49 protein-coding genes are annotated in these 57671 nt (G+C 72.7%); 23 read left to right on the top strand and 26 right to left on the bottom strand.

Annotation, left to right across the window (positions count from 1 at the left end; translation table 11 throughout):
* Positions 1-63 precede the first annotated feature (63 nt).
* From tdh to ABD841_RS16190, 5 genes are all read left to right on the top strand, one after another.
* Entirely contained in the window at positions 64-1092 is a 1029-nt protein-coding gene (tdh, locus tag ABD841_RS16210) for an L-threonine 3-dehydrogenase (protein WP_344972214.1), read from the top strand.
* Positions 1092-2264 (top strand): glycine C-acetyltransferase, encoded by a 1173-nt coding sequence (locus ABD841_RS16205; protein WP_344972212.1) that lies wholly within the window; start codon positions 1092-1094, stop codon positions 2262-2264. Before tdh ends, ABD841_RS16205 begins: the two co-directional genes overlap by 1 nt.
* A gap of 115 nt (positions 2265-2379) precedes the next feature.
* Complete coding sequence (locus ABD841_RS16200; protein ID WP_425581991.1) at positions 2380-3429, top strand: LysR family transcriptional regulator; 1050 nt, start codon at positions 2380-2382, stop codon at positions 3427-3429.
* 36 nt (positions 3430-3465) lie between these two features.
* On the top strand, positions 3466-4074 hold the full coding sequence (locus ABD841_RS16195) for an ArsR family transcriptional regulator (protein ID WP_344972209.1): 609 nt from the start codon (positions 3466-3468) through the stop codon (positions 4072-4074).
* On the top strand, positions 4071-4526 hold the full coding sequence (locus tag ABD841_RS16190; protein WP_344972207.1) for a hypothetical protein: 456 nt from the start codon (positions 4071-4073) through the stop codon (positions 4524-4526). Before ABD841_RS16195 ends, ABD841_RS16190 begins: the two co-directional genes overlap by 4 nt.
* 108 nt (positions 4527-4634) lie before the next feature.
* On the opposite strand, the gene ABD841_RS16185 is transcribed toward ABD841_RS16190, so the two are convergent.
* Entirely contained in the window at positions 4635-5120 is a 486-nt protein-coding gene (locus ABD841_RS16185) for an ATP-binding protein (protein ID WP_344972205.1), read from the bottom strand.
* Between the two features lie 230 nt (positions 5121-5350).
* Here ABD841_RS16185 and ABD841_RS16180 point away from each other — a divergent pair, with 230 nt between their 5' ends.
* Entirely contained in the window at positions 5351-6223 is an 873-nt protein-coding gene (locus tag ABD841_RS16180) for a helix-turn-helix domain-containing protein (RefSeq protein ID WP_344972203.1), read from the top strand.
* On the top strand, positions 6211-6423 hold the full coding sequence (locus ABD841_RS16175) for a DUF397 domain-containing protein (protein WP_344972201.1): 213 nt from the start codon (positions 6211-6213) through the stop codon (positions 6421-6423). The genes ABD841_RS16180 and ABD841_RS16175 overlap by 13 nt, the downstream gene beginning before the upstream one ends.
* Positions 6424-6697: 274 nt before the next feature.
* On the opposite strand, the gene ABD841_RS16170 is transcribed toward ABD841_RS16175, so the two are convergent.
* Positions 6698-7180 carry a GNAT family N-acetyltransferase gene (locus ABD841_RS16170; RefSeq protein WP_344972200.1) on the bottom strand — a complete coding sequence of 161 codons (483 nt, stop codon included), beginning with the start codon at positions 7178-7180 and terminating at the stop codon, positions 6698-6700.
* Between the two features lie 246 nt (positions 7181-7426).
* On the opposite strand from ABD841_RS16170, the gene ABD841_RS16165 reads away from it, so the two are divergent.
* Complete coding sequence (locus tag ABD841_RS16165) at positions 7427-7645, top strand: hypothetical protein (protein ID WP_344972198.1); 219 nt, start codon at positions 7427-7429, stop codon at positions 7643-7645.
* 3 nt (positions 7646-7648) lie between these two features.
* Positions 7649-7993: a DUF1036 domain-containing protein gene (locus ABD841_RS16160; protein ID WP_344972196.1), complete on the top strand. Its 345-nt coding sequence runs from the start codon at positions 7649-7651 to the stop codon at positions 7991-7993.
* A 470-nt stretch (positions 7994-8463) separates the two neighbouring features.
* Here the strand turns inward: ABD841_RS16160 and ABD841_RS16155 are convergent, their stop codons facing one another.
* The 7 genes from ABD841_RS16155 to ABD841_RS16125 form a co-directional block, all read right to left on the bottom strand.
* Positions 8464-10389, bottom strand: a complete 1926-nt coding sequence (locus tag ABD841_RS16155) for a GTPase (protein WP_344972194.1) — start codon at positions 10387-10389, stop codon at positions 8464-8466.
* Positions 10386-12302, bottom strand: coding sequence for an ABC transporter (locus ABD841_RS16150; protein ID WP_344972192.1), 1917 nt, complete (start codon positions 12300-12302; stop codon positions 10386-10388). Before ABD841_RS16150 ends, ABD841_RS16155 begins: the two co-directional genes overlap by 4 nt.
* Positions 12303-12563: 261 nt before the next feature.
* Complete coding sequence (locus tag ABD841_RS16145; RefSeq protein ID WP_344972190.1) at positions 12564-13238, bottom strand: response regulator transcription factor; 675 nt, start codon at positions 13236-13238, stop codon at positions 12564-12566.
* A gap of 91 nt (positions 13239-13329) precedes the next feature.
* Positions 13330-13941 carry a hypothetical protein gene (locus tag ABD841_RS16140; RefSeq protein ID WP_344972188.1) on the bottom strand — a complete coding sequence of 204 codons (612 nt, stop codon included), beginning with the start codon at positions 13939-13941 and terminating at the stop codon, positions 13330-13332.
* Positions 13942-13970: 29 nt separating this feature from the next.
* Positions 13971-15233, bottom strand: a complete 1263-nt coding sequence (locus ABD841_RS16135) for an ABC transporter permease (RefSeq protein WP_344972186.1) — start codon at positions 15231-15233, stop codon at positions 13971-13973.
* On the bottom strand, positions 15230-15961 hold the full coding sequence (locus ABD841_RS16130) for an ABC transporter ATP-binding protein (RefSeq protein ID WP_344972184.1): 732 nt from the start codon (positions 15959-15961) through the stop codon (positions 15230-15232). Before ABD841_RS16130 ends, ABD841_RS16135 begins: the two co-directional genes overlap by 4 nt.
* On the bottom strand, positions 15958-17115 hold the full coding sequence (locus ABD841_RS16125) for an efflux RND transporter periplasmic adaptor subunit (RefSeq protein ID WP_344972182.1): 1158 nt from the start codon (positions 17113-17115) through the stop codon (positions 15958-15960). Before ABD841_RS16125 ends, ABD841_RS16130 begins: the two co-directional genes overlap by 4 nt.
* Positions 17116-17263: 148 nt before the next feature.
* Here ABD841_RS16125 and ABD841_RS16120 point away from each other — a divergent pair, with 148 nt between their 5' ends.
* Entirely contained in the window at positions 17264-19210 is a 1947-nt protein-coding gene (locus tag ABD841_RS16120; RefSeq protein ID WP_344972180.1) for an efflux RND transporter periplasmic adaptor subunit, read from the top strand.
* A 101-nt stretch (positions 19211-19311) separates the two neighbouring features.
* Here ABD841_RS16120 and ABD841_RS16115 read toward each other — a convergent pair whose 3' ends face one another.
* The 7 genes from ABD841_RS16115 to ABD841_RS16085 form a co-directional block, all read right to left on the bottom strand.
* Positions 19312-20697 carry a sensor histidine kinase gene (locus tag ABD841_RS16115; protein WP_344972178.1) on the bottom strand — a complete coding sequence of 462 codons (1386 nt, stop codon included), beginning with the start codon at positions 20695-20697 and terminating at the stop codon, positions 19312-19314.
* Complete coding sequence (locus ABD841_RS16110) at positions 20697-21404, bottom strand: response regulator transcription factor (protein WP_344972177.1); 708 nt, start codon at positions 21402-21404, stop codon at positions 20697-20699. Before ABD841_RS16110 ends, ABD841_RS16115 begins: the two co-directional genes overlap by 1 nt.
* 34 nt (positions 21405-21438) lie before the next feature.
* Positions 21439-22629 carry an L-2-hydroxyglutarate oxidase gene (lhgO, locus tag ABD841_RS16105; protein ID WP_344972175.1) on the bottom strand — a complete coding sequence of 397 codons (1191 nt, stop codon included), beginning with the start codon at positions 22627-22629 and terminating at the stop codon, positions 21439-21441.
* Between the two features lie 87 nt (positions 22630-22716).
* Complete coding sequence (locus ABD841_RS16100; protein WP_344972173.1) at positions 22717-23742, bottom strand: NAD-dependent epimerase/dehydratase family protein; 1026 nt, start codon at positions 23740-23742, stop codon at positions 22717-22719.
* Between the two features lie 207 nt (positions 23743-23949).
* The gene (locus ABD841_RS16095; protein ID WP_344972171.1) at positions 23950-27075 is read right to left on the bottom strand and encodes an SCO7613 C-terminal domain-containing membrane protein; all 3126 of its coding nucleotides are present in this window, start codon (positions 27073-27075) and stop codon (positions 23950-23952) included.
* Positions 27076-27890: 815 nt separating this feature from the next.
* A complete protein-coding gene (locus tag ABD841_RS16090) occupies positions 27891-29021 on the bottom strand; it encodes a hypothetical protein (RefSeq protein WP_344972169.1) in 1131 nt (376 codons plus the stop codon).
* Positions 29022-29564, bottom strand: coding sequence for a PadR family transcriptional regulator (locus ABD841_RS16085; RefSeq protein ID WP_344972167.1), 543 nt, complete (start codon positions 29562-29564; stop codon positions 29022-29024).
* A gap of 92 nt (positions 29565-29656) precedes the next feature.
* Between ABD841_RS16085 and ABD841_RS16080 the strand changes: the two genes are divergently transcribed.
* Complete coding sequence (locus ABD841_RS16080) at positions 29657-30931, top strand: serine hydrolase domain-containing protein (RefSeq protein WP_344972165.1); 1275 nt, start codon at positions 29657-29659, stop codon at positions 30929-30931.
* A 116-nt stretch (positions 30932-31047) separates the two neighbouring features.
* Positions 31048-32016 carry an aldo/keto reductase gene (locus ABD841_RS16075; RefSeq protein WP_344972163.1) on the top strand — a complete coding sequence of 323 codons (969 nt, stop codon included), beginning with the start codon at positions 31048-31050 and terminating at the stop codon, positions 32014-32016.
* A gap of 355 nt (positions 32017-32371) precedes the next feature.
* Here ABD841_RS16075 and thpR read toward each other — a convergent pair whose 3' ends face one another.
* From thpR to ABD841_RS16060, 3 genes are all read right to left on the bottom strand, one after another.
* Entirely contained in the window at positions 32372-32944 is a 573-nt protein-coding gene (gene thpR / locus ABD841_RS16070) for an RNA 2',3'-cyclic phosphodiesterase (protein ID WP_344972161.1), read from the bottom strand.
* On the bottom strand, positions 32898-34343 hold the full coding sequence (locus tag ABD841_RS16065; protein WP_344972159.1) for an MFS transporter: 1446 nt from the start codon (positions 34341-34343) through the stop codon (positions 32898-32900). Before ABD841_RS16065 ends, thpR begins: the two co-directional genes overlap by 47 nt.
* 146 nt (positions 34344-34489) lie before the next feature.
* Positions 34490-34951 carry a MarR family winged helix-turn-helix transcriptional regulator gene (locus ABD841_RS16060; RefSeq protein WP_344972157.1) on the bottom strand — a complete coding sequence of 154 codons (462 nt, stop codon included), beginning with the start codon at positions 34949-34951 and terminating at the stop codon, positions 34490-34492.
* 321 nt (positions 34952-35272) lie between these two features.
* Here ABD841_RS16060 and ABD841_RS16055 point away from each other — a divergent pair, with 321 nt between their 5' ends.
* From ABD841_RS16055 to ABD841_RS16040, 4 genes are all read left to right on the top strand, one after another.
* Positions 35273-35695, top strand: a complete 423-nt coding sequence (locus ABD841_RS16055) for a DoxX family protein (RefSeq protein ID WP_344972155.1) — start codon at positions 35273-35275, stop codon at positions 35693-35695.
* Between the two features lie 186 nt (positions 35696-35881).
* Positions 35882-36556 carry a hypothetical protein gene (locus tag ABD841_RS16050; protein ID WP_344972153.1) on the top strand — a complete coding sequence of 225 codons (675 nt, stop codon included), beginning with the start codon at positions 35882-35884 and terminating at the stop codon, positions 36554-36556.
* 276 nt (positions 36557-36832) lie between these two features.
* Entirely contained in the window at positions 36833-36994 is a 162-nt protein-coding gene (locus ABD841_RS16045) for a hypothetical protein (RefSeq protein ID WP_344972151.1), read from the top strand.
* A 139-nt stretch (positions 36995-37133) separates the two neighbouring features.
* Positions 37134-37430, top strand: a complete 297-nt coding sequence (locus ABD841_RS16040) for a type II toxin-antitoxin system RelE family toxin (RefSeq protein WP_344972148.1) — start codon at positions 37134-37136, stop codon at positions 37428-37430.
* A gap of 283 nt (positions 37431-37713) precedes the next feature.
* Here ABD841_RS16040 and ABD841_RS16035 read toward each other — a convergent pair whose 3' ends face one another.
* Positions 37714-39183: an NCS2 family permease gene (locus tag ABD841_RS16035; RefSeq protein ID WP_344972146.1), complete on the bottom strand. Its 1470-nt coding sequence runs from the start codon at positions 39181-39183 to the stop codon at positions 37714-37716.
* 274 nt (positions 39184-39457) lie between these two features.
* Here ABD841_RS16035 and ABD841_RS16030 point away from each other — a divergent pair, with 274 nt between their 5' ends.
* Positions 39458-39718: a DUF2530 domain-containing protein gene (locus ABD841_RS16030; RefSeq protein WP_344972144.1), complete on the top strand. Its 261-nt coding sequence runs from the start codon at positions 39458-39460 to the stop codon at positions 39716-39718.
* Positions 39719-39965: 247 nt separating this feature from the next.
* Here the strand turns inward: ABD841_RS16030 and ABD841_RS16025 are convergent, their stop codons facing one another.
* Complete coding sequence (locus tag ABD841_RS16025) at positions 39966-43193, bottom strand: sacsin N-terminal ATP-binding-like domain-containing protein (protein WP_425581990.1); 3228 nt, start codon at positions 43191-43193, stop codon at positions 39966-39968.
* Positions 43194-43331: 138 nt separating this feature from the next.
* Positions 43332-44147 (bottom strand): DUF3027 domain-containing protein, encoded by an 816-nt coding sequence (locus tag ABD841_RS16020; RefSeq protein ID WP_344972140.1) that lies wholly within the window; start codon positions 44145-44147, stop codon positions 43332-43334.
* A 195-nt stretch (positions 44148-44342) separates the two neighbouring features.
* On the opposite strand from ABD841_RS16020, the gene ABD841_RS16015 reads away from it, so the two are divergent.
* Positions 44343-46004 (top strand): MFS transporter, encoded by a 1662-nt coding sequence (locus ABD841_RS16015; protein WP_344972138.1) that lies wholly within the window; start codon positions 44343-44345, stop codon positions 46002-46004.
* 114 nt (positions 46005-46118) lie between these two features.
* Here the strand turns inward: ABD841_RS16015 and ABD841_RS16010 are convergent, their stop codons facing one another.
* Entirely contained in the window at positions 46119-46517 is a 399-nt protein-coding gene (locus tag ABD841_RS16010; protein WP_344972136.1) for a cold-shock protein, read from the bottom strand.
* A gap of 99 nt (positions 46518-46616) precedes the next feature.
* Positions 46617-47246 carry an HAD family hydrolase gene (locus ABD841_RS16005; protein ID WP_344972134.1) on the bottom strand — a complete coding sequence of 210 codons (630 nt, stop codon included), beginning with the start codon at positions 47244-47246 and terminating at the stop codon, positions 46617-46619.
* 301 nt (positions 47247-47547) lie between these two features.
* Between ABD841_RS16005 and ABD841_RS16000 the strand changes: the two genes are divergently transcribed.
* Positions 47548-48171 (top strand): TetR/AcrR family transcriptional regulator, encoded by a 624-nt coding sequence (locus ABD841_RS16000; protein ID WP_344972132.1) that lies wholly within the window; start codon positions 47548-47550, stop codon positions 48169-48171.
* 136 nt (positions 48172-48307) lie between these two features.
* Here ABD841_RS16000 and ABD841_RS15995 read toward each other — a convergent pair whose 3' ends face one another.
* Positions 48308-49681: a hypothetical protein gene (locus tag ABD841_RS15995; protein ID WP_344972130.1), complete on the bottom strand. Its 1374-nt coding sequence runs from the start codon at positions 49679-49681 to the stop codon at positions 48308-48310.
* Between the two features lie 122 nt (positions 49682-49803).
* On the opposite strand from ABD841_RS15995, the gene ABD841_RS15990 reads away from it, so the two are divergent.
* The 3 genes from ABD841_RS15990 to ABD841_RS15980 all read left to right on the top strand — a co-directional run bounded on the left by ABD841_RS15990 (position 49804) and on the right by ABD841_RS15980 (position 54795).
* Positions 49804-52170: a helicase-associated domain-containing protein gene (locus ABD841_RS15990; RefSeq protein ID WP_344972128.1), complete on the top strand. Its 2367-nt coding sequence runs from the start codon at positions 49804-49806 to the stop codon at positions 52168-52170.
* Between the two features lie 291 nt (positions 52171-52461).
* The gene (locus tag ABD841_RS15985; RefSeq protein ID WP_344972126.1) at positions 52462-53013 is read left to right on the top strand and encodes a hypothetical protein; all 552 of its coding nucleotides are present in this window, start codon (positions 52462-52464) and stop codon (positions 53011-53013) included.
* 102 nt (positions 53014-53115) lie between these two features.
* Positions 53116-54795 carry a DNA repair helicase XPB gene (locus ABD841_RS15980; protein WP_344972124.1) on the top strand — a complete coding sequence of 560 codons (1680 nt, stop codon included), beginning with the start codon at positions 53116-53118 and terminating at the stop codon, positions 54793-54795.
* Positions 54796-54996: 201 nt separating this feature from the next.
* Here the strand turns inward: ABD841_RS15980 and ABD841_RS15975 are convergent, their stop codons facing one another.
* Positions 54997-55320, bottom strand: coding sequence for a hypothetical protein (locus ABD841_RS15975; RefSeq protein WP_344972122.1), 324 nt, complete (start codon positions 55318-55320; stop codon positions 54997-54999).
* A 131-nt stretch (positions 55321-55451) separates the two neighbouring features.
* Between ABD841_RS15975 and ABD841_RS15970 the strand changes: the two genes are divergently transcribed.
* Positions 55452-57473, top strand: a complete 2022-nt coding sequence (locus ABD841_RS15970; RefSeq protein ID WP_344972120.1) for a HelD family protein — start codon at positions 55452-55454, stop codon at positions 57471-57473.
* The last annotated feature ends 198 nt before the right edge of the window (positions 57474-57671 follow it).

The following is a 57671-nucleotide window of genomic DNA, read 5'->3' as shown; positions in this document are numbered from 1 at the left end:
GATGGACACCCCCGAGCTTCGCCGGGCACAGTGCGTAAGGTCGGAGCTGAGGGGGGATCTGCGATGAAGGCGCTGGTCAAGGAGCGGGCCGAGCCGGGCCTGTGGTTGGCGGACGTACCGGAGCCGGCCGTCGGCCCCGGCGAGGTGCTGATCAAGGTGCTCCGCACCGGGATCTGCGGCACGGACCTGCACATCCGGAGCTTCGACGCCTGGGCGCGCCACACCCTGCGGATCCCGCTCATCATCGGGCACGAGTTCTGCGGCGAGGTCGTCGAGGTGGCGCCGGGGGTGGAGGACATCGCCCTCGGCGACCTGGTCAGCGGGGAGGGGCACCTGGTCTGCGGCAAGTGCCGCAACTGCATGGCGGGCCGGCGTCACCTGTGCCGCAACACGATCGGGCTGGGCGTCAACCGCGACGGCGCCTTCGCCGAGTACGTGACGCTCCCGGCGTCCAACGTCTGGGTCCACCGGGTGCCGGTGGAGCTCGACGTGGCGGCGATCTTCGACCCGTTCGGCAACGCCGTGCACACCGCGCTGACCTTCCCGATGGTCGGCGAGGACGTGCTGATCACCGGGGCCGGGCCGATCGGGCTGATGGCCGCCGCGGTGGCCACGCACGTGGGCGCCCGCAACGTGGTCGTCACCGACGTCAGCCCCGAGCGGCTGGAACTGGCCCGTAAGCTCGGGGTCGGCCTGGCGCTCAACGTCGCCGAGACGCCCGTCGCCGAGGGCATGCGGCGGCTGGGCATGCGTGAGGGCTTCGACGTGGGCCTGGAGATGTCGGGGAACCCGCGGGCGCTCCGCGAAATGATCGCCTGCATGGCGCACGGCGGGAAGATCGCCATGCTGGGGCTGCCCGCCGAGGAGTTCGCCGTCGACTTCGCGACGGTCGTGACCTCCATGCTCACCATCAAGGGCATCTACGGCCGCGAGATGTACGAGACGTGGTACGCCATGTCCGTGCTGCTGGAGAAAGGGCTCGACCTCTCCCCCGTCATCACCGACCGCTTCTCGTACCGCGACTTCGACGCGGCCTTCGACACCGCCGCGAGCGGCAAGACCGGCAAGGTCATCCTGGATTGGACCGCCTGATGTTCGACAACGTCCGTGCCGACATGCGCGCCACCCTCGACGAGATCGCCTCCGCGGGGCTGCTCAAGCCCGAGCGGGTCCTCACCACCCCGCAGCGGGCCGACGTCCGCGTCGCCGGCGGCGGCGAGGTGCTGAACTTCTGCGCCAACAACTACCTGGGCCTGGCCGACCACCCGGAGGTGATCGCCGCCGCCAAGGAGGCGCTGGACCACTGGGGCTTCGGCATGGCCTCGGTCCGCTTCATCTGCGGCACCCAGCAGGTGCACAAGGAGCTGGAGGCGCGGCTGTCGGACTTCCTCGGCCAGGAGGACACCGTCCTGTACAGCTCCTGCTTCGACGCCAACGGCGGTGTGTTCGAGACGCTGCTCGACGACCGCGACGCGGTGATCTCCGACGCGCTCAACCACGCCAGCGTCATCGACGGCATCCGCCTGTCCAAGGCCCGCCGCCTGCGCTACGCCAACCGTGACCTGGCCGAGCTGGAGGCCCGGCTGAAGGAGGCCGCGGACGCCCGGCGCAAGCTGATCGTCACCGACGGCGTCTTCTCCATGGACGGCTACGTCGCGCCGCTCGGCGAGATCTGCGACCTCGCCGAGAAGTACGGGGCCATGGTCATGGTGGACGACTCGCACGCCGTCGGCTTCGTCGGCGAGCACGGCGGAGGCACCCCCGAGCTGCACGGCGTGCGCGACCGGGTCGACATCCTCACCGGCACGCTCGGCAAGGCGCTGGGTGGTGCCAGCGGCGGCTACGTCGCGGCCCGCAGGGAGATCTGCGAGCTGCTGCGCCAGCGCTCCCGCCCTTACCTGTTCTCCAACTCGCTCGCCCCGGTGATCGCCGCCGCGTCACTGCGGGTCCTCGACCTGATCAGCGGTTCCGGCGAGGCCCGCGAGCGGCTGCGCGCCAACACCGCGCGGTTCCGCACCAGGATGACCGAGGCCGGGTTCGACATCCTGCCCGGCGACCACCCCATCGTCCCGGTGATGATCGGCGACGCCGCCGAGGCCGCCGCGATGGCCGAGCGCCTGCTGGAACAGGGCATCTACGTGATCGGCTTCTCCTACCCGGTCGTCCCGCACGGCCAGGCCCGGATCCGCGTCCAGCTCTCGGCGGCCCACACCACCGAGGACGTCGACCGCGCGGTGGCCGCCTTCGTCGCGGCCCGGGGATGACCCGCGCCCCGGGAGGCGGATGTCCCGGGACGGACCGGGAGACGTGCCCGAGGCGATCCGCGTCCCCGGACGACCTTCCGCCGGAGCACGAGACGGCCCCGGTGACAATGGCATGGTGATTGACACACGGCGGCTGCGGACCCTGCGCGCGGTGGCCGACCACGGGACGGTCACCGCGGCGGCCGCCGCGCTGCACCTGACCCCGTCCGCGGTCTCCCAGCAGCTCGTCGCCCTGGAGCACGAGGTGGGCCACCGGCTGCTGGAGCGCGACGGCCGGGGAGCGCGGCTCACCGCCGTCGGGCGCATCCTGCTCGGCCACGCCAACGAGGTGCTCGCCCAGCTGGAGCGCGCCGGGGCCGACATCGCCGCGTACACGGCGGGTACGGCGGGCGAGGTGAAGGTCGCCTCCTTCGCCACCGCGATCGGGCTGGTCGTGGCGCCCGCGATGGCGGTGCTCCGGGAGAAGGAGCCGGGCATCCGGGTGCGCGTCCTGGACGCCGAGGGCGACCAGAGCCTCACCATGGTCCTCGACGGCGCGGTGGACGTGGCCGTCGCCGTGGAGTACCGGGGCGCCCCCGCCGAGGACGACCGGCGCCTGTCGCGCCTCCCGCTCTACTCGGAGCCGTTCGACGTGGTGCTCCCCCGCGACCATCCCCTCGCGGGTGGCCCCGGAGCTCCGGGAGAGCCGCCCGCGGAGCCGCGCACGCCGGACACGGGCCAGGGCACGCCGGACACGAACCCGCGCACGGCAAGCATGAACCCGCGCACGGTGGAAAACACGTGCGTGACGTCCCCGTGGGGCGGTCTCACCGTCGCGGACCTGTCCGGCGAGATCTGGATCGGCCCCTATCCGGGCAACCCCTGCCACGACGTGATCGCGCTGGCCTGCGAGCACGCGGGCTTCACCCCCGCGTTCGCGCACTCCTCCGACGACTTCAGCGCGGTGGTCGCGCTGGCCGCCGCCGGGGCGGGCGTGGCGATGGTGCCGCGCCTGGCATTGCGCGACACCGACCTGTCCGGCGTGGTGATCCGCCCGGTCCCGGGCCCGGAGCGCCGCGTCTTCGCCGCCGTACGCCGCGGCGCGGAACGCCACCCGCTCCTCGTCCCCCTGCTCGACGCGCTCCAGGACGCCGCGACGGCGTTGCGCCGGGGCCCGTCCCGGTGACTGGATGTTCGGTATAACCGAAGATATCTTCGGTTTATGCGAAGCGCCGCAGCTCCAGTCGTTCCGATCTTCAAGAGCCGCACCCAGGCGGAACTCCTCGCCGCCCTCTATCTCCGGTCCCGGCAGAACTGGACTCTGGCCTCTCTTTCCCGAGAACTCGGCGTAGCCCCCTCCACCCTGCATCCTGAGATACGCCGCCTCGTCGAGGCACAGTTGATCACCGCGACCGAGCTCGGACGCTCCCGCGTCCTGCACGCCAACCCCGACCATCCCCTGTTCCAGCCCCTGGCCGAGATCCTGAGCTACATGTACGGTCCCCGTGCCGTCATCAGCGAGGAGTTCGCCGGCATCCCCGGCATCGAGCGCCTGCTCGTCTTCGGCTCCTGGGCCGCCCGTCATGCGGGAAATCCGGGACCGGTCCCCCACGACATCGACATACTTGTCGTCGGCGAGGTCGACCGGACCGCCCTCTACGCCGCCGCCGACCGTGCTCAGGAACGCATCGGTATGCCGGTCAATCCCGTCCTCGCCTCCCCGCGTCGCTGGGACGCGGAGTCCGACGCCCTCATCCGGCAGATCAAGTCCGCTCCTGTGATCGACTTGACCGCCGACCTCCCCACACGATCGGAGACACCACCCCCATGACCCGCTGGACACGTGGCGAAGCCGACGTCGAACGGATGCTGGTCTCCGGCGAACTCCAGCGCGTTCGCGGGGACGCCGCCGACGGCAGCGGGTGGCTGGAGAAAGCAGCCACCACCCTCGCCAGCGCCGAGGGGCTCAAAGCAACCGACCCGAACTCGGCCTACACTCTCGCCTACGACGCCGCGCGATTCGCCTGCGCCGGCCTTCTCGCACAGCAAGGACTACGCGCCACCACCTCCGGCGGCCACTACGCCGTCCAGCAGACCGTGATCCGGCAGTTCGGTCCCGCATTCGAGCCGTACGGCACCTTGCGCCGCAGACGCAACGAGCTCGAATACCCGGAGTTCCCTGACGAGGCCGTCGAAGAAGCCGAAGCGGACCACGCCATAGCGGCCGCACGTTCACTCATCGACGCCGCCGACAAGCTCCTCGGCCATCTCGGGCTGTTCTGAGACAGCCGGGATCTCGCGTAATCGCGGGCTGGAGCAGGCGCGGTGAAGCGTTGCCCCGGGGCCCGTCCCGGTGACTGGATGTTCGGTATAACCGAAGATATCTTCGGTCTAGCCGAAGATTCTCAGACCCGCTCCGCGTAAGGCGTCCGGAACCACGTCCTCGGAGGACGACGGGGTGGCGGGGATCTCGCACCAGACGGTCCGGCCGGGTTCCGGGTCGTGCGAGCGACAGCCCCAGTTCCCGCCCGACAGCGCGCTGACGATCGCCAGGCCCCGGCCGCCCTCCGCGAGGAAGACGATCGGGGCCGAACGGACGCGGGGATCCTCGGCGGACAGGCCCGCGTCCGCGACCTCGACGCGCAGCAGGTCACCGTGAGCCGCCAGCCGGAGGACCAGCGGGGGGACGGGAGCGCACCCGGTGACACCGTGCCGGGCGTGCCGTACGGCGTTGGTCACGAGCTCCGAGACGACCAGCCGCGCGTTCTCGTAGGCGGGGTGATCCTCCCCGAGCCATTCACGGACCTCGCCGCGCGCCCGCGAAACGGATTCGGGCTCGCCGGGCAGGAAGACCTCTCTGGGTGTCTCCGGATTCATGGGTTTGCCTCCCCAACCGAATAAGGCTGATTTTCCGTCTCGCTCCGGCCGCCGGCTGAGGCGCCGGCGCGGTTTCGGCTCGGTATCCATAAGGTCGCAAAATCGTGGACGCGTGTACGGACAACCGGGTCCGCAATGTGTTCACAGTTTTGCGAACCCCTCCCCCAACAAGGGAAACGCCCTCGACAATGACCTGAAACCGGCCCGGTGAAACCGAAAGGAGCCCGGCGATGACCGTCCCCCCGAAAACGGAAGAGGAACCGGCGACAGAACCGACACAGGACCCCGATCCCTACATTTCCCCGCGAATTCGATTCGGGGCAGAACTACGCAAATTCCGACTCGCCGCGGGATTCAGCCAGCGAAAGCTCTGCGCGGCGATCCATCTGTCGATCAGCCAGCTCAGCATGATCGAGAACGGCCACCGCGCGCCGACCCTGGAGCTGGCGCGCAAGGTGGACGACGCCCTCAGCCTGGGAACGACGCTCACCGGCCTGCTCGACCGCCTGAACCGCGCGGAGACCCAGCTCCCCCGGTGGTTCCGTCCCTGGCTCGACTTCGAACGCGAGGCGGAGGCCCTGCGCATATGGGCTTCTCTGATGGTGCCCGGCCTCCTTCAGACCGAGGGCTACGCGCGGGCCATCCTGAGCCGCAAACCCGGCACCACCCCCGAGCAGGCCGGGGAGAACGTCGCGGCCCGGATGGAACGACAGCGGATCCTGAACCGGCCGATGCCGCCGATGCTCTGGGTCGTCCTGGACGAGGGTGTGCTGCACCGCCCCATCGCGGAACCGGACGTGATGAGGGAGCAGTTCGAGCATCTTCTCGACGCTGGGGAGAACCTGCGTATATCCCTGCAGATCCTTCCTTACGCGGCGCGGAACGTGCTTGGCTTGCTGGGAAGTTTCACCCTTGCGGACCTGCCGAGGGGAAACCGTCCCGTGGCCTACATCGACTCGCAGAGCATGGACGACCGGGTCAGCGACCGGTCCGACGACCTGAAGAACCTGGCGTTCAGATACGACGCGATCCGGGCCGACGCCCTGTCTCGGCGCGAGTCACTCAGCCTGATCAAGGAGACGATGCGCAGATGGACGACCTGACCCGGGAACTCCCCACCGCCCGGTGGCGCAAGTCCACCCTCTCCGGCGACGACGGGAGCGACTGCGTCGAGATCGCCAGCCTGTCCGGCGGCCACAAAGCCATCCGCGACAGCAAAAACCCCCACGCCCCCGCCCTCATCCTCACCCCCGACCAATGGACCGCCTTCCTGAACAACGTGAAACACCGCCACTTCGACTGACCCCACGAGATCACGACGTCCGTCGGACGCCCGGGGACGGACGCCCCGCCCTCCGGGGCGGGGCGGAAGCCCTCAGCGGCGCGCCAACGCCGAGTACTCGGCGGATCCAGGTGTTCACACTTCCCGCACCACGAGGGAACTGGCGGCCGATGCTTTCGCCGCAGAACTTCCGCTGCCTGTCGATCAGGAAGAGTCACGCGCGGGTGCCGATGAACATCCAGCCCTCATGAACGCGCTGGACGCGGAGCATTGAGCGTCACGCTCGCGACGGCCGTCAGCTCTCCGGGCCGGCGTGCCGCAGCCAGACGTAGTCGACCGGCTGGGCGGCGTTCCACGTCGCGGCCAGGTCGGCGTCGACGGGCAGGAAACCGGCTCCCCGGTAGCACCGCAGGGCCTGGTCGTTGTCCGGGTGCACCCGCATGAAGACATCCGGGTAGCCCGCCTCCCGGGCCAGCCCGGTCAGCCCTCGCACCAGTTCCCGCCCGATCCCCTTCCCGCGGGTACCGGGTGCCACGATGATCCGGGCGAGCTCGACCTCGTCCTCCTCGGTGTCGAACCACAGCTCCCCGTAGCCGAGCAGGTCCTGGCCCTCGACGAGCATGTAGGACCGCACGTCCTCCGCCTCGTGCCAACCGGCGACGATCTGCGCCGGCATGGGGAACTCCTGCCGCCCGCACCACATCGCGACCTCCCGCGACGAGACGGGCCAGCCCGCGACCGCAGCCGCGTACTCCGCGGCGAAGGGCAGCAGATTCATTCCCACTCCATTCGTTCTGTGCGTTCAGGGGAGATGCCGGCGCCGGAAAGCATCGTCCGTGGGGCGCCGGCGGTGGAGGAACATGGCCAAGGCTGCCATTACACGAGATGAGTAGCTCCTGCTTCACCCCGTTTCGCTCCGGTGACCGGCCATCGCATTTTGCCAGAAGGAAAATCGGCTCTTTATATGACCTTGGTGGTGACTTTATGTTATCGATTAATCACCCTACGCATCCGAAGAATGTAGGTGAGCCACATGCCGGACAACGGCACCGAACACCCCACCGACCCGAGAGGGGCGTTCGCGAACGCGACAGCAGCCGAAACAGGCGAGTCGAACGCGCGTCCGGGGACGGCGGACCGCTTCGCCGTCGCCGCGGCGGGCGACCACCAGCTGCCCCCCGTGGCCGAGCAGGCGCTCGACGCCAGGCCGCTCGTCCAGCGATTCACGGAATCGGAGGAGTAGGCCATGGAACTGCGCTTCCGCAACCGCTACACCTCCAGGGTGTGGGTCGCGATCATGTTCTACAGCCCCGACGGCTGCCGCGACTACGGCCAGTGGGGCACCCGGGGCTGGTGGGCCATCGATCCGGGCGGAGAGGCGTACGTGCTCAACACCAACAACCGGTACGCCGCCTACTACGCCGAGGCCGCCGACGGGGCCGTCTGGACCGGCCCCTACGGGCCGGTCTACGTCTACCAGACCGCCTTCGACTCCTGCATCAACATCGGCAGCACCGCGGCCAGGCTCGTCGGCATGCGCCTGGTCGACATGAACGGTTACTCCCGCTACTACGTGAACCTCGTCCCCTGACAAAGCCCTCTCACGACCCCCGCGAGGCCCCGGGAGACCCGCGAAGTCCCCTGGAGATCCCCACGAAGGCTCCTCACCTGACGTCCCGACCGGCGTGACCGGTCCGGCCCGGTGGTGAGGAAGAAGATGAGCGCCTCCTGAGAGACGGACGACCAGACGCTTGATCGGCTGCGCCCCGTCCGATCCGTCCCCCTCCGATCGGGAGGCGCTCGACCCTGGAAACGCTCGGTCCCGGGAGCACCCGGCGCAGTCCGGAACCGGTCCCGGGCGGCGACACCGTTCCGGCCGTCCCCGGGGCAGGCACGCCTCACCTCCCCGCCGCGGTTCCCCCTCTCCGTGGGAAGCGCCGCCGGTCGGCTGATGCGGTGACCGGAGACCTCTGCGGGCCACCGGCCGACGACCGTCCAGGTTCGGCACGCGGCGGTGCGCCGGACGACCCGGCGAGCTTTTCCGGTCGCAGCACCGAGGACCTAGTCTCCGCCCCGGGCCGTCGTGGCCGCCTCGGTGAAGCGGTGATATCGGGACAGCTCCCCCGCCACCGGGTCCAGCACGAGCTCATGGGTGACCTGGTCGACGCCCGCCCGGAGCGCCCTGGCCGCCCTACGGGCACGACGCCGCCCGCCGAGCCAGGCCGCCGCACGAGAGAGCAGCGCGATCACCAGCCCGAGCAGGACGCCGCCGACCAGCAGCAGGGTGGGCCAGGGCAGCTCGCCCGCGGTCGGCAGGTACGGCTGCGGGAGCCGCAGATAGTCGAGGGCGAGCAGGCCGAGGAGCCAGAGCCCTCCGGCGAGCACCACCGCGAGCGCCAGCCACTGCGCCGTCCCGGCCAGCCGCCACCACAGGGGCCGCCGGGACGCCCCGAGTGACGTGCTCGCCACGGCCCGGTCCAGGCCGTCCTCCAGTTCGTCCCCGTGTGACCGGGCCGCCCGCCGCACGGCCGCCGCCCACGGTGCGGGCAGCCCCGCCGCGGCGACCTCGGCGGCCTCCCGGATCGCGGTGTCCATCCGGGACCGCTGGACGACGGTCACGGCGGGGAGCGACGTCCGCCCGACGATCTCTCCGGCGGGCGGGCCCGCGGGGAGTCCGAGACGCAGGCGGCGCAGCGGGTCGGGCCGGAACCTGCGGATCCACCGGGTGGGCGGCCACCCGGTCGCCGCGACGGAGCGGTGCCGGTGCGCCTTGGCCACGGCGCGCACCACCGTCGGCACTCCCGCCGCCTCCGCGAGGGCGTCCCCCAGCGGCCCCGCCAGCCTGTCCGCCGTCTCCCGCGCTTTCGCCGTCACGCCCTCGCCGACCCCGTCGCCGGTCTCCGCGCCGGGGCCCGTACGCGCTCCGGCGCCGGAGCCCGGACCGGCGTGCGGGCCGGGGACGGCCGACCGGCCGAGACCGGCCGGGGCCCCGGAGGCGGCCGACCGCCCCGGAACGGCCGGAGAACCGGAGACGGCCGGAGAACCGGAGACGGTCGCGGAACCGGAGACGGTCGCGGAACCCGGGACGGCCCCGGCGGCGGGAACATGGGTGGTCTCCGCCGCGGGACGGGAAAGGTCACCGCCGGGGGCGGTGGTGGTGGAGGCGTCGAGGAGGGCGTCCGCGACGGTGCCGACGTCGGCGGCCAGGCGCGCGGCCCAGGACCGCCGGTCGGCGACCCGGGAGGTCAGCAGGGAGCGCAGCTCGGGGACGCCCTGTCCGGTGCGGGCCGAGACCCCGAGGACGGGCACCCCGGCCAGGCCGTCCTCCGCCAGGAGCCGCCCCAGGTCCGTGAGGCACCGCTCCGCGGCGGCCGGGGAGAGCCGGTCGACCTGGTTGAGGACGACGACCGTGACGTCCCGGTGCCGGGCCAGCGGCCGCAGATAGCGGTCGTGGACGGCCGCGTCGGCGTACTTCTGCGGGTCGAGCACCCACACCAGCAGGTCGACCAGCTCGACGAGCCGGTCCACCTCCAGCCGGTGCGACGGCTCGATCGAGTCGTGGTCGGGCAGGTCGAGCAGGATCAGCCCGGCGGCCTCGCCGTCCGCCCCGCCGGAGAGGCCGGAGCCGCCGAGCAGCTCGTGGCGGCGGGGGATCTGGAGCCAGTCGAGCAGCGGCCCCGCCCCGGTGCCCGCCCAGAGGGCGGCCTGCGCCGTCGAGGTGGTCGGGCGGGTGACCCCGACCGCGGCCAGCGAGGTGCCGGACAGCAGGTTGAACAGCGAGGACTTGCCGCTGCCGGTGGCCCCGGCCAGCGCGACCGCGGTGTGGTCGACCGACAGGCTCCGGCGTGTCCCGGCACGCGAGACCACCGACCGCGCCGCGGCGACCGCCCCGGCGTCCAGCCGCCCGTCGGCCAGGTCGGCGGCGCGCGCCAGGGCCGCCAGCCGGTCGTCCAGCGGGATCGCCTTCTCACGCCGCAGCAGCTTCACGCCTCGCCCCCCTCTCCGGCGGCCGCCGGTCCGCCGCCCGGACGCGGAGCCTCGGGCGGCCGCGGAGCGCCCCCTTCCCGGATGGCACGCGCACCCCCGTCTCCCCGTACGTCGGCCAGGCTCCCCACCCCCGAAGGAAGCTCGCGGGAGCCGGGCGGCGGACCGGACGGGAGTCCGGCCGGGGGTGCTCCGACGGGGATCTCGCGCAGGTGATCCCGTACGGCGTGCGCGGTGGCGCGCAGGGCGGGGGCGACGTCCTCGGGGGGCTGGACGGCGTCGAGGAGGTCGGTGAAGCGGGCGGCCTCCGTACCGAGGAGGATGGCGACGCGGGCGCGCAGGTCGGAGCGGGCCTTGGCGGTGAGGGTGCGTACGGCCTGGTCGCCGAAGACGGCCTCCAGGAGTTTCTGGCTCAGCACGCTGGTGCCACCGGCGATGCCGACCTCGATCCCGGTCAGGCCGCCGGTCGAGGCGAACACGGCGAGCATCAGCAGCAGCCCCGCCCCGTTGACGCCGAAGGAGGTGAGCCGGGCGGTGGTGCGCTTGTCGGCACCCTCCTTGCGGACCAGGTCGAGCACGTACGCCTGCCAGTCGCGGACCGCCGCCTCCGCCCGCGCGGGCAGCTCGGCCGAGGCCCGGCCGAGGCGTCCGGCGGCGGCGACCCCCTGCCCTTCGAGGAGCGCGCGCCCTGCCGGGTGCGACGACCACGACTCCAGCAGGCGCTCGGCGGCGCCGTCCGCCGAGGCCCTGATCAGGGCCTCCACCCCGCTCTCCAGCGCGATCCGGAGCTCGCTCTCGGGCGCGGGGCGCCCGGTGAAGAACGCCACGAGGCGGTCACGCAACCAGCCGACCCGGGTCTCCAGGGAGCGCATCAGGTCGCCGGTGCCGATGAAGTCCTGCCAGCGGGCCAGCACCTCCCCGCGCAGCAGCGACCCGTCCAGCATGCCGTCGTCGAAGGAGGACAGCCCGGCGGCGTAGGCGGCCCGCGTCATCGCGCGCAGTTCCTCGGCCGTGGCGTGCTGGCGGTCGACCGCGCGGGCGAGCGCGGGGACACGGGTGGCGAGGCTCTCCAGCGCGCCGGACAGGGTCTGGCGCACCACCTCGGCGCGGGAGCGCGCGTCGGCGGCGATGGCGGTGAGCCAGTCGACGATCGGCTGGACCGCCGGGCGCGGCAGCCGGGCGTTCTCCTCCGGCAGGACCAGCTCGGGCACCTCGAACAGACGCGTCCCGCCCAGCCCGTTGGCCGCGAGCAGCCGGGCCAGGTCCTTGTCCACCACGCCCAGGGCCTCCGGTGGGACGCGGGACAGGATGACGGCCAGGGCGGTGCTCCGTTCCCTGGCCGCGCGCAGGAAGCCCCAGGGGACCTCGTCGGCGTAGCGGGCGGCCGTGGTGGTGAACAGCCACAGGTCGGCGGCGGCGAGCAGCTGCGCGGCCAGCTCGCGGTTGGCGGCGACGACCGAGTCGATGTCGGGGGCGTCGAGCAGGGCCAGGCCGGGCGGCAGACTCGGGACAGTGACCACCCGGAGCGTGCCGGGCTCACCTCCGCCGTCCCCGGTGACCCGGGGCAGGCCCGGCAGGACGTGCCGGGCGGCGAACCATTCGCGGTCGGCGGGGCTGGTGACCAGGGTGGGGGCCAGCGTCGTGGGGCGCAGCACGCCGGGCCGGCAGACGTCCGCGTCGACCAGGGAGTTGACCAGCGTGGACTTGCCGGCCCCGGTGGAGCCGCCGACGACGGCCAGCAGCGGGGCGTCGATCGCGCCCAGGCGCGGGATGAGGTAGTCGTCGAGCTGACCGGTCAGCTCACGCAGCACCGCGCGGTCGGCCCCCACGTCGCCGACGGCGAGGGGGAACAGGTCACGGTCGAGGAGGCGCCGCAGTTCCCGCAGCGTCCCGAGCAGACCGTCGTCACCATCCATACGGTCGTTCCTGCCCGGGGGCGGGCGCCCTAACGCGATTCGGCCCCACCGCTCGACCGGGTTACGGGGGCGAACTCGGTAAAGCGGTGGGGCCGTGCCCCGGGTCTCACGGACGGGTCTGTGCCGGGCTCGTCTCCCCCGCAGCTGGAGGCGAGCCCGAACCCGCTGTTCGATGCCGGGGTGATCGGGGGTCACGCACTGCTCATTGGAGCAGACGAAACTCAGGATCAGATCTGGCGAACCTGAATATAGGCTGAAAATTCAATCATTCTGGGGTGGTCGCAGGACATAGCCCACTCCACGCAGTGTGTGGATGAGGCGCGGCTCAGCGGTGTCGACCTTCCGGCGCAGGTACGAGACGTAGGACTCGACCACCCCGGCGTCGCCGCCGAAGTCGTAGTTCCAGACGTGGTCGAGGATCTGCGCCTTGGACAGCACCCTGCCGCTGTTGACCATGAAGTAGTGCAGCAGCTTGAACTCGGTCGGCGAGAGCCGCACCGGAACGCCCGACCGCCAGACCTGGTGCGCCTCCTCGTCCAGCTCCAGGTCGCCGACCTGCAGCCGGGCGGGGAGGTCGAGGTCTCCCCTGGTACGGCGCAGCACGGCCCGGATCCGGGCGAGGACCTCCTCCAGGCTGAACGGTTTGGTCACGTAGTCGTCGGCCACGCGCAACCCGGCGACCTTGTCGTCGGTGGCGTCACGGGCGGTCAGGAAGAGCACGGGCACCTGCCCGCTCATCTCCCGCAGCCGTCCCGCCACGGCGAAACCGTCCATGTCCGGCAGCATCACGTCCAGCACGACGAGGTCGGGGCGGACCCGCTCGGCGAAGTGCACGGCCTCCCGGCCGTCCACCGCGGTCACCACCTCGAACCCCGACATGCGCAGGCTGGCCGAGAGCAGTTCCCTGATGTTCGGTTCGTCGTCTACGACCAGCAATCGGGCTTCTGCTCTGTCCAACACACCCCGAGGCTCGCTCACCTCTCTGGAACGCAGCTCAGCCGGGGCTGAACGTTTCCTGAGAACCGGGTCACCGGCGCCCGCCCCCCTCGTTGATCGCGGTCGCGGTGACCGAGCCGTCCTCGGCCCGGCTGCCCTGGACGATCACCGTGCCGCCCGGCTTGAGGTCGGCGACCTCGCCTTCCTTCGTGACCCGTACGGCCGTCTTGTCCGTGGTCTTCACGGTCACCACGGACCCGTCCACGGTCCGGACGTAGATCGTGCCGTCCTCCACACGCTGCACCGTGCCGACGGTCATGCCGCCCCGGCCGCCGCTTTGAAGCCCTTGACCGCCCTGGAGCCCTTGACCGCCCTGGAGGCCTTGGCCGCCCTGGAGGCCCTGCCGGCCGGTCTGGCCGTCCTGTCGCATGCCCCCGAAGCCGCCGTACCCGCCGGCGCCCGGTCCGGCGGGGGCCTGACGCATCGCCGCGCCCGGCACGACAACCGGGCCGCCCATCGCCTTCTGCGCCTGGATGCCGATGATCACACCGGCGACGAGGACCACCCCGGCCCCCAGCACGAGGGTGAGCGTGGAAACGCTCCGCCGCGGCCGGGGGGCCAGCTCGCGGTCCAGGTCACCCGGGAACGGGGAGGTCTCCAGCGTCTTCTCAGCCGGGACGGTCCCGTCCGCGTTGCCGCCCATCTCTGTCTCTCCTTGGTAAGCCGTACAGGTCACTCGTGGCGCAGGGCCTGGATGGGCCGGAGCTTGGCCGCCCGGTTGGCCGGGTAGCCGCCGAAGAACAGCCCGATGCCCACGGAGACCCCCAGGGCCAGCACGATCGAGGACGGCACGAGCACGGGCTCGATCCCGGCGATCGTGAACCGGGTGCCGACGAACGCGACCACGACGCCCGACAGACCGCCCACCAGGCTCAGCACCGTCGCCTCCAGCAGGAACTGACCGAGGATGGCGCTCCTGGGGGCGCCGATGGCCTTCCTGATGCCGATCTCCCTGGTCCGTTCGGTGACGGTGACGAGCATGATGTTGGTGATGCCGATGCCGCCGACCAGCAGGGAGATGGCGGCGACCGCGCCGAGCAGGGTCGTGAAGATGCCGATGGTCGAGCTGACGGTCTCCTGCAGGGTGGCCTGGTTCAGGATCCGGTAGTCCGCGACACCCGTCGGGGTGATGCCGTGACGCTGGTTGAGGATCGCGGTCACCTCGGCCTGCGCCGTGTCGGTGGCGTCCGCACCGGTCGCCTGCACGATGATCGAGCCGAGCGGGCCGAACCCGGTCAGGCTCTGCTGCACGGCGGGCAGCGGCACGATGGCCACGTCGTCGGCGTCCTGCAGCCCCGAGGAGCCCGACTCCTTGAGCACCCCGATCACCGTGAAGGGCACCCCGGAGACGCTCACCTGGCGGCCGATGGGGTTCGCCGAGCCGAACAGCTCCTCGACCACGGTCTGCCCGACCACCATGACCTTCCTGGCGGCGAGCACGTCGTCGTTGACGAAGTAGGAGCCGGTCGCGACGGGCTTGTTCGTCGCCTCGAAGTAGCTGGGGTAGGTGCCGACGAGCTGCCCGATCGTATGGCTGGCGCCCTCGTGGACGGCGGTGGTGCCGTTGGCGGTCACCACCGGGGAGACGCTCCGCACCGAGGGGGCCTGCTCCTTGTCGGCCAGCGCTCTGGCGTCGTCCAGGGTGAGCGGCCTGGCCTGCGTGCGCGGGCCGCCCTGCGACCTGCCGCCGAGCTGCGCCCCGCCGCCGAAGCCGCCCTGCGGCCCGCCCCCGGAGAAGGAGGCGGAGACCGTCAGGGTGTTGGCGCCGAGCCGCTGGATGCTCTGCTGGATGCTCTGCGAGGCGCCCTCGCCGAAGGCGACCAGCAGGATCACCGCCGCGACCCCGATGAGGATGCCCAGCGTGGTCAGGAAGCTGCGCAGCTTGTTGGCGGCCAGCCCGCGGAGCGCGAACCGCAGGACCTCGAACCAGCTCACGGGGCGACCTCCGCCGCGCGGGGCGGGAGCCCGTCGACCGGGGCCTGCCGGCGGTCTTCGACGATCTGACCGTCCACCAGGCGGATGACCCGCTTGGCGTGGGTGGCCACGTCGTCCTCGTGGGTGATGAGCACGATGGTCCGGCCCGAGACGCTCAGCCGGTCGAGGATCCGGAGCACGTCCTCGGTCGAGGTGGTGTCGAGGTTGCCGGTCGGCTCGTCGGCGAGCAGAAGCGCGGGCGCGGTGACCAGCGCCCGCGCCACGGCGACCCGCTGCTGCTGGCCGCCGGACAGCTCGTTGGGCTCGTGACGGACCCGGTCGGACAGGCCGACCTGCTCCAGGGCCGCCAGGGCGCGGGTCCGCCGCTCGGCCGCGCCGACCCCGCCGTAGGCCATCGGCAGCTCGACGTTGGCGAGCGCGCTCATCCGGGGGATGAGGTTGAACGACTGGAAGACGAACCCGATCTTCCGGTTGCGCAGGACGGCGAGCCGGCGCTCGTCCAGCGACCCGACATCGGTGCCGTCGATCAGGTAACGGCCGGAGGAGGGCACGTCCAGGCAGCCGAGGATGTTCATGAGCGTGGACTTGCCGGAACCCGACGCCCCCATGATGGCGACGTAGTCGCCCCGCTCGACGCTGAGCGACACCCCGCGCAGTGCCCGGACCTCGGCGTCCCCGCGGCCGTAGACCTTGGTGATGTCGTGCAGGGACAGGACGGGGACGGTCATCGGCCGATGCCCCCCATGCCGCCCCGGTTGCCGCCCAGGCCGGGGAACCCGCCCTGCTGGGTGGTCCCGGTGGTCGCCGGGCGGACGACCTGGTCGCCCTCGGCGAGTCCCGAGGTGATCTCGGTGAACGCGTTGCCCTTGACGCCGACCTCCACCGGGGTGGGCACCTGACGGCCGTCCCGCAGGACGGTCACGGTGCTCCGGCCACCCGCGGTGGAGATGACCGTGGACGAGACGGCGAGCACGTTCTCCGCCTGCTCGACGACGACCTCCACCGTCGCCGTCTGGCCCAGCCGGACCTCGTCCGGCACCTCGGTGAAGGAGATCGTCACCGGGTACTGGACCACGTTGTTGCTGGTGCTCGCGGTCGGCTGGATCTGCGTGATCTTGCCCGCCGCGGTGACGCCCGGCAGCGCGTCGAACCGGATGGAGGCCGCTTGCCCGACCTTGAGCCTGGTGACGTCGGACTCGGTGAAGGTGCCGACGAGCTGGAGCTTCCGGGTGTCGGCGATCTCGATGAACCCGCCCGCGCCGCTCGATCCCCCCGAGCCGCCGGAGGCGCCCGCGCCGTTCGCCCCTCCGGAACCGCCGGAGCCGCCCGCGCCCGCCGAGGACGCGTTCCCCGACGGGCCGGACGCGCCGGAGGAGCCACCGACCGTGCCGTTGACGGCGGTGACCGTGCCGGCGAACGGGGCCTTGATGACGGTGCCCGCCACCGCGCGCCGGGCGGCCCGGTAGGCGTTCCTGGCCGTGACGTACTCGGCGTAGCCCGCGGCGGTCGAGGTGTCGTCGTCCGCGGAGTCGAGGGCGGCGGCGGCCGCGTCGAGGCTCTCCCGTGCGGAGGAGTCGTCCAGCCGGGCGAGAACCTGGCCCTTGGTGACCTTGTCGCCGACCTTGACGTATATCTTCTCGACGGTGCCGCTCGACCCGAAGCCGAGGGAGCGGGTCCGGGCGCTGTCCACGGTGCCGGAGGCCGAGACCGAGGCCACGACCGTGGTCCGGGTCACCGGAACGGTCCGCACCGCCGTGTCGGAGGAGGCGGAGGAGACGGCACCGCCGCCGAGTGAGGAGTAGGCGACCCCCGCGCCGCCCAGCAACAGGACCGCCAGGGTCCCGTTCACGATCAGCGCTCCGCGCTTGGTCGACAACTTCACAGCGTCCGACCTTGGCGCACCAGGCTTGAGGTTTCCCCGACGAAAGCTGAAGGTTTGCTGTAGGCGCCGCTTACCCCTGGATGACACACAGCAAACCTTCAGGTTCCTGTGAGCATGCTGTGAATCAGGCAGTCCAGGATGGTCCGTCATGAGACCGACCCATCTCCCGAAGAACGTGCGCGTGGGAGGACTCGCCCTGGCCGCCCTCCTCCTGGTGGGCGGCGGCGTGGTCGTCGCGCTCGACGACGGCTCGGCGGGAGAGCCCCGGGTGGAGCTGGCCGCGGCCAGGCGGGGGACAGTGACCGCCGAGGTGTCGGCCGCGGGCTCCACCGTGGACGGCGGCACCCGGGAGCTGGGCTTCGGCGGGTCGGGCACGGTCACGAAGGTCTACGTCAAGGCCGGCGACAAGGTCGACAAGGGCGACGTGCTCGCCAGGATCGGCTCCGCGCCCGCCCGCGAGCGCTACGCCGAGGCGAAGGCGCGGCTGGCCGCGGCCGAGGAGGCATTGGATAAGGCGACCAGCGCGGCGACGACCCCGTCACCCGGCCAGGGGCAGAACGGGACGAGGTCGGGCCTGACGGGATCGGACCAGTCCGGCCAGGAGCGCCAGGCGGGCTGCGAGCCGACGGCGACCCGGACCCCGCGGGCGGGCACCACCCCCGCCCCCACCGGAACCGGCACGCCGGGACCGGACCGCACCGCCGCACCCTCCGCCACGGCTACGCCGGAACCCACCCCCATCCCGGTGGTCTCCGGGAACGACGCGCCCGGCTCCGGGAAAGCCGGGCCGGACCCCGTTCCCGCCACTGCCGACAAGCCCGGACCGGCGCCCACCGCACCGGCCGCCCCCGCAGGCGGGATCGCCCCCGCCGCGTACGTCCACGCGCAGGCACCGGCCGCGGCGCCGATACCCGCGCCCACCCGGCCCGCCGCCGCGGACGCGACCACCGCCGCGCAGAACGCGGCGCCCGGGGCCACGGCGGCACCCGGGCCCGCAGGACCCGACCGGCAGACGCCCTGGCCGGGAGAGCAGGCCCCGCAGCCCGCGCCGACGGTCACCGTCACCGTGACGGCGGCCCCCACGGTGGCGGTCACGGCCACCGCCACGGTGACCGTGACCCCGGCGCCGCCCACGCACGCGGGCCCGTCCCGCGGCCCGTCGACGGGCTCCGGGGACGACGGCGCGAACGGCCCGGAGCGCGGTCCGACGGCCGGGCCCACCGCGACCGCCCGGCCTACCCCGACGGCCGGGCCCACCCCCGGCGGAACCGCCACCCCCCGGCCCACCGGATGCCCCACCCCGGGCGGCGGCACGGACGCGGGCGCCCCCCGGATCGCGGCGCCGTCCCCGGGACAGGACAGCACCGGCGGCGGGCAGACCCGCACCGGCACCGGCCCGGGGAACGGCTCCACCGGCACCGGAGGCGGCGGGCAGGGGACGCTCGGCGTGGAGCAGGCCGAGGTCCGCGTGAAGCAGGCGCGGGCCGAACTCACCGACGCCAAGGAGGAACTGGCCGGCGTGCGGATCGTCGCCCCCGCGGACGGCACCGTCATGTCCGTGGCGGGCGCGGTCGGCGACAGCGCGGGCACCGGCGCGTTCGTCACCATCGGGAACCTCGACGAGCTCCAGGTGGAGGCGCTGTTCACCGAGTCCGACATCGGCAGCCTCAAGCTGGGGCAGCGGGCGACGGTCACGCTGGCCACCCGGCCGGGGAAGAAGTACGCCGGCACGGTGACCGGCATCGCGCCCACCGCGACCACCACCGACCGGCTGGTGAGGTACGGCGTCAAGGTGGTCCTCGACGAGCCCCCGGCCGACCTCCTGGTGGGCCAGACCGCCACGGTCACCGTGACCGTCGCCGAGTCGGTGGAGGCGCTCTACGTCCCGGCCCAGGCCGTGCGGACCGCGGGCGGGGTCTCCCGGGTCACCGTGCAGGGCGGCGGCGAGCGCGTCGTGAAGACGGGGGTGCGCAGCGACCGGTACGTCGAGATCACCTCCGGACTCGGCGAGAACGACCGCGTGGTCCTGCCCGGCGCGACCACGGGCGAGTTCCCCGACGGAAGCTGGCCGGAGGCCGGCGCCGGGACCTCCTGAGAGACCCCCGGCCGGCCCCGGAGGCAAGGCGCCGGACATCCCGGAGACGAGACGCGGCCGGACCCGCGAACGGCGGACCGATCAGCCCCGGAGGCGGGAGATCAGTCGGTCTCGGCGGCGAGTGGGAGGAACACCCGGAAAGTCGCGCCCTTACCGGGTTCGGATTCCACGGCGACGGTACCGCCGTGGGCCTGGACCATCGCGGCGACGATGGCCAGGCCGAGCCCGCTGCCGCCGTCCTCGGGGGCGCGGCGGCCACGGGCGGAGTCGACGCGGTAGAACCGCTCGAAGACGCGCTCGCACTGCTCCCGGGTGAGCCCCGGCCCCTCGTCGGCCACCTCGACGACGGCCATGCCGTCCTGGCCGGAGAGCGCGACGCGGATGGGCGAGCGGTCCGGGGTGTGGGTGAGCGCGTTGGTCATGAGGTTGCCCACGACCTGGCGGAGCCGTACCTCGTCGCCGGAGACGATGAGCGCCGAACCGTCCACCGAGAGCGTGACCTCACGGTCGGGGGCGAGAATGCGGGCGTCGTGGACGGCGTCGGCGGCGATGGCGAGCAGGTCGACCGGGCGCATGGCCATCGGCCGTTGCTGGTCCATCCGGGCGAGCAGCAGCAGGTCGTCGACCAGCAGCCCCATCCGGACCGCCTCGGACTCGACCCGCCGCATCAACGGCCCGGCGTCGATCCCGGATGCCTGCCGGTAGAACTCGGCGAAGCCGCGGATCGAGGTCAGCGGCGTGCGCAGTTCGTGCGAGGCGTCCGCGACGAACCTGCGCATGCGCTCCTCGGAGCTGCGGGCCGCGGACTCCGACTCCGACCTGGCCCGGAAGGCCGCCTCGATCTGGGCGAGCATGCCGTTGAGCGACTGGGCGAGGCGCCCCACCTCGGTGCGCGGGTCGGCGTCGGGGATCCGGCGGCTCAGGTCTCCGGCGGCGATGGCCTGGGCGGTGCGCTCGATCTCCTCCAGAGGACGGAGGCTCCGGCGGATGATCACCACCCCGGCCCCGGCGAGCATCAGCACCAACCCACCGCCGCCGAGCAGTTCCACCAGGGCGAGCCGGCCGACGATCTGCCGGACCTCACCCATGTCCACCGCCACGACGAGGGTCCCGCCGTCGTCCAGCGGGATCGCGCGGACCCGCCAGTCGCCGCTCTCGAACGGCTCACCACCGTGCCCGGTGGCCACCGCGGGGCCCGGTTTGCCCTGCACCTCGATGCCGCTGAGCAGGAGGACGATCTTGCCGTCGCGGTTGCGGAGCTCCAGCCTGGCGTCGGGCGCCATCGGCTTGCCGGCCAGCGTGGCCGGGTCGCGGTGCAGGCGGCGCAGCGCGCTGTCGACGACCGGGTTGATCTGGCCGTCGACGCGGTCGATCAGATAACCCTGCATGATCGAGACGCTGCCGATGCCGATGAGCGCGAGTGCGATCGTCAGGAGGACCAGGGTGACGGCGATCAGCTTCACCCGCAGCGGGGTCCTGCTGAGCATCACGACGCCGGCGGCAGGCGCAGCACGTACCCGACGCCGCGGAGGGTGTGGATCAGCCGGGGATCGGCATTGTCGATCTTCCGCCGGAGCACGGAGACGTAGGACTCCACGATCCCGACGTCACCGCGGAAGTCGTAGTCCCACACGTGGTCGAGGATCTGGGCCTTGGACAGCACCCGCCCCGCGTTGGCCATGAAGTAGCGCAGCAGCTTGAACTCCGTCGGCGACAGCGCCACCGCCCTGCCGTTCCGCCACACCTCGTGGCTCTCCTCGTCGAGCTCGATGTCGGCGAAGGTGAGCCGGGGCGGCCGGGGAGCCATGTCCCCGGAGCCGGTACGACGCAACACGGCCCGGATCCGGGCCACGACCTCTTCCAGGCTGAACGGCTTGGTCACGTAGTCGTCCCCGCCCACGGTCAGGCCCCGGATCTTGTCCTCGGTGGCGTCACGCGCGGTGAGGAAGACCACCGGCGTGTCGCTGCCGCCGCCGCGCAGGCGCCGGACGACGTCGAAGCCGTCCATGTCCGGGAGCATGACGTCGAGCACGATGAGGTCGGGGCGGTGCCGCTGGACGGCGGCGACGGCGTCCGTGCCGGTGCCCGCCGTGTTCACCCCGAACCCGGCGAATCGCAGGCTCGCGGCCAGGAGCTCCAGGATGTTGGGCTCGTCTTCGACGATCAGCAGACGGGCTTCGGGTGAGTCGGTCACTGTTCTATTTTCACCGGCCCACATGAGAAAGCAGTTAACTGGTCAACACTGAGGCTAAACCCACAATATGCCGGGCAATCGCCAAACTGGACGTCGCACCGGGTGAAGGGGCGTTCCGGACAAGCGTCACACGGCCGTGGACGTCGATCGCGAAGTCGTCCAGCATCCCCCCGTTCCTGTCGACGGCCTGCGCGCGGACGCCTCCGGCGGTCCTGACCAGATCGGCGGCGGTCAGCGCGGGGACGTAGCGGCGCGCGGCCTCCAGGAACGACCGCTTGGCCAGCGAGCCGAGCACCTCCCGGACCCCGGTCCGCCAGTGCGCGGCGGCCAGCCGCCGGGTGCCCCGCCAGGCGAGGATCCGGCCCAGGTCGGCGAGATCGACGTCACGCCAGGAGTAGCCCTCCAGCGCGAGCGCCATGACCGCGTTGGGACCCACCAGCACCTCGCCGTCGATCCTGCGGGTCAGGTGCACGCCGAGGAACGGGTACCGGGGGTCGGGAACCGGGTAGATGAGCCCGCGGACGAGGTTCTTCGCCGCGCCGGCCAGCGCGTAGTACTCGCCGCGGAAAGGGACGATCCGCACGTCGCCGGGGGCTCCGGCGATTCGCGCGACGGTGTCGGTGCCGAGCCCCGCGCACACGATCAGCCGGTCGAAGCCGAGGACGCGCCGCCCGGCCAGGACGTTCACCCCGCTCGCGGTCTCCCGGATCGCGCGCACCGGGTGCGAGAGCAGCACCGAGCCCCCGCCGTCCACCACGTCGGCGGCCAGGCGCCGGGCGACCGCGGGGAAGTCGGCGATCGCGGTGTGCGGGGAGTGCACCGCGGCCACGCCGACGGCGTACGGCTCGACCTCGCGCAGGGCCAGCGCGTCCAGTTCGGCGATGCCGGGAACCCCGTTGGCGCGGGCGCGTTCGGCGATCGTCCGCAACCCCGGCCGCTCGGCGGCGGTGGAGGCGACGACGAGCTTGCCGACCTCGTCGTAGGGGATGCCGTGTTCGGCGCAGTACTGCCTGAGCATGGCCACGCCCTCACGGCAGAGCCGGGCCTTGAGCGAGCCGGGCCGGTAGTAGATGCCGGCGTGCACCACACCGCTGTTGTGCCCGGTCTGGTGGGCCCCGACGTGGTCCTCCTTGTCGAGGACGGTCACCTTCGCGCCGTGGACCCGCGCCGTCTCCCTGGCCACCGCCAGGCCGACGATGCCCGCACCGACGATCCCGACGTTCATCGCCGACTCCTCCCTGTGGGTGGTTGCCGCTGGAATCCCCGCGAGCGGTTACCGCCCGAACCTCCGCCGCCCGCCGCGGAGGGGCCGTCACGGCGCGACACTACCGGCCAGCCTGCCGATCTTCCCAGTGGCGAGATGCCCCTCCTGCGCCAGCCAGCGCAGCGAGTCGGCGATGGTCTCCTGGACCGGCCGCAGGCCCACCCCGAGCGCCTCCAGGGTGGGGGTGTCGTACGTCCGGACCATCGTGACCATCATCTCGACGGCGTCCCTGGTCAGCGGGTGGTCGATCCGCGTGACGCGCTTGACCGCGTCGAGCACGGCCGCGGCACCGCGCAGCACCGCGCGGGACACCCGGAACCTGCGGCACCGGCCGCCGGTCACCTCGTCGCAGACGTCGGCGAGCTGGGCCCAGGTGAGGTAGTGCCCGCCGAGCATGAACCGGCGCGGCCCCCGGCCAGGTTCGAGACAGCGGGCGAGCACGACGGCCAGATCCCGGACGTCGACGACGCCGACGCCGCCCGCGGTGATCGGCCAGCCCTGCTCCAGCCCCGCGCGCAGGCCTTCCATCAGCGCGTCGGGCGAGGGCGGGCACGGCCCGGCGACCCCGGCGGGGTAGACGATCGTGACCGGCATCCCCTGCTCCTGGAGCCGCCTGGCGTATCGCTCGCCGGAGAGCTTGCTCCTGCCGTAGTCGTTCCTCGGCGTGGAGAGCGGGCTCTCGGTGGTGATCACCGGCCCGGACGGCGGCACGAAGACACCGATGCTGGAGATGTGCACCACCGGGTCGAGACCGAGCTCGGCGGCCTGCCCGAGGACGTTCTTCAGCCCCGTCACGTTTGTTCCGGTCAGGTCCGCGGCGTGGTTGATGACGCCGATCTCGGCCGCGGCGTGAATGACCGCGTCGCAGCGTTCGAGACCGGCACGCACCGCCGCCGCGTCGCGGACGTCGGCCCGGTGCAGCGGAACCGGCCCGGTCACCCCGACATGGGCGAGAACCCCGCGCGTTCTCTCCGGATTGCGCATGAGGAGAAGCGGCTCGTGACCGTCGGCGAGAAGCGCGGCGACGGTGTGTGAGCCCACGAAACCAGATGCTCCGGTCACCAGAACCCGCATGCTCGAAAGTTATCGGTAATCCTCTCCGCAGGAGAAGGGAATAACAGGCCCGGCACTTAATCGACATTGATATTCACTGAACACCGGTCGAATCGATCAAGGAATACCCGAATATGTTGGGGCAACGAAGATCGATGCGGTCATTCATTTCCGGCGCGATCGGCGGGCCGCGCGTCCGGCCGCACCTCCTGACGTTGTGCCCGCCGGTCAACGCATCCGGCCGACGGCCGCGCGCAGGCGCCGCACATCCCGCAGGCGCGCCTCGTACGTCGCGCCGACGGCCACGAGCAGCACCCCGCCGAGTGCCATCGGCACCCAGCGCGGCACCGCGAGAACCACCTGCGCGACCCAGGGCGCCAGCTCGTGCAGGGTGACGGCGGCCAGGGCGAGACCGCCCAGCAGCGCCGGCGCCTGGAGCCGGAACCGGGCCCCGACCAGCAGGATGCCCAGCGAGACCGTCCCGAGCAGCAGCGGGCGGAGCCACCCGGAGCCGACGAGCAGCGCGAACGTGCTCGGCGCCAGGCCGGAGGCGAGCGCGGCGCCGTAGGCGGCCCAGGAGGACACGTCCCGGCCGCGCGCCCGCCACCAGCCGAAGGCCAGCAGCACCAGCGAGAACGGCGCGGTATAGGCCTCGACCACGGTGATCTCGGAGGCCAGCAGCCGCAGCCAGGTGGCCAGCAGCAGGAACCCGGTCCCCGCGTAGGCGGCCCGGCGCCGGTCCGGTCGCAACGCCGTGCCCGTCAGCAGCACGCCCACCACCGCGCAGGCCAGGGCCGCCGAGGGCAGTTCCGCCGCGGCGAGCGGCAGTCCCGTGCCCGCGAGGACGTATCCCGCCGCCTCGACGCCGATCGCGAACCCCGCCGCCCGGAACCGTCCCGCCACGGCCGCCGCGACGCACGCCGCAGCGAGCACGCCGAAGGCCGCGTCCCGTACCGGAAGGCCCAGTGCCAGGCCGGCCGCGAACACCTCCGCACCGGCCGCCAGCGCCGCCGGCCCCGCTGCGACGGCCGCCGCCTGCCGGGTCCGGGACCGGGCGGCGGCCAGCGCGGCGGTCACCGCCATGACCGGGAGGACGACCAGCGTGGCCGGCCTGCTCATGAGCGCCCAGGAGACCGCGACGGAGGCGGCCACCAACGCCACCGCCCCGTCGAGGGCCCCGTTCCCCCGGCTCCGCACGGCCGCCCACGCCGGCGCCACGACGCCCGCGACGAGCAGCGCCACCTCCGCCCCGTACGGCAGCGCGACCGACACGGGCAGGGTCGCGAGCACCGCCGGCCAGGCCAGGGCCGCGGCCCTGAGCGCACCCTCGCGCCGGGCGGCCTGCCAGGAGGCCGACACCGCCGCCGCGGCGACGAGAACCGCGACCACCACGAGGATCGGATGGCTCCCGCCGACGCCGTCCACGGCCTCCCAGGGCCGCAGGAGCGGCCGGTAGAAGGAGAGGATCGCCGCGGCGGCCGGCAGCGCCGCCAGTACCGCGATCCCGGCCAGCCCGGCCCCCAGAGCCAGTCCGGTGGCCCGCCAGGGCCCGGTGGCCCGCCGGAGGCCGCCGGACGCCGTCTCCCCCGGCTCCTCGCCCTCCGCGGGAGAGGGCTCCTGTCCCGGGACCGACCCGCGATGCAGGGCGAACCGCCCGGACGGGGCCAGCAGGACGGCCAGGACGGCACCGGCCGCCAGGGCCAGGCACAGCGCGTCGTCAGCCCCCAGCCGGCCTGTCCCGGCGGGAACCGCCCACATCAGGCCGGTCGCCGACAGCACGGCCGCGGCCAGGGAGAAGGCCGCCGCCTGGGACATCCGGGCGGCGAAGGCCGCCGCGGCCCACGCGACGAGCAGGACCGCGAGCACCACGTACGTGGTGGTCCGCTCGGCGAGCGCGGTGGCCGTCGCCACGGCGGACACCGATCCGGCGGCGATCGCCAGGGCCCACGCCCACTGCGGGCGCCCGGCCAGGGCCGTACCGGCCAGGAGCGCGACGGTCAGGGCCAGCAGGACCGCGAGGCCCGCCGGGAGACCCCAGCCGAAGGCGGTGGGGGCGGCGGCGACGGTGACCGTCCCGATACCCAGCGCGGTGAACCCCCGTGACGCCCGCCCCCGCACGGCCGGCCACGCCGACGCGGCGGTCAGCAACCCGAACACGACCGCGAACTCCGGCAGGAGCGTGAGGGGCGCTTCCCCCGTAGAGGTGGGAGGCCCGGACCAGACGTCGTCGAGCCTGCCGAACGGGCCGAGCAGGGCGGCGAGCACCGCCGGCACGAATGGGAGCGAGGTCAGCGCCGCCAGGGCCCCCGCGGTGACGGTACCCGCCCGGCGGATCCGGGCGTCGAGCGGAACGGGCACGTACAGCGTCACGGCCACGACGATCAGCGCCGCCACGGTGTGCGGGGTGGCCCGCCAGTCGGGCGGCAGCGACGGCCAGAACGGCGCGGCCAGCCCGCCCGCCAGCGCGAGCGCCGAGACGGCTCCGACGATCGCGAGCAGGCCCGTGTCCTCGGTTCTGCGTACGGCCACCAGCCCGATCGCAGCCAGCGCGATCAACAGCGCGCCTCTGGCCGCGGCCACGGCCGGACCGTCGGCGGTGACCACGTGGGGCTCCAGCACGCTCAGCGAGCCGTCCACCACGGCGCAGCAGATTCCCAGCGTCCAGACCATGCCGAAGCAGATGGCGAGCGTCCTCCGCAGCCCGGATCCGGGCGGGCGTTTCCCGGCCGCGGAGCCGGAGCCGGAGGCGGACGCGGGGTCGGAGCCGGAGGCGGACGCGGGGTCGGAGGCGGACGCAGGACCGGAAGCGGAGCCGGACGCAGAAGCTGAGCCAGACACAGACGCGGAGCCGGACACAGACGCGAGGAGGCCGGAAGCGAACGTGAGGAGGGCGGCGTCGGCGGCGGCGGTCGCCGTGAGCGCCGCGGTGAACCACGGCACCGTCTCGCCGGCGGCGAGCAGCGGTAGCGGGATCTGCGCGAGGACGATCGCCACCGGCAGTGGCAGGCGCAGCGGCAGGAGCCGGGAGTAGCCCGCCATGGCGAGCGCGACCAACGCGAACAGCAGGACGGCGTAGCGGTGCCCGTCGACGGCGTCGATCCCGGCCAGCCCCGTTCGCCAGGCCGCGTAGCCGTCCAGGAACAGCAGCGCGACGCCGAACATCGCGATGGTCTCGGCGGTGGCGGTGAGCCCCCGCCGGAGCAGGATCCTCGGTGTGGCGAAGGTCAGCCCGGTGACCCCGGCGAGAACCGCCGCCCGGCCGCCGATGCCCATGCTCCCCCAGCTGACCAGCGTGAACCCCACGGCGGCGACGACCAGCAGCAGCCCGCCGAGTCCCAGCAGCAGGTTCTGCACTCCCCAGGAGGAGAAGTCCCGCCGGGAGCCTCCCACTCGCCGCGCGGACCCGTCCCCGGGCCCGTCCGAGCCCGGCGCGGGCGCATGGGCCCCGGGCACCGGTACGCCTTCGCGGAAGGTCCCGGTCCGGGACGGCCCCCTCTGCGGGGGCACCGGCCCCGGCACGGTCCCGGGCGAGGACGTGGCCCCGGCCCCGCCCTCGCGGGAAGACCCGGCTCCGGACGCGGGTCCCGCCGGAGCAGGATCTCCCGGGCCCGTTCCCGAAGCCACGGCAGAACCCGTGCCCGGGTCCGCTCCGGGGGCCGTCGTCCCGGAACGGCGGGACCGTTCGGCCCGCAGGAGGGCGAGCAGTTCGTCCCGGCGGAACCGCAGTTCGACCTCGCGGGCGCGCAACCCGGCGAGCGCGCCGTCAAGTTGCCACAGCTCGGCCGCCACCGGGCCCGTCAGGGGCAGCGCGCAGCGGGGGCAACAGTCGTACGGCCGGTCGAGGGGCGCGGTGCACTCCGGGCAGCTCGCGTGCGAAGGTGGGCGGGGAAAGGCGAGTGCCGAGGGCCTGTCGTGCATGATACGAAGAGTGCCGGAGCCCGCTTGCAAAGCGCTTGCGCCGAACTACTCAATCCGCCCTGAGTATTCGCCGTCTCCGCGGATTCCGCAGCCCTTGAGCCCTTGGCCTCCCCAAAAACCCGGTGGCCCCGGAAACCCGGCCTCTCCGGAAACCCGATGGCCCCCGAAAACCCGATCTTCCCGGAAACCCCACGACCTCCGAGAACCCGGCCTCTCCGGAAACCCGGCGGCCGTCCGGTTCCCGGTCCCTCTCAGCGGGTGTTGCGGGCGATCAGCGTGATGGTCCCGGTGGCACCCGCCGCGACCGCCAGCCACAGGAACACCGCGGAGGCCGGCACCCCCGCGTCGGCGCCGTCGTCCGCGGCCCCGGCGGCGGCCGGCGTGGTGCGCGGATCTTCGGCGCCGTCCCCGGCACCGCCGCCGTCGGCGTCACCGTCGGCGTCACCGGTCGGTGCGGGGGTGGCGGAAGAACTCCCCACACGCTGCGCGTCGGGCGCCGCCGCACGCAGGACGGCATCGGGGAGCGGCACCCGGTACACCGGGCTGCGGGATCCCTCGGTCCCGGTCAGGAGGTACCGGCCGTCGCGCGTGTAGGCGATCGACTCGGCCTGGTCCAGCTGCGGCATCGTCACCCGGGTGATCTGCTCGTCGAAGGCGCGGTAGACCGTGGCGGAGAAGTAGGTGCGGACCACGAAGCTCGACCCGTCGGGGGCGTAGGCCGCGTCGGTGGCCATGATGGGCGCGGAGCCGACCTTGCGCAGCACGTTGGTCCTGTCGGTGCGCAGCCGTTTCGGGGCCGCGTAGATCGCACCGGCGAACTGCTTGGTGACGATGTAGAGACGGCCGGTGCGGGGGTGCACCATGACGCCCTCGGCGTTGTGCCCGCCGTCCTCGTACCGGAACCGGTAGCGCACGGCGGGGATGGTCGCGTCCCGCAGCGTGGTGGGCTCCTGCACCTTGTAGACGGAGATGTCGGGCCAGGCTCCCTCGAAGTTGTCGCCGATGTCGGCGAACCAGAGCACGCCCCGCCCGGTCCGCGGGTCGGTGGAGGCGGCCATGCCCTCCCAGTCGCGGGCCATCGCGCCCCGTAGGGTGAAGGTCGCGCGGGTCCGCCCGTCGGAGCCGACCGCGAAGAACACCGGCCCGTCGGAGCTGTCGTTGTGGGTGTAGTAGACGTTCTCGTGCGCCGGGGAGACCGCCAGCCCGCTCGACTCGGTGATCCGGCTGTCCTTGAAGCGGAAGAGGACCTGCTCTTCCTCGCCCGTCCGTCCGACGGTCCCGTTCCCCTCCGCCCACGCGCCGGACCCGGCGAAGACGGTCGTCGCGATCATCCCGGCCGCGACGAGCACGCGCGTCAGGACACTCCCCGGTCTGCTCCCCATTCAGCTATCATGCCCTGAGAGCACCTCACGCAGACGCCCCAGAAGGCGCTCGTCGGCGTCCAGGATCGCGGCGGCGTTGTCGAACAGGGCGTCCGCCATCGGGGAGAGGCCCGCCTTCAGCTCCCGCCCCCGCCGGTGGTGCTCCCTGGCCGCCGCCAGCTCCGCCTCCGCCCGCGCCAGCCCGGCGAGGGCCTCCTCGCGGGGCAGCAGGTGGATCCAGGTGGCGGCGAGGGCCAGCGCCGACTGCACGGCGTGCGGCGGCTTGGCGAGGGCGTCGAGCAGCAGGCGGCCCAGCTCGGTCCGGCCTTCCCCGGTGATCGCGTAGATCTTTCTCAGCCGGTCGCCGGTCCGTTCCTCCGCCTCGGCCCGCACCAGGCCGTCCTTTTCCAGCTTGTTCAACGCGTAGTAGACCGAGCCGGGCAGGACGGGCGTCCACCGGTCCAGCTCGCTCTCCGCCGCGAGCTGGGTGATCTCGTAACCGTGCATGGGCCGCTGCTGGAGCAGCCCGAGGACGAGCATGCGCGCGCTGGAGGACAACCGCACCCCCTGAACCTTGAATATTCAAAGTTGACTATAGCGGACCGGCGTGCCCTAATAGTCAACATTGAATATTCACCCTTGACTGAAGAGAGATCATGAACTGGCGTATCGGATCCCGGATGGACGCGTCGGTGAAGGCGTACGCGCGGCTCGGCCGCTTCAGCGGGTCCGTGCTGGTCGCCCGCGGCGACCGGGTGCTGCTGTCCAGGGGATACGGCCTGGCCAGCCACGAGCACGGCGTGCCGAACACCCCGCGGACGGCCTTCCGCATCGGGTCACAGACCAAGACGTTCACCGCGATCGCGATCCTGCAACTCCAGGAGCGAGGCATGCTCGACGTCGCCGCCCCCCTGGCGACGGTCCTGCCCGGCTACCCCGGTGGAGACCGGATCACCCTCCACCACCTGCTGACCAACACGTCGGGCATCCCCGACTACATCACCACCGAGGGCTTCACCCAGATCATGGGCCTGCCCCGGACGCCCGAGGAGCTGATCGCGAGCTTCAGGGACCGCCCCCTCCTTTTCGCCCCCGGGGAGCGGATGAGCTACAGCAACTCGGGCTGGGTGCTACTCGGCGCGGTGATCGAGCGGCTCACCGGCCAGTCCTACGCCGGGTACGTCCAGCGCGAGATCCTCACCCCGCTCGGCATGGAGCGCAGCGGGCTGGGACGCCAGGGCGAGGTGCTCAAGGACCACGCCGACGGCTACATGTCCCAGGACGGGCAGGTCGTCCGCACGCCCTGCCTGGACAACTCCAACCAGTACGCGGCCGGGGCGCTGCACTCGACCACCGAGGACATGCTCCGCTGGGTCCGCGGGCTGCGGGCGGGGAAGGTGCTCGGCCGGGCCTCGGCCGAGCGGCTGGTCACCCCCTACGTGGACGGCTACGCCTACGGCTGCATGGCCGGTGGGGGCCGCGTGGAGAGTTCCGGCGGGACCATCGGCTACGTGAGCGTCACCACCCACCATCCCGCCGACGACCTGACGGTCGTCGTGCTGTCGAACTTCGAGAACGCCGCCTACACCGAGATCGAGGCGGCGCTGACGGCGATCGCCCGCGGCGAGCCGTACGAGACGCCGAGCGAGCGGGTCTTCGTCCCGGCCGATCCCACGGTGTTCGGCTCCTACGTGGGCCGCTACCGGTGCACCTTCATGGGACGGACCTCGACCATCGACGTGACCGAGGAGAACGAGAGCCTGATGGTCGAGGTCCACGGCCTCAAGAAGACCGAGCTACGCCCGATGTCGCGCACACGGTACTTCGCCCGGATGAAGGGAGAAGTGGAGCTGACCTTCGTCGGCGAGCCGGCGCAGGAGATCGCGATGGTGTGGAGCGGCCACGACGTCACCGCCCACCGCGTGGCCTGATCGCCACCGCGCGCCTGGTGACACGGAGTGCGCTCCCGGCCGTGTCTCGCGGACCGCTCCGGACGATCCGGAAACGGCTCGCCTGGAGTGCACTCCAGGTGCTTAGGGTGGGCCACATGGAATACACGCAGCTCGGCCGCACCGGCCTGAAGGTCAGCCGTCTCTGTCTGGGAACCATGAACTTCGGCCCCGCGACCTCGGAGGACGACTCCTTCGCGATCATGGACCACGCCCATGAACTGGGTATCAACTTCTTCGACACCGCCAACGTCTACGGGTGGCAGAAGGGCGAGGGCATCACCGAGCAGATCATCGGCCGGTGGTTCGCCAAGGGGAACGGGCGCCGCGAGAAGACCGTCATCGCCACGAAGCTCTACGGGGACATGGGCGACTGGCCGAACGAGGGGCGCCTGTCCGCGCTCAACATCCGGCGCGCCGCCGACGCGTCGCTGAAGCGCATGCAGACCGACTACATCGACCTCTACCAGGCCCACCACATCGACCGGAACACCCCGTTCGACGAGTTCTGGGAGGCCATGGACATCCTCAAGCAGCAGGGCAAGATCCTGTATGTGGGGTCGTCCAACTTCGCGGGCTGGCACATCGCCAAGGCCCAGGAGAGCGCATGGCGCCGCAACAGCCTCGGCCTGGTCTCCGAGCAGTCGCACTACAACCTGATCGTCCGGGCCCCCGAGCTGGAGGTCATCCCGGCCGCCCAGGACTACGGCCTGGGCCTGATCCCGTGGAGCCCCCTGGCGGGCGGCCTGCTCGGCGGCATCCTCCGGAAGATCGACAAGGGCCGCTCGGCCTCGGAGATGATAACCAGGCAGCTGGAGAGGCACCGCGACAAGATCGAGCAGTACGAGGCCTACGCCGACGAGCTCGGTCTGGACCCGGCCAACCTCGCGCTGGCCTGGCTCCTGCACCAGAAGGCCGTCACCGCGCCCATCATCGGGCCGCGCACGCTCGAACAGCTCGACGGCACCACGAAGGCGCTGGAGATCACTCTGGACGAGAAGGCCCTCGCCCGCCTGGACGAGATCTTCCCGGGGTTCAAGACGGCCCCCGAAGAGTACGCCTGGTGACGGAGCGCTGAGCGGGTCACCGGCCGGGCCGCCGGGAACGGGGCCGGGCGGAGCCCGGGTGTGACGGCCCGGCAGCCCGTCACACCGTCCTGCCGGGAGAACCCGTCCCGGCAGGCGCCGGCCATCCGGCGGCGACACCCGGTCGGCGTCCGGGGACAGGCCACCGGGAGGTCACGGCCGGGAGACCACGACCGGGAGACCACGGCCCGGAGACCACGGCCCGGAGACCACGGCCCGGAGAGGGCGGCCCGGAGACGGCGGCTAGGAGACAAAGGCGCCGATCACCACGAGGAGCACGAGCAGCGCGAGCACCGTGGGCAGCAGCCAGCGACGGGGACGATCCACGACCTGGAGCCTAGCTCTGCCCGCGGGGTGCCCGCGCCGCCAGGGGCCACTCGGCGACCGTCTCGTAGCGGACCGTGGACCCGAGGTGACTCCGCACCAGGTGCACCGCCTCCACCTGCCAGGGAGCGCCGGAGAACGTCTCGAACGCCTCGACCAGTGGGCGCAGGTCGGCGTCGGCACGGCATCTGGCCACGCTCAGGTGGGGCGCGAACCGCCGCGACTCCGCCCGCTCGATCCCCGCTCGGCGCGCGCCCGCCGCCACGGAGTCGGCGAGGCGGGCGAGCGGGAGACGGTCACCGGACAGGCCGGTCCAGAAGACCCGCGCCCGGCGGGCCGAGGGGAAGGCACCGCCCCCGGCGAACGACAGCGTCAGCGGCGCGTGGCGGGACGCCGCGCGCCCGAGCCGCGTCCGCAGCTCGGGCAGCACGCGGTCCGGCACCTCGCCGAAGAACGACAGCGTCACGTGCCAGTTCGCCGGGCTCAGCCAGCGCAGCTCGGGCCAGCCGTCCCGGTGGGCTTCGAGGGCACGGGCGAGCTCATCGCGCACCGGCGGTGGCGGCAGCAACCCCGCGAACAGTCGCATGCGACCTCCTGCCGATCGCCTTGGTCAGCATTATCGCCACACCGACGCCGATCACGGTCAGCGCCCCGCCCATCACGGTTCCCGCACGCGGGCCGCCCAACTCGGAGATCCAGCCGAGCAGCGGGGCGCCGATCGGGGCCCCTCCGGTGAACACGAGCATGTAGATGCCCATCACCCGGCCACGCATTTCCGGCGAGGCGGCGAGCTGGACGCCGGCGTTCGCGGCGGTGTTGACCGAGACCATCGCGACGCCGGTGGGCACCAGCAGGAGCAGGTAGAGCGGGTACCACGGGGCCAGACCGGTGGCGATCTGGAACAGGCCGAAGGAGAGCGCGCCGCCGACCAGCAACCGGCGGCTGGGGCGTGCCCGCCGGGCCGCCATGAGCGCCCCGGCCAGCGCGCCGATGGCGAACATGCTGGAGGCGAGGCCGAAGGAGGAGGCGCCCGCGGTGAAAACCTGCCGTGCCATGAGCGCGATCGACATCGAGAACGACTGCGAGAACATCGAGACGAACGCGATCAACAGGATCGGCATGAGCAGCTCGGGACGCTCCATCACGTAGCGCAGTCCCTCGCGGAGCTGGCCCTTGGCCCTCGGCACCGGTTCGGGGGCGGTCAGTTCGGAGGCCCGCATGAGCATCAGGCCGCCGAGCACGCCGGCGAACGAGAGGGCGTTGATCAGGAAGATCGGGCCGGTGCCGCCGAGGGCGTGGATCAGGACACCCGCGAGGGCGGGACCGACCACGCGCGCCAGGTTGAAGCTGGAGGCGTTCAGCGCGATCGCGTTCGGCAGGTCCTTGCGGCCGACCATCTCCACCACGAACGACTGCCGGGTCGGCACCTCGACACAGGCGATGAGCCCGAGCACGAGCGCCATCAGGTAGACGTGCCAGACCTGCGCGGAGCCGGTCACGGTGAGCACGCCCATGGTGAGCGCCAGCACTCCCATGAGCGACTGGGCGACGACCAGCAGCGGCCGCTTGGGGTAACGGTCGGCGAGCATGCCGCCCCAGAGCCCGAGCAGCAGCGTCGGGAGGAACTGCAGCGCGGTGGTCAGGCCCAGCGCGGCGGCGCTGCCGTGCGTCAGGTCGAGCACCAGCCAGTCCTGCGCGGTGCGCTGCATCCACGTGCCGACATTGGAGACCACGCCGCCGAGCGCGAACAGCCGGTAGTTGTGGTTGCGCAGCGACCGGAACATCCCGCCGCGCGCCTCGGGCACGGCCTGTACCGTGCCGCTCTCCACGGCCTGCACCTCGCTCGTGGCGGCGCGGCGGGCGGCCAGCCGCCTTCGCGCCCGTGCCCGCCACCCCGGCCGCCTGCCGGGTACGGCGTGCCCACCGGCCGCGACCCGGTCACCGGGTACGGTGTGCCCACCGGCCACGGCCCGGTCGTCGGACACGGCAGGCACGCCGGCGGCGGGCTGATCACCAAGCGCGACAGGCGTGTCGGCGGCTGTCCGGTCGTCGGGCACGGCAGGCGCGCCGGCCGTCGCGTGCGCCTCGGCGTTCTGGGGGACCGCCGAGGCTCCGGGTTCCTCGGGTTCGGCTAGATCCGGCTGAGCTTCTCCAGAATCGGAGCCGCCTGCCGGAGCGTCGCCCGTTCCTCGGGCGTCAGTTCCTTCAGCCGTTGCGTCAACCACGCCTCCTTGAGGCGCCGTTCTTCTTTCAGCAGCGTCGAGCCCTGCTCGGTCACGCTCACGGTCACCTGGCGCCGGTCGGTCGGGTGCGGTGTACGCGACACCAGCCCCCGCTCGGCCAGCACGGCGATCACACGCGTCATCGAGGGCGGTTGCACCTTCTCTAGCTCGGCCAGTTCGCCGGGGGTTATCCCGGAGTGCCGTTCCACGGCGGCGAGCGTCGCGAGCTGGGTGGGGGTCAGTGAGTGAACTGCGGCCTGCCTGCGCAGTCGCCTGTTCAGCCGTGCCAGTGACACGCGGAGAGCCGAAGCCAGACCGGCGTCGCTGCGCAGGCTTGCGACGGGGTCCTTCCTTGGATGATTCGTTAACATAACTCATTACCTTTGCTAACTATATACGGACGCGTTTGATTCCCTCCAGGCGTTTTCTCCCAGCCGGAGCCGTACAGCGTCCCAGACCGGGACAGGATCTCCGCCATCAGGGGCCCGGGACACGAAACCGGCCCGCGGACCCCGTCCACCCACCCCCTCCTCGTCCTGTCACCTACCGTAAGCACAACGGCACTTTCCCACGGGACCCGCAGGTCGACCGCCTGAGCCGTCGCACCGGCCTCCGCCGTCTCCCGGCGGAGGCACCCGGAGCCGCCGCCCGCCGGCCCGCCCCGTTGGGGACAGCAGAAGAGGAGAGCCACCGTGAAATTCACCGAGTCGGCCAGACCATACGTCCTGTCCGTGTTCCGCGTCATCGTCGGCCTGCTGTTCGCCTGCCACGGCGCGGCCAAGCTCTTCGGCGTGCTCGGTACCGAGGCGGCCCGCACCGGTGTCTGGCCGCAGTGGTACGCGGGTGTCATCGAGCTCGTCGGAGGAAGCCTGATCATTCTCGGCCTCGCCACGCGGATCGCGGCGCTCGTCTGCTCGGGCGAGATGGCCTACGCGTACTTCGTCGTCCATCAGCCGAGGGCCCTGTGGCCCCTGGAGAACGGGGGTGAGCTGGCCGCCCTCTACTCCTGGTCGTTCCTGCTGATTGCGGTGACCGGTCCGGGGGCCTGGGCGATCGACACATGGCTGGGCCGTACCCGTGGGCGGACACCCACCGCACCGGCCGGGACGGCCTGACCCGCGGACGGCCACCCGGCCGGAACGCCGCCGACGGCACACCGTCCACTCCGGCCACGCCCACGGTCGCGCGCCTCACCTACGAAAGTCGACATCGCCGGTCGCCCGTTCAGCCGAAGCGGTCACGGCCCGGATGCCGCGAAGATCCTTCGCATACCCGCATCCGTCCCCCACCGGGAGCATCGCATGACCACCCGCCCGCACATCGACCCCGTACGCCCGGAACCGGCCACCACACGTCAGGTCGTTCTCCGCACCGCCGCCCTGACCTTCGTTCCCGCGCTGCTCGCCATGACCGGCCTGCTGCACCCGCACCACCTGACACCGGACACCGCCGAGCGGTGGGTCACCCTGCACCTGCTGCTCCTGCCGGTGTTCCCCCTGCTGGCGGCATCTCTGCTGGTGCTCCTGCGCGGGTTGAAGAGCCCCTGGGTGACCGTCGCGCGGACCGGCTCCTACGTTTACGCGATCTTCTACACGAGCCTCGACGCGATCGCCGGGATCGCCTACGGCACGCTAGTGGCCAACAAGGACGACCCCGCGACCCTGACCCGCGCGGGAGCGGCCATCGACGTGGTCGGCGGAGCGCTCGGGCTGATCGGCTCGGTGGGCTTCCTGCTGGCGTCGGTCGCGACGACCATGGCCCTGGCCTCGCGTCACGGCGGGCGGCGGGTGGCGGCCGGCGGCACGATCCTGATCATCGCTTCCGTCATGTGGCTGGGCAGCCACATCTACTGGCCCGAAGGCGTGATCACCGTGCTCGGCCTGGGTCTGGGGATCGGACTGCTCAACGTCGCGAGCTCCGGCGGCACCCCCGCCGACGCCGGCACCGGATCGCCGATCGCTTCATCCCGAGGGTGACCGCGGTCACCGATCAACCGCGCTCGCGCTGCGCGACCGGCCTTCCGCGCGGCCGCCGCACCAAGCGGACCACAGCGCGCCGGCCTGCCCCTCCCGGTTCACCTCGCCGAACGTCACGCTCCCGCCTGGCGCGCTTCCGGACGTACGCGACGGACCCGGCGCCGATGGCGATGAAGGTCACCAGCCGTCAAGGTGGCCATCGCGCCATGCGGCCATGTGTCGTCCGGCGCAGAGAAGTCCACTGACCAGCGCACATGAACGGCGTAGGCTCGGCCTATGAGCGAAGCGGCACATGAGATCCCCATCGAAGAGCTGCACGCCCATCCCGAGCGGTGGGAGGAGACGGTCGCGTCCGCTGCGGGTGGGCAGGTCATCGCCATCACCGGGCGGGGGAAGCGAGTCGCCGCTGTCTCCCGGCGGACCAAATCGCCCTCGTAGAGAGGCTGCGGGAGACCATAGAGGTGCTCTCCGACACCGAGGCGGTCCAGGCGATCGTCGAATCCCGCCAGTCGATCGTGTCAGGTGAAGGCGTTCGGGGAGGCGATGCCATCCGGCATCTCCTTGACCACCGCCACGGATGAGCCAACAGAACCGTCAGCCGTTCGAGCCCGTCCTGGGCACCGCGGCCAAGCGGGCGATCTCCGATAAGTTGCCGCTTGACGTGGCCGCCGGAGCAGTTGATTTCATTACAGGACCGCTGCTGGAGAATCCTCACCGAATCGGCAAGGAGCTCAACGAGCCACTGGAAGGCATCTACAGCGCGCGCCTGATGCGCGATTGGCGGATCCCGTATGAGATCCACGACCAGCGGGAGCCGCGCGAGGTGCACATCCTTGACATCCGGCACCGCGCAGACGCTTATCACCGCAGATAGCAGCGCCTGGGGCGGCGCGCTCTGACACCACGTCACCGGCCTGCTCTCTTCGGGGCCGTACCCGGGCAGGTCAGCCGGTTCCGCCATGCCTTGACTGATCAACGACTACAAACCGGACTCACAGCACGAGGGTCGGCCCCGTGTGAAGCTTCGGGGCACACCCCGATCGGGCGGTCCGACGAAGGTGGTGACCCGGCTGTCGACCGCCGGGCAGGGACATGCAAGGCCGGTCGGAGGCCGTCATGGTGGCCGACTCCACGGTCGCCATGACGGCCTCCGGCTCTCAGCCGAGCCCGAGCAGAGCCTTGATCGGGCCGAGGGCGAAGTAGACGACGAACAGCGCCGCGACGGTCCACATCAGCGGGTGGACCTCCCGGGCCTTGCCCTTGACCGCCTTGATCAGCACGTACGTGACGAACCCGGCGCCGATGCCGTTGGCGATGGAGTAGCTGAACGGCATGAGCACGATCGTCAGGAAGGCCGGGATGGCGATCTCGTAGTCGGTGAAGTCGATCTCGCGGATCGCGGTCATCATCAGGAAGCCGACGACGACGAGCGCGGGGGCGGCGGCCTCGTACGGGACGACGGCGACCAACGGCGAGACGAAGATGGCCAGGAGGAAGAGCGCCCCGGTGACGACGCTGGCGAGGCCGGTGCGCGCGCCCTCCCCGACGCCGGCGGCCGACTCGATATAGGTCGTGTTGGAGGAGACGGAGCCGGCGCCGCCGGCCGCCGCGCCGATCGAGTCCACGAGGAGGATCTCGCGGGTCCGGGGCAGGCTCCCGTCCTCCCGCAACAGCCCGGCCTGGCCGCCGACGCCCACGATCGTGCCCATGGTGTCGAAGAAGTCGGTGACCAGCAGGGTGAAGATCAGCAGCAGGGCCAGGATGACCGAGACGGAGCCGAAAGCGCCGAACGGGTCGAACTCCCTGAAGAGCACGAGCGGGTTGGTGAAACCGAAGATCTGGTCGGGCAGACCCGGGACGACGAGCTGCCAGCCGGCCGGGTTCGGTTCCTTCCCCGGCACCGTCGCGGCGCCGACCTTGGCGACGGCCTCGACGACGACCGCCAGGACGGTGGTGGCGACGATGCCGATCAGGATGGCGCCCTTCACCCTGCGCGCGACCAGCACCACGACCAGCAGCAGGCCGGTCACGAACACGAAGATCGGCCAGCTGGTCAGCGAGCCCGCGATGCCGAGCTCCAGTGGCGGCCCGGCCGCCACGCGACGGACGAACCCGGCGTCCACGAAGCCGATCAGCGCGATGAACAGGCCGATGCCGACGCTGATCGCGGTCTTGAGCTGGGGTGGGATGGCGTTGAACACGGCGGTGCGGAACCCGGTCAGCACCAGGAGCGCGATGATCACACCCTCCAGGAAGACCAGGCCCATCGCCGACTCCCACGACATCTGGGAGGCGATGCCGAAGGTGACGAAGGCGTTCAGGCCGAGACCGGCGGCCATCGCGAAGGGGACCTTGCCGATGACGCCCATCAGGATGCTGAGCAGACCCGCCACGAAGGCCGTACCGGCGGCGACCAGCGGGATGTTCGGCGCGGACCCGTCACCGATGAACTGGCCCTCCATGTCCGGGACGGTGGCGATGATCAGGGGGTTGAGCACCACGATGTAGGCCATCGTGAAGAAGGTGGCGAACCCGCCGCGGACCTCCCGGCCCACGGAGGAGCCGCGCTCGGTGATGTGAAAGAAACGGTCAAGTGTGCTTATTTGGGGGGTTTTATCATCACTCACGGACGCAGGGTGACAGCGAGGAACGTTTCCCGGAAGGCCCAGGTCAGGATGGTGATGCTTTCGAGATCGATTCGCGCCCTCACGTGACCGGCCCCGTGGACGGTGGCCCACCCCCTGGAACGATCCGCCCCGCGAGCGGTGGCTCGCACCCCGGGCGATCGGTCTCGCGAACAGTGACCCGCCCCCTCAAGCCGTCCGGCCCCCGGACGGCGATCCCCGCTCCCCGGCCGCCCGCCTTGCGCCCGGTGAGAGCGCGTCGCCTACGCTGGATCACGTGGACCAGCCTCACCTCCCGGAGCTTCAGCCGCTGAAGACCAACGACACGCTCACGATCCTCGTGGGCACGGCCCTGTGGGCGGTCGCCCTGGTCGTGCTCCTGATCGTGCAGCCGGCCCCCGGGCAGCGCTGGTGGATCTGGACGTGCGTGTCGGGCATCTGCGGCGGCCTGTTCGGCCTGCTGTACGTGCGCCGCCGCAACCGCCGTCGCCCACCCTCCGCCGAGGATCCGATCGAGCCCACCACCGCGGTCTTCTGACCTCGCCTTCCACGCTCTCCGCGGGGCCCGCGCCTCACGCGCCGGGGTCGTCCCGTCCCCGCACGGGTCCTTCCGGCGCGGCCCCACCGCGCCCGCGGGTCGTTCCGGCACCCACCGCCCACGCGCTCAGGGCTCGAACCTCCCCGTACGCGCCTCACCATCCGCCCACGCGCTCAGGGCTCGGACCTCCCACCCGTACGCGCCTCACCGCCCGCGCGCCCATCGGGACGCGCGGGCGGGGCGGGGCTCAGGTCGAGGCGGTCCAGCTGTCGAGGTCGGCCTCGGCGAGCAGCAACGGCACCGCCGCCGGGTCGCGCAGCAGGGCCGCGACGGCGAGCCGGTCGCCCCACTGACCCGACGCCCACGCCAGGCCGCGCGCCAGCCCTTCCGTGTCGGTGGCGTGCACCATGCCCTCGAAGAACCGCCAGGCCGCGGGGACGCCGTCCACGAGCAGCTTCTCGTGCGCCACGTAGGTCGCGGGCGCGGTGGGGAGCAGCGACCGCACGGCGGGCGGCACCGGACGCGCCTCGCCCGAGGACGTCACCTCTCCGGCGGCCTCCTCCCCGGCCAGCGGCAGGTCGAGCAGCTCCGACAGTGCCTCGGCCAGGTCGAACGGGGCCAGGACCAGCGGCCGGTCCGCGACCAGCGGCAGCAGGTCGGGCGCCTCGACCACGACCGGCTCGCCCGCCTCGGTTCCCGGACCGGTGCCGGAGGCGGACAGCAGGCGGCCACCGGCGGCGTCGACCACGACGATCTCGTCACCGAGGACGGCGCGGACCGCGCGCGGGGGCGCGACACGAGCCGGGTCGACCCCCGCGAGAGCCACCCACAGGGCGCGGAGCTGGGCGCGGTCGACCTCCACCGCGGGATCACCCAGCAGGTCCAGCAGCTCGTCGGGGCCGCCGTGCGAGGCCAGCAGGTCGGTCAGCGTGGTCCGGACGCCGATCATCGCCAGCGCGGCCTCGTCGACACCGGCCGGGGCGTCGCCGTACAGGCCGAACAGCAGCGGGTCGGCGGTCGGGAGCCGCAGCTCGGTGGGGCGCCTGCCGCCGAGCACCGGGTGGGTGGACAGCCACCACGCGGTGTAGGACGGCACTTCCACGATCTCCCCCGCCACCAGGACCCGCAGCGGGTGCAGCACCGAGCGGAGCGGCGGGCGCGACAGCAGGGCGAGGGCGGCGGGCCAGTCGGCGACGTACTCCAGGTCCCGCACGGCGGAGAACTCCGGGGCGACCGGCGGGACACCCGTGTCGGGCAGGAGGTCGAGGACGGCCTCCAGCCACTCCTCCTCGCGGTCGAGGTCGTGGTCGCAGTCGTCCGGGTCGATCATGACGTCGGTGTCGTTGACCACGGCGAACCCGTCGAGCACACCGGCCGCGGCGAGCACCCGCGGACCGTACCGCTCCACCAGCTCGGGTGCGGCCGTGCCGAAGTGCGTCTCGGGGTCGAGCAGCCCGGCGAGCGCCCCGTCGGCCAGGAGCAGCTCGCCCGCCGGGTACAGCTCGCCGTCGGCACCGCGCAGTGCCAGCTCGGACAGCCAGGGGGCGTCGCCCGCGGCGAGGCCGGCGGCGTCGACCAGGGCGAGCACCGCCCGGGCGACCGGCTCGGCATCGGGACTGTCCAGCGACTCGGCGACGGCGGAGCGGGTCAGCGGGTCTTCCAGGACCGTCCGGGGGGTGGCCTCGGCCGCGCCGAGCCGGAGCAGCAGCGGGTGGGCCGCCTCGGGGTGCACCACGCGCAGCCCCAGCGGGGCGAGAACGGCCGGATCCAGTGCGGAACCCTCGGTGAGCAGCAGCGTGCCGCGCGGCCCGCGGACCAGGCGGCCGTCGGCCAGGGGCACCGGCAGCGCGCCGAGCGCCTCCGGATCGTCGGCGGGCAGCACCTCGTACAGCGCGCGCCACCAGGAGGGGTCGCGGTCCTCGACGGCGTCGCCGGAGAGCATGTCCACGACGTCGGCGAGCGGCACCCGCCGGACGCCGAGCGCGGTGAGCGCCGGGTGCCGGGACGGCCATCCGGCGGGCAGCAGCCCGGGGACCATGGGCGCGATCCGCCCCAGCAGCTCGCCCGGGGCCGCGACGACCGAGGCCCGGCGGCCGGCGACCAGGAAACCCTCCCCGCCGGGGAGCGGGGCGGCCGGGCCGGTGGACGCCCCGGCGGGGGCCGCGGCGGCGTCGGCCGGGTCGGCGAGCAGCGGTGAGGCGTCGGCGTCGTCCAGCGGGGACGGCGCGGCGGTGTCGGCGGCGGGCGGGGAGAGCGCCGGGAGCAGCGGGGCGTCGGGGAGCCTGCGCAGGATGGCCCGGCGGATCGCCGCGTCGAGTTCCCCCTTGCCCATCAGGCCGGGGACGAGGTCGAGCAGCGCGGGCGTGCGCGGCAGCCCGGCGAGCAGCTCCAGGTAGAGGTCGGCGGCGCGCTCGACCACGAAGTCGGCCAGCCGGCCCGGCGCCACGTGCCGCCGGTCGGTGGCCATCGGGAAGGTGGCGATGAGCAGCGCGGGCAGGTCGAGCGGCTCGTCGCTCGGCGTGGGCGCGTGCACCACGGGCGGCACGAGCGGGGGCAGCGGCCTGGGCTCCCCGCCCGGCGAGCCGTCCCCGGAGCCGTCCGCCGCCCCGCTGTCGCCGGGTGTGACGGGCACGGCCCAGCGGACCAGCCAGTACGGCCGGGCGCGCTCCTCTGTCGGGCGGTCGGCGAACAGCTCGGCCACCTGCTCGGGCGTGAACCGGCCGGAGGCCGAGACCACCTTCCAGCCCTCCGCGGTGACGGTCCGCATCTCGCCGTCGAGGTCGATCTCGATCGACTCCAGCGCGGGCAGGCCGAGCAGCAGCGCGGGACCGGTCTCGCGCAGCATCGTCCGCACGGCCGCCACGGCCGCCTCGTCGCGCAGCGGGAGCCGTACGAGGGTGTCGAAGCCGGTGGGGATCTCAACCGGACCCGCGGGGAACGGCAGTCGCAGCAGCGGGACGTGCCCGCCGCGCTCGGCGAGCTCCTTGGCCAGCTCGGGCTCGGCGGCGACCAGGGCGGCGGTCTGGTCGCGGGACCAGCGCACGACTCCGGAGCCGAGGGAACCGATCACCGGCTCGTCGCAGACCGAGACCACGGCCGCGAAGCCGACGCCGAAGCGGCCGGCCGCGCCGACGTCGTCGCGCTTGGCGGAGACGCGCAGCGTGGACACACCCTCGATGCCGGCCGTGTCGATGGGGGCGCCGGTGTTGGCGGCCGACAGCACGCCCTCGCGCAGCGACAGGCGGAGCCGTCCGGGCACTCCCGCGCGCAGAGCCGCGTCGGCGGCGTTCTGGGCGAGCTCCACGATCAGGCGGTCGCGGTAGCCGCCGAGCGCGAAGTCCTCCTCCGCGTTGGCGTCCTCGCGGAAGCGCGCGGGCGAGGCCTTCCAGGCGGCCAGCACGGCGGAACGCAGTCGGTCGATGCCGAAGATGTCAGTCAAGGCGATGAGTCCAAAGGTCGGGGCCCCACAGGTCATCTCGTCCGGCGGGTGCCGCGGCCTCAAGGGCCGGCGCCGTGGCCGGACGGCGGCCCGGACGCCGCGGGTGGACGGCGCCGGGCCGCCGGTGACCGGGTGGCCTGCGAGAACGGCGGCGGATCGGGGAACGGCCCCGTGTCAGGAGTGCCCCAGTGGTTCGGAGGCGGCGTCGTCGACGGAACCGGTCAGGTCGGGCTCGGTGACGTCCTCGGCGGTGTCGTAGACAAGGTCGTCGAGGATCGGCGAGGTCGGCTCGACCTGGTGCGGCAGCACGGCGGCTTCGGAGTGAGCGCCGCAGCCGTGGTCGGCGGCGACGACGCGCCCGTCGTCGGGGGCGAACTCGTTGGCGCAGACGCCGAAGCCGATGCGCAGCGCGCCCGCGAGCGGCCAGTAGAAGCCGCAGGTGGAGCACTGGGCGGGGGCGGCGTGCGCGAGCGGGGTGTGCGGGCCCGACTCGCCGGAGTGCCAACGCCGCACGGCGCGGTCACGGCCGATGCGGGAGAGCACCCTGGCCCGGCCGAGACCGTACTCGAAGATCATCTGACGGTCGGTCTCGTCGTCGGTCTCGGTGAAGCCCGGGGCGAGCCGGTCGTCGTCCTCGGAGGTGGGCAGCAGGTCGCCGACGCCGAGGTCTCCGGGCCGCAGGCGCTCGCTCCACGGCACCCACTGCGGCGGGAGCAGCGCTCCCGCGCCGGGCAGGAGCACGACCTCGCTGACCGTCACGTTGCGCGCCCGCGCGGCACGGGCGACGGTGGCGGCCCAGCGCCAGCCACGGTAGGCGCGGTCGAGACAGGCGAAGTAATGGGTGACGACGCGGTCGCCCTCAGCCTCGACCCCGAGATGCTCGCCCACATGCTCGGGCCTGACATTCTCCTCCACCGCGGCACGGGCGAGGTCGACGGCGGCGACGCACGCCGGGTCGAGGACCGCGGCGCGTGATCGAGTTCGGCTCACGAGTGGTCTCCCGTCAGCCTCGCAGCACGACGGCTGCTGTCTTTCCTGGCTCGCTCGCTGCGCTCACTCACAGTTCATTTTCACCTATGCCCGGAGCGGACGACACCGTCGGTGGCCGATCGCACGCGGAGTGACCCACCGCATCTCGCCTGAGGAGTGACTTACCGCACCGGACAACACATCCGTCATTCGGGTATGACTGGATACGTGGCAGCTGGGTGGGAACGGGCGCGGAAGACGGTGGGCGAGGCCTCCCGTCATGTCAGCCGCTCGGCCGCCGCCGCGGGCCGGGCCTTCGCACGCGCGGGGCGTGGCACCGGGCGGGCGACCGCACGCGCGGGACGTGGCGCGCTGGGCGGGACCCAGCGGATCGGCAAGGCCGCCCGGCGACTGACGTACGCCCAGGGCGCGGGCCGCACCGGGCTGGGCCAGCTGATCGAGCTGACCGCCGCGCACAGCGCCGGCGACGCGCTGGTCACCGCCGCTCTGGCCGGGACGCTCTTCAAACTCCCGGTGAACGAGGCCCGCGGCCAGGTCGCGCTCTACCTTCTGATCACGATGATCCCCTTCGTGGTGGTCGCGCCGTTCGTGGGACCGGTCCTCGACCGGTTCCGCTCGGGACGGCGCTTCGTGATGGCGGGCACCCTGTTCGGCCGCGGACTGCTCTGTTTCGCGATGGCGGCGGCGGTCGTCTCCGATGACGCGTTCACCATCTTCCCCGCGGCGCTGGCCGTGCTGGTGCTGTCGAAGGCCTACAACGTCTCCCGCGCGGCGATCATGCCGAGCGTGCTGCCCGCCGACATCGCGCTGGTCACCGCCAACGCGCGGGTCGCCCTGTTCGCGCTGGTCGCGGCGGGCGTGGCGGTGCCCGTCGGCGCAGGCATCAGCGCCTGGCTGGGCGCCGAGTGGGTGCTGCGCGGCGCGACGGTGCTCTTCCTGCTGCAGGGCGTGCTGGCCGTGCGGCTCCCGCGCCACGTGGACTCCCCCGACCTGGAGACGGACGGCGAAGGCGAGGAGCGGACGCACCGCTGGCGCACGCTGCTGAACGTGGGCCCGGTGGTCGCCGAGGCGATGAAGGCCAACGTGGCGATCCGCGTCTACTCCGGGTTCCTGCTCTTCTACCTGCTCTTCCTCGTCCAGGACAAGAAGCTGCCCGGCCTGCCCGAAGCGGTCACCATCGGCGTGCTGGCCGTGGCCGCCGGCGCGGGCGGGCTGGCCGGAGCGGCCGTGGCCGCCTGGGTGCGCAGCCACTCCCCGCAGGTCATCGTGCTGGCCACGCTCGCCCTGGCGACCGTGACCACGGTGGTGGCGGCGGTCGCCTTCCGGCTGTGGACCGCGGTGGCGGTCGCGCTGGTGGCCGCCTTCGCCCAGGGACTGGGCAAGCTCGCCCTGGACGCGGTCGTGCAGCGGGAGATCGGCGAGGAGGTGCGCTCCTCGACGTTCGGTGTGGTGGAGGCCTTCCTGCAGATCGCGTGGGTGCTGGGCGGTCTCGTCGGGCTGCTGCTGTCGTTGTTCACCGAAGGACGGATCGGGCTGGCGGTGATGGCCGCGGTGCTGGCGGGCTCGCTGGTCTGGCTGCTGGTACGGCGGCGCAGGCGGCTCCGGGAGCGGGACGCCCGGATCGAGGCCGCCCGCGCCCCGGCCCGTGGCCCCCGGGCCCCGGCGGGCGAGTCCCGGACCGAACGGCCCGCCGCCGAGCGGCCTTCCGCCGAGGAGGAGCCCGCCCCCGAGGAGCAGCCGTTCCCGAAGCGGAAGCGGATCAGGCTGCGGCCCGCGGAGGCGACCCCGGCGGTGGTCCGCCGCGAGGACGCGCCCACGGAGAAGCACACCAGGCCGCTGACCAACCCCCACGGCTGAACCCCGGGGAGGCCGGCGGCCGCCCCGGGCGCGAGAACCCGGCCGCGGCAGGGGAGGCCGTGACGGGTCCGGCGGCCGGGAAACCGCGGGCGTGGGGGCGCGGCCGGGAAGAGGTCAGTCGTCCAGGTCGTCGGCCACGGCCCGGAGCACGGCCGCGACCTTCTTGGCGTGCGCGGGCTCGGGATACTTGCCCTTCCGGTATGACATGGAGACCGCGTCCAGCAGCTTGATCAGGTCTTCCACGATGACGACCATCTCGTCGGGCTTCTTTCGCTTGCCCTTGGGTTTGGCGGACCTGGCGAGCGCCGGAGGCTGATCGATCACGCGAACCGAGAGCGCCTGCTGGCCGCGGCGCCCTTCGGCCACGCCGAACTCGACCTTCTGGCCTGGCTTGAGGGAGTCCACGCCGGCGGGCAGCGCGGAAGAATGCACGAAGACCTCACCGCCGTCGTCGCGGGTGAGGAAGCCGAATCCCTTGTCGGCGTCGTACCACTTGACCTTGCCACTCGGCACAGGGGTGACCTCGTTCAGACTGTCGTGAAAAGGAATGGATGTAGGTTATGCCCAGCGAGCGCCGAGAGCGACCGCGTATTGGGCCCCTAATTACGCGAGTTACACAAGGGCGGCGGGAGTCTGCCAGCCGTCGAACCATTCGGTGAACTCCGTCAGATCACCCAAGATCACATCCGCTCCGTAATCACGTAGCTCCCCCGCCGGATAGGTGCCCGTCGCCACCGCCACGCTGACGACGCCTCCTGCCCGCGCCGCCTCGATGTCCGCGACGTGATCTCCAACATATGCGGCGGCGCCGAAGGCCGCGAGGGCCGGTCCCTTCTCCGCCCCGAAGACCGATCCGGCGATCTCGTCGACCTCCAGGCCGAGGAACTCGACCGTGGTCACCGCGTCTCGGGTGCTCTTCCCGGTCACCACGGCGACCCTGCCGCCGGCCCGCCGCACCGCCTCGACGGCCTCGCGGGCGCCGGGCATGAGGGTGGTGAGCGGGACGGCGATCGAGGGGTAGAGGGCGCGGAAGGTGGCGGCCGCGGCGGGGATCTCGGCGGCGGGCAGCCAGTTGGCCAGTTCCCACTCCAGCGGCGGACCCAGCCTGGCCACCACGGCGGCACTGTCGATGGGCACGCCGATGCGCGTCGACAACTCGTCGAAGACAGCCGCGATGCCCGCGCGCGTGTCCGCAAGCGTCAGGTCGAGGTCGAACCCCACCGAGTTCATCGGATCACTCACCGCTCCTTGTCCGTTACTCGGAGGGAATTCTCCGAGAAGCCTTCAAAGAATGCCAAATCCCTCCGAACACCGGTAATCCCACTTGTTGTGCACCAGACCACCCACTGTGGAACCCTTCCGAAAGGAGTTACTTATCGGGAGGGCGAACGGCCGTCTTCCAGCGGTTCCCGGGCCGTCCCGTCGTCGGCGGGCCCCCGGGCGGGCCGCCCGGGGGACGGCCCGCCCGGGGGCCCGGTCCGGCGTGCCGCAACCTCGCGGGTCTGGCACTGGATAGGGTCATGGTGGAGGTATCGGTAGAGAAATGACCAGATCGACGCGTGAGCGGATCATCGACGAGGCCCTGCGCCTGTTCGCCGAACGGGGCTACTCGGCAACCTCGGTGGCCGAAATCGAGGCTGCTTCCGGGCTCTCGCCGGGAGCGGGCGGGCTCTACCGGCACTTCAAGTCCAAGTACGAGGTGCTGGCCGCGGCGGTGAACGAGCACGCCACCAGGACCCGGGTGCAGATCGCCGAGACCCTGGCCGAGGCGACCACCGCCGACACCTCGGCCGACATCGAGGAGCGGCTGGTCCACCTGTGCAAGGCCGGGCTGGCCAAGGTCCGCGAGGAGAGCGAGCTGACGCGCGTCTTCTTCCGCGACCTGAGCCAGTTTCCCGAGCTGGTGACGATCGTGCGCGAGGGTCTGCTGCAGCCCGTGTTCGACGCGATCACCACGTGGTTCCGGGCCCAGCCGGAGTACACCGAGGCCGACGTCGACTGGCCGGCGATCGGCGCCGTGCTCGGTGGCTCGGTGGTGCACTACCGGCTGTTCGAGGAGACCGTGGGCGAGGCCCCCGGGCGTGCGGAGCGCGACCGCTTCATCGCCGCCTGGGTGCGCCTGGCACTCGGCCTGCTGCCCAGCCCCGCCGTCCAGACGATCGCCTGAGGACGGGCGGGGCCCACGGTGAGCCGTCCCGCCCGGGCCCGACACGTGGACCAGGCCGGGAAGCCGGGCGAGGCCGGATGCCCTGGCCAAGCCGGGCAGCGGGCAGGGGGTGGAGGACCCGGGCGGGGAGGCCGGGTCACCGCCGGCGCCTGTCCGTCCGGACGGGCGGGTTGAACAGGCGGTAGGCCAGCCAGAAGACGCCCCACGCCGTCCCCAGGACGAACATCAGCCCGCTGAACGCGAAAAACTGGTCGATGACCAGGCTGAAATCGTCGCGGGAGCGGACGACGGCGACCACGGCGCCGCCGACGGTGTAGCTGAGGATCGGGGCGGCCACCGCGATCACCTTGTCGGAGATGGGCCAGGTCTCGCAGAACGTCACCACCAGCGCCGCGACGGCCCAGACCAGCACCGGAATCTGGAAGATCGCGATCGGCGCGAAGGGGAAGGGGATGAGCAGCCCGGCCAGGGCGAGCAAGGCCATCCCGGCGGTCTCGCGGGGGTGCCCCCGCAGGACCGATCGGGCGTCGTCCTTGCCGGGGACGGCGTCCTCCCGTGACCTCGCCGACCGACTGCGCGGCCGGCCGATCCGCCACCGGGACTGCCTGGCCTGCTTCCTCGCCAGCAGCGCCTCGGCCTCCCGCCTGCCGTGGGCCACCCCGGGCGGCGTCGCCCGCCGGGGCTCGCCGCTCCGCGGCCTTCCCGCAGGCTCCCCCGGCTCTTCCCCGGCCCCCGGCTCTTCCCCGGCCCCCGGGTCCTTCCCTGACCCCAGGTCCTTCCCTGCCCCCGGATCTCCGCCCGTCTCGGCTGTCCCGGCCGCGCCCACGGTCGTCTCCTCCGCTGCCGTCTCCCCGCGGACCGTCTCTCCTCCGGCCGCCCGCGCGCCGGCCGCCTCCTCCGTGCCGTACGACACCGTGCCGTACGGCACCGCGTCGTCCTGGACGGGGGGCAGCTCCTCGGTCGGCGGATCTCCCTCTCCGCCGTCTTCCGCGCTCCCGGAGGCACCGCCCGGCCCTCCCCCACCGGGGCCGACCGGCGGCTCCTCCGGCCGCGCGGAAGGCACCGCCTCCCCCGCCCGCCGGTCACCCGGGGAGGCGTAGGGGTGGCCCCGCACGGGCCGGTGGGAGGCCGGGGCGTCGGGCTCGCCCGCGCGGGGATCACGGGGTGGCGCGGGCTCGGGGCCGTCGGGGACCGGGGCGGCGAGCAGTGGGGCGGACACGGCCGGGCGGCTGTCGTCGAGTGCCCCGGCCGGCGTTTCCCCCCGGGGCCGCGGGACCGCCTCGACGGTGAGGCGGCGCAGCTCACGCCCCACCAGCGCGGCGGGGTCGCCGAACCTCGCCAGGACCTTCGCCACGGCGGCCGGGTCTTCCAGCCCGGCGCGCTCGGCGTCGATGCGCTCGCGCAGTCTCGCGACGAAGTCGATGCGCTGCCTCGGGTGCAGCACGCCGTGGGCGGCGTCGGCCGCCTTGCTGACGTAATCCAGGACGAGCTGGTCGGCACGCTCGATCACGCTTGCCATCCTCTCTCGGCATCGCCTTGCCTGTGACCCATTCCCGCATTCGCGATCGATCACGTGATCACCGGGTCTCCCCTCGCCGCATGATGTCGGTCAGGCCTCCTACCATTGACGAAATGAGCACGGAGTTCACCGAGTGGCTGCGCGGCCGGAGCGACGACCAGTTGCGGGCCCTCGTCGCCGTACGCCCCGAGCTCATCACCCCGGTCCCGGCGCACGTCGAGGGGCTGGCCGGGCGGGCGAGCAGCCCGTCGGCGATCGGCCGGGCGCTCGACCGGCTCGACCGCTTCGCGCTCGCGGTCATGGAGACGCTGGTCGTGCTCCCGAGCCCGGTCCCCTACCGGTCGCTCCGCGCCCAGCTGGCCCGCGCGCTGCCGGGGACGCCGGATGCGGCGTTCCGGGCCAGGCTGAAGGAGACGGTCGAGCGGCTGCGCACCCTGGCCCTGGTCTACGGGCCCGAGGGCGCCCTGGTGCCGGCCCCGGGCGTGCGCGAGGTCCTGGACGGCCCCGCGGGGCTCGGTCCGCCGGCCGTGGAGGCCTTCCGGCACCATCCCGCGGAGCGGCTGGCCGAGCTGGTCCATGACGCGGGCGGCGAGGGCGGTGAGAGCAGGGAGGCCCTCGCGGAGCTGCTCGGCGACCCGGAAATCATCGGACGGCTGGTCCGGGAGGTCTCGCCGCAGGCGCGGGCGGCGCTCAACGAACTGGCCTGGGGGCCGGCGAGCGGGCGGGTGCCCAACGCGCGCCGCGAGGTGCGGGCCGCCACCGCGCAGTCGCCGATCGAGCAGCTCCTCGCCCGCGCCCTGCTGGCGGCCACGGGCGAGGAGACCGTGGTGCTCCCCCGCGAGGTCGGCCTGTTTCTGCGCGACGGGCGGATCCACCGTGACCTCTCCCCGGTCCCCCCGGCGATGGAGGGCGTGACACGCGACCAGGGGCTCACCGATCGCACGGCCGCCGGGCAGGCGTTCGCGTTCGTCCGCGCCGTGGAGGAGCTGTGCGAGCGCTGGAGCGTCGACCCGCCCGGCGTGCTGCGCAGCGGCGGCCTGGCCGTGCGCGACCTGAAGCGGGCCGCGGCCCTGCTCGACCTGCCCGAGTGGGTGGCGGGGCTGGTCATCGAGGTGGCGTACGCGACCGGGCTGCTGGCGGCGAGCGGCGCGGTCGACGGCGACTGGCTGCCCACCCCCGTCTACGACGGCTGGCGTGTCAAGGCCACCGAAGACCGCTGGGTGATCCTGGCCTCGACCTGGCTCACGATGGACCGGGCGCCGGGGGTCATCGGCGAGCGCGACGACCGCGACCGGCTGCTCAACGCCCTCCACCCCGACCTGCGGCGCCCGGCCGCCCCGGAGGTCCGCGGCGCCACGCTGGGCGTGCTCGCCGCGGAGCCCGGCCTCGCCCCCGTCCCCGCCGCGGTGCGCGAGCGTCTCGCCTGGGAGCAGCCGCGCCGCCGGGGCGGCCACCGTGACCAGCTGGTGGAGTTCACGCTGCGCGAGGCCGAGCAGCTCGGGTTCACCGGCCTGGGGGCGCTCTCCGCCCACGGCCGCGCCCTGCTTCCCGGCGGGGGCGGCGGCGCCTCGGCCGTGGGCATCCTCGCCCCGCTGCTGCCCGAGCCGCTCGACCACGTCCTCCTCCAGGCCGACCTGACCGCTGTCGCCCCCGGGCCGCTGACCAGCGAGCTGCGGCGGTGGCTGGCGCTGGCCGCCGACGTGGAGTCGACCGGCGGCGCGACGGTCTACCGCTTCGACGAGCGGTCGATCCGGCGGGCGCTGGACGCCGGGCAGGGTGCCGACGAGATGCTGGCCATGCTGGAGCGTCACTCGACGACACCCGTCCCGCAGCCGCTCGCCTACCTGGTCACCGACGTGGCCCGGCGCCACGGCCGGATGCGCGTCGGTTCGGCGAGCGCGTACGTGCGGTGCGACGACCCCTCGCTGCTGGACGAGGTGATGGCCGACAAGCGGGCGGTCCCGCTGCGCCTGCGGCGGCTCGCCCCGACGGTGATCGCCTCCAAGACCTCCCGGCCGACCCTGGTCGACGCGCTGCGCGGGATGGGCTACGCCCCGGTGGCGGAGTCCCTGGACGGAGACCTGATCCTCACCCAGCTCGACGTCCGGCGGACCGAGGGCCCTCCCCAGCTCCGCGCGCCCGCCGCGTCCACCGGCCCGGAGGCCGACGTGGTGGCGGCCGCGATCCGCGCCGTCCGCGCGGGCGACGCCGCCCACCAGGCCCGCCGCGTCCCCGTGGCCGCCCCGGCCGGGCAGGTGCCCCGCTCCCCCGCCGCCGAGACGATCGTCGCCCTGCGGGAGGCGATCCGGCAGGGGTCCCAGGTCTGGATCGGCTACCTCGACTCGCAGGGCAACGCCACCAGCCGGATCCTCGAGCCCGCCCGGATGGAGGGCGGCTACCTCACCGCCTACGACGAGACGCGGGCGGCGGTGCACCGCTTCGCCCTGCACCGCATCACCGGCATCGCGGACATCGCCTGAGGCGCCGCGGGCCGTGCGGTCCCACGCCCCCGGCCCCCGGGTTCCCGGAGGCGGGAACGCCGGGACGCCAGATGCCGGGGTAGTCTCGAATCCGGGATCGACCCGCCGTGAGTCCGGCCGTCACCCCGGCGGAACCACGTCGCCCGCCGGGGTGCGAGAGGCCCTTCTCCGGCCTCGTCCGGGCCGCCGGGCGGCGCGATGCGGCCCGGTCCGTTCGTCCACGGCACAGAGCCGGCGGCCCATATCGTGATATCTGTTGATGTTCGAGCTCCACAGAAGCGAGACGATCCAGTGAGCAGCGGTCACTCCGAAGGTCCCAGCACGAACCCGGACGACTGGAAGAGCCCGTACGGCACGGGCCCCGGCCAGCCCTCCGGGTACGACCGGCAGCCCTACTACGAACAGCCGCAGAGCCACCCGTCCGAGCACAACCAGACCGGCGGCTACCCGGCCGGCTACGGCCGGGGATACGGCGAGCCCGGGGTGTACGGCCAGCCCTACGCGCAGGGCTACGGCGCGCAGTCATACGGGCAGGGCTACGGCGCGCAGCCGTACGGGCAGGGTTACGCCCCGCCGCCCCAGCCCGGCAACGAAGGCGTCAGAACGCACGCCGTCGTCGCCCTGGTCGTCAGCATCGTCATGGCGATGAGCTGCTATGTGAGCCTGGGCGGCATCACCGGGGCCATCCTCTCGGGCATCGCGCTGGGCAAGGTCGACACCGACGTCAGGACCGCCAGGAACCTGCTGAAGTGGACCTGGATCAGCATCGGCGCCAACGTGGCGCTGATCGTCCTCGGCATCGTGGCCTTCATCATCGCCGGTATCAACGGCGCCTTCGACTAGCCCCGGACGTCCGGCGTCCGCCGGGACTGCCGGGGAGATCGTCCGCGTTGCACCATGGGCCGGGGCGTGGGGCGACCCGAGACGTCCCGTGCGAGTGCGACCATGTGCTCACCCACCGTAACCGAGGGAGAAGTCTTGACCGACGGACCGCTGATCGTCCAATCCGACAAGACCCTGCTGCTCGAAGTCGACCACGAGCGGGCCGGGGAGTGCCGTAAGGCGATCGCCCCGTTCGCCGAGCTGGAGCGGGCGCCCGAGCACGTGCACACGTACCGGATCACCCCGCTGGCGCTGTGGAACGCGCGGGCCGCCGGGCACGACGCCGAGCAGGTCGTCGACGCGCTGATCGGCTACAGCCGCTACCCCGTGCCGCACGCCCTGCTGGTCGACGTCGCCGAGACCATGGCCCGCTACGGCAGGCTCAGGCTGGAGAAGCATCCCGTCCACGGGCTCGTCCTGACCAGCACCGACCGGGCCGTGCTGGAGGAGGTCCTGCGTTCGAAGAAGGTCCAGCCGATGCTGGGCGAGCGCCTGGGCGACGACGGCGTGGCGGTGCACCCGAGTGAGCGCGGGAACATCAAGCAGCAGCTGCTCAAGCTGGGCTGGCCCGCCGAGGACCTGGCCGGGTACGTCGACGGTGAGCACCACCCGATCACCCTCGCCGAAGAGGGCTGGCAGCTCCGCCCCTACCAGCGGGAGGCGGCCGAGGCGTTCTGGCACGGCGGCTCCGGCGTGGTCGTGCTGCCCTGCGGCGCCGGCAAGACGATCGTGGGCGCGGCGGCGATGGCGAAGGCGACCGCGACGACGCTGATCCTGGTGACCAACACGGTCTCGGCCCACCAGTGGAAGCAGGAGCTGCTGCGGCGCACCTCGCTGACCGAGAACGAGATCGGCGAGTACACGGGCACCAAGAAGGAGATCCGGCCCGTCACCATCGCCACCTACCAGGTGATGACGACCCGCAGGCAGGGCGTCTACAGGCACCTGGAGCTGTTCGACGCCCGCGACTGGGGGTTGATCGTCTACGACGAGGTGCACCTGCTGCCCGCGCCGATCTTCCGGATGACCGCCGACCTTCAGGCCCGGCGGCGGGTGGGGCTGACCGCGACGCTCGTGCGTGAGGACGGCCGGGAGGGCGACGTGTTCTCCCTGATCGGCCCCAAGCGCTACGACGCGCCCTGGAAGGAGATGGAGAACCAGGGCTGGATCGCCCCGGCCGACTGCGTCGAGGTGCGGGTGACGCTGACCGACGAGGAGCGGCTGGCCTACGCGATGGCCGAATCCGAGGAGCGCTACCGCTTCTGCGCGACCACGCCGTCGAAGACCCGGGTGGCCGAGGCTCTGATCCGCCGCCACCTGGACGAGCAGGTGCTGGTCATCGGGCAGTACATCGACCAGCTCGACGAGCTGGGCGAGCATCTGAACGCACCGGTGATCAAGGGTGAGACCAAGGTCAAGGAGCGGGAGCGGCTCTTCCAGGCGTTCCGCGACCGCGAGATCCAGGTCCTGGTCGTCTCGAAGGTCGCCAACTTCTCCATCGACCTGCCCGAGGCGGCGGTGGCGATCCAGGTGTCGGGCACCTTCGGGTCACGCCAGGAGGAGGCTCAGCGGCTCGGCCGGGTGCTGCGGCCCAAGGCGGACGGGGGCGGGGCCCGTTTCTACTCGGTGGTCAGCCGCGACACGGTCGACCAGGACTTCGCCGCCCACCGGCAGCGGTTCCTGGCCGAGCAGGGGTACGCGTACCAGATCATTGACGCGGACGACGTGCTCGCCGGGGAATAGGCCTCACATGGCGAACACGTCGTCAAATTGTGTCAGGTCCACGAAATACCGCAGGCTTTCGACAAAGAAACCACCCCCTCGCTTGGCCTCGCCGGCCACTGGCGACATACCCCCATGATCCGGCGGAGTCACCAGCTTTGCCCTGCTTTTTTGCCATTTCGGTGTGGAATGACGCAGGGTGTCAGGATGATTACTCAACGATCAGGATGAATGCCCGGCGATCACGCCGCCGACAAACAGAACACCTTCCGCGAGCAGCCAGGCGGTCACCGCGGCGACCAGCAGGACGGTGCAGCGCTCCTCGTCGCCGCGGACCCCGGGAAGCAACCAGGCGCCCGCCGTGCAGCAGGCCGCGACGACCGCGAACAGGGCCGACAGCGCGGCCACGCGATCCAGGCGGGCCGCGCAGCCGCCGTCGGAGCAGAACGCCTCCATCCCCCACCCCGCGAAGACGGACAGCCCCCAGAGCGCGGCCAGCAGGAGGCTGGCGACCGTCGGTATGACCGGGGAGATCCGCACGGTCATTGGGATACCCGGCGCCGGCTCGCGCCAGTCCGGCGTTAATCCTTTTGAGACGTGTGAAGCACGCCGCTAAGCTGGTCGATTCGCTGCCAGGTGACCACCACCTCCGTTTATCGAAAGGGAGGCGCTTCCGCGTGCCCGCACATCAATTGGCTCCCGACATAACCGACGACCCCGCCGGAACCCTCGCCGCCGAGCGCGCGCACCTGGCCGCCTCCCGGGCCGCGTTGCGCGCGATGCGGGAGCACGCCCGGTCGCTCTCGTCCGACGCCGCCGGAGACTGGGTCTCCCAGCAGATCCTCCAGGCGCTGCTGGACCAGCGGGTGGCGGCGCTGGCCGACCACTCGGGCACCCCGCTGTTCTTCGGCCGCCTTGACCGTACGGGCGACGACGACCTGCCGACCACGATCCACGTCGGGCGCAGGCACGTCCACGACGAGCGCGGCCGCCCCCTGGTGATCGACTGGCGGGCCCCGGTCTCGCGGGCCTTCTACCAGGCCAGCCCGTCCGACCCGATGGGCGTCTCGCTGCGCCGCAGGTTCGGCTACCACGGCGGCGACCTGACCGCCTACGAGGACGAGCACCTCGACCGGGAGGGCCACGTCCCCGGGCAGAGCCGGATCCTCACCGAGGAGATCGAGCGCCCGCGCACCGGTCCCATGCGCGACATCGTGGCCACCATCCAGCCCGACCAGGACGAGATCGTCCGCTCCGAGCTCACCCGGACCGTGTGCGTCCAGGGGGCGCCCGGCACCGGGAAGACCGCCGTCGGCCTGCACCGGGCGGCCTACCTGCTGTTCACCCACCGCGAGCGGCTCGCCCGCTCCGGCGTGATGATCGTCGGGCCGAACCAGGCGTTCCTGTCCTATATCTCCTCGGTGCTCCCCGCGCTGGGTGAGGTCAAGGTGGACCAGACGACGGTCACCGGGCTCCTGGGCGAGCACTCGGCCCCGGAGGACCCCGCGGTCAGCGCGCTCAAGGGCGACGCGAGGCTCGTCCCGGTCCTGCGGCGCGCCCTCTGGGCGCACGTCGTCAAACCCACCGAGGGGTTGCTGTTCACCAAGGGGGTCAACCGCTACCGGGTGGCCGACCACGAGGTCCGTGAGATCGTCGCCTCACTGCGCGGCACCACCCGCTACGGCCCCGGCCGCGCGGCGCTCGCCCAGCGCCTCGCGCACATGGTGCTCGTCCGCATGGAGCAGCGGGGCGAGTCGCCCGACGACCGGGTGCAGGACGCGGTGGCCAGGTCCAGGCCGGTCAAGCAGCTCGTCGACCAGGTCTGGCCCAAGCTGACCCCCCAGCAGGTGCTCCACCGGCTCTTCAGCGACCCGGAGTTCCTCGCCGCCGCGGCGAAGGACGACCTCACCGCCGAGGAGCAGGCCCTGCTGCTGTGGGCCAAGCCGCCCAAGTCCTTCCGCTCGGCGAAGTGGTCGGCGGCCGACGGCGCGCTGATGGACGAGATCGGCGACCTGATCGAGCGGACCGCCACGCTCGGCCACCTGGTCGTGGACGAGGCCCAGGACCTGTCGGCGATGCAGTTGCGGGCCCTCGGGCGGCGCTGCCGCACCGGGTCGGCCACCGTCCTGGGCGACCTGGCCCAGGGCACCACGCCCTGGTCGGCCCGGTCCTGGCCGGAGGTCCTGGCCCACCTGGGCTTCGAGGACGGTGCCGTCACCGAGCTCACCCTCGGCTTCCGCGTGCCCCGCGAGATCCTCGACTACGCGGCCCGGCTGCTGCCCTCCGTCGCGCCCGGCCTGGCCGCGCCCCGGTCGCTGCGACCCGGCGCGGACTCCCTGTCGGTACGGCGGGCGTCCGACCCCGCCGCGGCCCTGGCCCGGACCGCGCGGGAGGTGCTCGCCCGTGAGGGCTCGATCGGCGTGATCGTGCCCGACGCCTGGGTGACCGACGCCTCGGCGGCCCTGTCCGACCTGGACCACCGGGTGCTGAGCGCCGACACGGTCGAGGACCACCGCCTCCTGGTCGTCCCGGCCGCCCTGGCCAAGGGTCTGGAGTACGACCACGTGATCGTGGTGGAACCGGCCGACATCGTCGAGGCGGAGCCACGCGGCCTGGCACGCCTCTACGTGGTCCTGACCCGCGCGGTCACCTCGCTGACCGTCCTGCACGCCCGCGAGCTTCCCGAGCAGCTGCGCTAGGCCGTACGCCCGCGGCTCCCGTGCGGGGGCGAGAAGCGAAAGAGGCGACCCCGGCACTTCGGGGTCGCCTCTTCAGCGGAAGGTATCCGGACTCAGAAGTCCATGTCGCCGCCGCCCGGCATGCCGCCGGCCGGAGCAGCGTTCTTCTCGGGCTTCTCGGCGATGACGGCCTCGGTGGTGAGGAACAGCGCCGCGATG

Origin of the sequence: Streptosporangium fragile (genome assembly GCF_039534445.1) — a bacterium.
GTDB lineage: Bacteria > Actinomycetota > Actinomycetes > Streptosporangiales > Streptosporangiaceae > Streptosporangium > Streptosporangium fragile.
The sequence above is the reverse complement of the archived record's forward strand: the minus strand, read 5'-3'. Positions and strand labels throughout refer to the sequence as shown.

What these genes read in the sequence shown, in the direction of transcription:
- ABD841_RS16025 (WP_425581990.1), bottom strand. Translation starts at nt 43,193, where the DNA reads ATGACCTGTGGGGCCCCGACCTTTGGACTCATCGCCTTGACTGACATC.
- tdh (WP_344972214.1), top strand. Translation starts at nt 64, where the DNA reads ATGAAGGCGCTGGTCAAGGAGCGGGCCGAGCCGGGCCTGTGGTTGGCG.
- ABD841_RS16050 (WP_344972153.1), top strand. Translation starts at nt 35,882, where the DNA reads ATGACCACCCGCCCGCACATCGACCCCGTACGCCCGGAACCGGCCACC.
- ABD841_RS16170 (WP_344972200.1), bottom strand. Translation starts at nt 7,180, where the DNA reads ATGAATCTGCTGCCCTTCGCCGCGGAGTACGCGGCTGCGGTCGCGGGC.
- ABD841_RS16080 (WP_344972165.1), top strand. Translation starts at nt 29,657, where the DNA reads ATGAACTGGCGTATCGGATCCCGGATGGACGCGTCGGTGAAGGCGTAC.
- ABD841_RS15990 (WP_344972128.1), top strand. Translation starts at nt 49,804, where the DNA reads ATGAGCACGGAGTTCACCGAGTGGCTGCGCGGCCGGAGCGACGACCAG.
- ABD841_RS16120 (WP_344972180.1), top strand. Translation starts at nt 17,264, where the DNA reads ATGAGACCGACCCATCTCCCGAAGAACGTGCGCGTGGGAGGACTCGCC.
- ABD841_RS16045 (WP_344972151.1), top strand. Translation starts at nt 36,833, where the DNA reads ATGAGCGAAGCGGCACATGAGATCCCCATCGAAGAGCTGCACGCCCAT.
- ABD841_RS16040 (WP_344972148.1), top strand. Translation starts at nt 37,134, where the DNA reads ATGAGCCAACAGAACCGTCAGCCGTTCGAGCCCGTCCTGGGCACCGCG.
- ABD841_RS16090 (WP_344972169.1), bottom strand. Translation starts at nt 29,021, where the DNA reads ATGGGGAGCAGACCGGGGAGTGTCCTGACGCGCGTGCTCGTCGCGGCC.
- ABD841_RS16205 (WP_344972212.1), top strand. Translation starts at nt 1,092, where the DNA reads ATGTTCGACAACGTCCGTGCCGACATGCGCGCCACCCTCGACGAGATC.
- ABD841_RS16060 (WP_344972157.1), bottom strand. Translation starts at nt 34,951, where the DNA reads ATGTTAACGAATCATCCAAGGAAGGACCCCGTCGCAAGCCTGCGCAGC.
- ABD841_RS16015 (WP_344972138.1), top strand. Translation starts at nt 44,343, where the DNA reads ATGACTGGATACGTGGCAGCTGGGTGGGAACGGGCGCGGAAGACGGTG.
- ABD841_RS16100 (WP_344972173.1), bottom strand. Translation starts at nt 23,742, where the DNA reads ATGCGGGTTCTGGTGACCGGAGCATCTGGTTTCGTGGGCTCACACACC.
- ABD841_RS16150 (WP_344972192.1), bottom strand. Translation starts at nt 12,302, where the DNA reads ATGGATGGTGACGACGGTCTGCTCGGGACGCTGCGGGAACTGCGGCGC.
- thpR (WP_344972161.1), bottom strand. Translation starts at nt 32,944, where the DNA reads ATGCGACTGTTCGCGGGGTTGCTGCCGCCACCGCCGGTGCGCGATGAG.
- ABD841_RS16115 (WP_344972178.1), bottom strand. Translation starts at nt 20,697, where the DNA reads ATGCTCAGCAGGACCCCGCTGCGGGTGAAGCTGATCGCCGTCACCCTG.
- ABD841_RS16130 (WP_344972184.1), bottom strand. Translation starts at nt 15,961, where the DNA reads ATGACCGTCCCCGTCCTGTCCCTGCACGACATCACCAAGGTCTACGGC.
- ABD841_RS16175 (WP_344972201.1), top strand. Translation starts at nt 6,211, where the DNA reads ATGGACGACCTGACCCGGGAACTCCCCACCGCCCGGTGGCGCAAGTCC.
- ABD841_RS16140 (WP_344972188.1), bottom strand. Translation starts at nt 13,941, where the DNA reads ATGGGCGGCAACGCGGACGGGACCGTCCCGGCTGAGAAGACGCTGGAG.
- ABD841_RS15975 (WP_344972122.1), bottom strand. Translation starts at nt 55,320, where the DNA reads ATGACCGTGCGGATCTCCCCGGTCATACCGACGGTCGCCAGCCTCCTG.
- ABD841_RS16195 (WP_344972209.1), top strand. Translation starts at nt 3,466, where the DNA reads ATGCGAAGCGCCGCAGCTCCAGTCGTTCCGATCTTCAAGAGCCGCACC.
- ABD841_RS16185 (WP_344972205.1), bottom strand. Translation starts at nt 5,120, where the DNA reads ATGAATCCGGAGACACCCAGAGAGGTCTTCCTGCCCGGCGAGCCCGAA.
- ABD841_RS16075 (WP_344972163.1), top strand. Translation starts at nt 31,048, where the DNA reads ATGGAATACACGCAGCTCGGCCGCACCGGCCTGAAGGTCAGCCGTCTC.
- ABD841_RS16190 (WP_344972207.1), top strand. Translation starts at nt 4,071, where the DNA reads ATGACCCGCTGGACACGTGGCGAAGCCGACGTCGAACGGATGCTGGTC.
- ABD841_RS16000 (WP_344972132.1), top strand. Translation starts at nt 47,548, where the DNA reads ATGACCAGATCGACGCGTGAGCGGATCATCGACGAGGCCCTGCGCCTG.
- lhgO (WP_344972175.1), bottom strand. Translation starts at nt 22,629, where the DNA reads ATGAACGTCGGGATCGTCGGTGCGGGCATCGTCGGCCTGGCGGTGGCC.
- ABD841_RS15980 (WP_344972124.1), top strand. Translation starts at nt 53,116, where the DNA reads ATGTGCTCACCCACCGTAACCGAGGGAGAAGTCTTGACCGACGGACCG.
- ABD841_RS16160 (WP_344972196.1), top strand. Translation starts at nt 7,649, where the DNA reads ATGGAACTGCGCTTCCGCAACCGCTACACCTCCAGGGTGTGGGTCGCG.
- ABD841_RS16180 (WP_344972203.1), top strand. Translation starts at nt 5,351, where the DNA reads ATGACCGTCCCCCCGAAAACGGAAGAGGAACCGGCGACAGAACCGACA.